53 protein-coding genes (2 of these 53 cut by a window edge) are annotated in these 57223 nt (G+C 64.2%); 18 read left to right on the top strand and 35 right to left on the bottom strand.

From position 1 onward, the window contains the following. Positions 1-255, top strand: the 3' portion of a protein-coding gene (locus AC1PQG_RS08540; protein WP_481122164.1) for a hypothetical protein. 9 nt of this gene lie to the left of the window's left edge; 255 of the gene's 264 nt are visible here — the last part of the coding sequence; its start codon lies beyond the left edge, outside the window; the stop codon is at positions 253-255. A 127-nt stretch (positions 256-382) separates the two neighbouring features. Here AC1PQG_RS08540 and AC1PQG_RS08535 read toward each other — a convergent pair whose 3' ends face one another. From AC1PQG_RS08535 to AC1PQG_RS08520, 4 genes are all read right to left on the bottom strand, one after another. After that, on the bottom strand, positions 383-2179 hold the full coding sequence (locus tag AC1PQG_RS08535; protein WP_481122163.1) for an acyl-CoA dehydrogenase: 1797 nt from the start codon (positions 2177-2179) through the stop codon (positions 383-385). A 61-nt stretch (positions 2180-2240) separates the two neighbouring features. Further along, on the bottom strand, positions 2241-2906 hold the full coding sequence (locus AC1PQG_RS08530) for an energy-coupling factor ABC transporter permease (RefSeq protein ID WP_481122162.1): 666 nt from the start codon (positions 2904-2906) through the stop codon (positions 2241-2243). A gap of 26 nt (positions 2907-2932) precedes the next feature. Then, positions 2933-3874, bottom strand: a complete 942-nt coding sequence (locus AC1PQG_RS08525; RefSeq protein ID WP_481122161.1) for an electron transfer flavoprotein subunit alpha/FixB family protein — start codon at positions 3872-3874, stop codon at positions 2933-2935. Further along, positions 3874-4623 (bottom strand): electron transfer flavoprotein subunit beta/FixA family protein, encoded by a 750-nt coding sequence (locus tag AC1PQG_RS08520; RefSeq protein ID WP_481122160.1) that lies wholly within the window; start codon positions 4621-4623, stop codon positions 3874-3876. The genes AC1PQG_RS08525 and AC1PQG_RS08520 overlap by 1 nt, the downstream gene beginning before the upstream one ends. Before the next feature lie 230 nt (positions 4624-4853). Here AC1PQG_RS08520 and AC1PQG_RS08515 point away from each other — a divergent pair, with 230 nt between their 5' ends. Then, positions 4854-5447 carry a TetR/AcrR family transcriptional regulator gene (locus AC1PQG_RS08515; RefSeq protein ID WP_481122159.1) on the top strand — a complete coding sequence of 198 codons (594 nt, stop codon included), beginning with the start codon at positions 4854-4856 and terminating at the stop codon, positions 5445-5447. On the opposite strand, the gene AC1PQG_RS08510 is transcribed toward AC1PQG_RS08515, so the two are convergent. The 7 genes from AC1PQG_RS08510 to ppx form a co-directional block, all read right to left on the bottom strand. Continuing rightward, positions 5422-6222, bottom strand: a complete 801-nt coding sequence (locus AC1PQG_RS08510) for a TatD family hydrolase (RefSeq protein ID WP_481122158.1) — start codon at positions 6220-6222, stop codon at positions 5422-5424. The two genes, AC1PQG_RS08515 and AC1PQG_RS08510, sit on opposite strands and share 26 nt — an antisense overlap. 13 nt (positions 6223-6235) lie before the next feature. Next, entirely contained in the window at positions 6236-7036 is an 801-nt protein-coding gene (locus tag AC1PQG_RS08505; RefSeq protein WP_481122157.1) for an enoyl-CoA hydratase, read from the bottom strand. Between the two features lie 61 nt (positions 7037-7097). Next, positions 7098-7709, bottom strand: coding sequence for an ABC-type transport auxiliary lipoprotein family protein (locus AC1PQG_RS08500; protein WP_481122156.1), 612 nt, complete (start codon positions 7707-7709; stop codon positions 7098-7100). Positions 7710-7780: 71 nt separating this feature from the next. Continuing rightward, positions 7781-8731 (bottom strand): MlaD family protein, encoded by a 951-nt coding sequence (locus AC1PQG_RS08495; protein WP_481122155.1) that lies wholly within the window; start codon positions 8729-8731, stop codon positions 7781-7783. Beyond that, positions 8731-9507, bottom strand: coding sequence for an ABC transporter ATP-binding protein (locus tag AC1PQG_RS08490; protein ID WP_481122154.1), 777 nt, complete (start codon positions 9505-9507; stop codon positions 8731-8733). Before AC1PQG_RS08490 ends, AC1PQG_RS08495 begins: the two co-directional genes overlap by 1 nt. Further along, positions 9504-10634 (bottom strand): ABC transporter permease, encoded by a 1131-nt coding sequence (locus AC1PQG_RS08485; protein ID WP_481122153.1) that lies wholly within the window; start codon positions 10632-10634, stop codon positions 9504-9506. The genes AC1PQG_RS08490 and AC1PQG_RS08485 overlap by 4 nt, the downstream gene beginning before the upstream one ends. 10 nt (positions 10635-10644) lie before the next feature. Next, on the bottom strand, positions 10645-12156 hold the full coding sequence (ppx, locus tag AC1PQG_RS08480; protein ID WP_481122152.1) for an exopolyphosphatase: 1512 nt from the start codon (positions 12154-12156) through the stop codon (positions 10645-10647). A gap of 160 nt (positions 12157-12316) precedes the next feature. Here ppx and ppk1 point away from each other — a divergent pair, with 160 nt between their 5' ends. The 7 genes from ppk1 (at position 12317) to bioD (ending at position 20562) form a co-directional block, all read left to right on the top strand. Then, entirely contained in the window at positions 12317-14404 is a 2088-nt protein-coding gene (gene ppk1, locus AC1PQG_RS08475; protein WP_481122151.1) for a polyphosphate kinase 1, read from the top strand. A 102-nt stretch (positions 14405-14506) separates the two neighbouring features. Beyond that, the gene (locus AC1PQG_RS08470) at positions 14507-15757 is read left to right on the top strand and encodes a WD40/YVTN/BNR-like repeat-containing protein (RefSeq protein ID WP_481122150.1); all 1251 of its coding nucleotides are present in this window, start codon (positions 14507-14509) and stop codon (positions 15755-15757) included. Positions 15758-15879: 122 nt separating this feature from the next. Continuing rightward, a complete protein-coding gene (bioA, locus tag AC1PQG_RS08465; RefSeq protein ID WP_481122149.1) occupies positions 15880-17211 on the top strand; it encodes an adenosylmethionine--8-amino-7-oxononanoate transaminase in 1332 nt (443 codons plus the stop codon). Then, positions 17204-18388 carry an 8-amino-7-oxononanoate synthase gene (gene bioF / locus AC1PQG_RS08460; RefSeq protein WP_481122148.1) on the top strand — a complete coding sequence of 395 codons (1185 nt, stop codon included), beginning with the start codon at positions 17204-17206 and terminating at the stop codon, positions 18386-18388. Before bioA ends, bioF begins: the two co-directional genes overlap by 8 nt. Beyond that, positions 18385-19119, top strand: coding sequence for an alpha/beta fold hydrolase (locus tag AC1PQG_RS08455; RefSeq protein WP_481122147.1), 735 nt, complete (start codon positions 18385-18387; stop codon positions 19117-19119). Before bioF ends, AC1PQG_RS08455 begins: the two co-directional genes overlap by 4 nt. After that, positions 19112-19891, top strand: coding sequence for a malonyl-ACP O-methyltransferase BioC (gene bioC / locus AC1PQG_RS08450; protein ID WP_481122146.1), 780 nt, complete (start codon positions 19112-19114; stop codon positions 19889-19891). Before AC1PQG_RS08455 ends, bioC begins: the two co-directional genes overlap by 8 nt. After that, positions 19888-20562, top strand: a complete 675-nt coding sequence (gene bioD / locus AC1PQG_RS08445) for a dethiobiotin synthase (protein ID WP_481122145.1) — start codon at positions 19888-19890, stop codon at positions 20560-20562. The genes bioC and bioD overlap by 4 nt, the downstream gene beginning before the upstream one ends. On the opposite strand, the gene AC1PQG_RS08440 is transcribed toward bioD, so the two are convergent. The 17 genes from AC1PQG_RS08440 to rpsB form a co-directional block, all read right to left on the bottom strand. Then, on the bottom strand, positions 20563-21348 hold the full coding sequence (locus AC1PQG_RS08440; protein ID WP_481122144.1) for a TrmH family RNA methyltransferase: 786 nt from the start codon (positions 21346-21348) through the stop codon (positions 20563-20565). After that, complete coding sequence (locus tag AC1PQG_RS08435) at positions 21345-21803, bottom strand: CopD family protein (protein ID WP_481122143.1); 459 nt, start codon at positions 21801-21803, stop codon at positions 21345-21347. Before AC1PQG_RS08435 ends, AC1PQG_RS08440 begins: the two co-directional genes overlap by 4 nt. Next, a complete protein-coding gene (rnhB, locus tag AC1PQG_RS08430) occupies positions 21800-22393 on the bottom strand; it encodes a ribonuclease HII (protein WP_481122987.1) in 594 nt (197 codons plus the stop codon). Before rnhB ends, AC1PQG_RS08435 begins: the two co-directional genes overlap by 4 nt. 2 nt (positions 22394-22395) lie before the next feature. Next, on the bottom strand, positions 22396-23541 hold the full coding sequence (lpxB, locus tag AC1PQG_RS08425) for a lipid-A-disaccharide synthase (protein WP_481122142.1): 1146 nt from the start codon (positions 23539-23541) through the stop codon (positions 22396-22398). A 3-nt stretch (positions 23542-23544) separates the two neighbouring features. Further along, on the bottom strand, positions 23545-24318 hold the full coding sequence (gene lpxA / locus AC1PQG_RS08420) for an acyl-ACP--UDP-N-acetylglucosamine O-acyltransferase (RefSeq protein ID WP_481122141.1): 774 nt from the start codon (positions 24316-24318) through the stop codon (positions 23545-23547). Further along, a complete protein-coding gene (gene fabZ / locus AC1PQG_RS08415) occupies positions 24315-24746 on the bottom strand; it encodes a 3-hydroxyacyl-ACP dehydratase FabZ (RefSeq protein ID WP_481122986.1) in 432 nt (143 codons plus the stop codon). Before fabZ ends, lpxA begins: the two co-directional genes overlap by 4 nt. Positions 24747-24754: 8 nt before the next feature. Continuing rightward, positions 24755-25783 carry a UDP-3-O-(3-hydroxymyristoyl)glucosamine N-acyltransferase gene (lpxD, locus tag AC1PQG_RS08410; RefSeq protein WP_481122140.1) on the bottom strand — a complete coding sequence of 343 codons (1029 nt, stop codon included), beginning with the start codon at positions 25781-25783 and terminating at the stop codon, positions 24755-24757. Between the two features lie 10 nt (positions 25784-25793). Further along, positions 25794-26261, bottom strand: coding sequence for an OmpH/Skp family outer membrane protein (locus AC1PQG_RS08405; protein ID WP_481122985.1), 468 nt, complete (start codon positions 26259-26261; stop codon positions 25794-25796). A 69-nt stretch (positions 26262-26330) separates the two neighbouring features. Then, complete coding sequence (bamA, locus tag AC1PQG_RS08400) at positions 26331-28622, bottom strand: outer membrane protein assembly factor BamA (protein WP_481122139.1); 2292 nt, start codon at positions 28620-28622, stop codon at positions 26331-26333. Positions 28623-28628: 6 nt separating this feature from the next. Further along, positions 28629-29993 (bottom strand): RIP metalloprotease RseP, encoded by a 1365-nt coding sequence (rseP, locus tag AC1PQG_RS08395; RefSeq protein WP_481122138.1) that lies wholly within the window; start codon positions 29991-29993, stop codon positions 28629-28631. Positions 29994-29999: 6 nt separating this feature from the next. Further along, complete coding sequence (gene ispC, locus AC1PQG_RS08390; RefSeq protein WP_481122137.1) at positions 30000-31193, bottom strand: 1-deoxy-D-xylulose-5-phosphate reductoisomerase; 1194 nt, start codon at positions 31191-31193, stop codon at positions 30000-30002. A gap of 5 nt (positions 31194-31198) precedes the next feature. Next, the gene (locus tag AC1PQG_RS08385) at positions 31199-32020 is read right to left on the bottom strand and encodes a phosphatidate cytidylyltransferase (RefSeq protein WP_481122136.1); all 822 of its coding nucleotides are present in this window, start codon (positions 32018-32020) and stop codon (positions 31199-31201) included. Beyond that, positions 32013-32801 (bottom strand): polyprenyl diphosphate synthase, encoded by a 789-nt coding sequence (gene uppS / locus AC1PQG_RS08380; protein WP_481122135.1) that lies wholly within the window; start codon positions 32799-32801, stop codon positions 32013-32015. The genes AC1PQG_RS08385 and uppS overlap by 8 nt, the downstream gene beginning before the upstream one ends. 46 nt (positions 32802-32847) lie before the next feature. Then, the gene (gene frr / locus AC1PQG_RS08375; protein WP_481122134.1) at positions 32848-33405 is read right to left on the bottom strand and encodes a ribosome recycling factor; all 558 of its coding nucleotides are present in this window, start codon (positions 33403-33405) and stop codon (positions 32848-32850) included. A 10-nt stretch (positions 33406-33415) separates the two neighbouring features. Continuing rightward, entirely contained in the window at positions 33416-34132 is a 717-nt protein-coding gene (gene pyrH / locus AC1PQG_RS08370; RefSeq protein WP_481122133.1) for a UMP kinase, read from the bottom strand. 16 nt (positions 34133-34148) lie between these two features. Further along, positions 34149-35045 (bottom strand): translation elongation factor Ts, encoded by an 897-nt coding sequence (gene tsf / locus AC1PQG_RS08365; RefSeq protein WP_481122132.1) that lies wholly within the window; start codon positions 35043-35045, stop codon positions 34149-34151. A 39-nt stretch (positions 35046-35084) separates the two neighbouring features. Further along, positions 35085-35837, bottom strand: a complete 753-nt coding sequence (gene rpsB, locus AC1PQG_RS08360) for a 30S ribosomal protein S2 (RefSeq protein ID WP_374482885.1) — start codon at positions 35835-35837, stop codon at positions 35085-35087. A 286-nt stretch (positions 35838-36123) separates the two neighbouring features. Between rpsB and map the strand changes: the two genes are divergently transcribed. Next, positions 36124-36936 (top strand): type I methionyl aminopeptidase, encoded by an 813-nt coding sequence (map, locus tag AC1PQG_RS08355; RefSeq protein WP_481122131.1) that lies wholly within the window; start codon positions 36124-36126, stop codon positions 36934-36936. Between the two features lie 14 nt (positions 36937-36950). Beyond that, positions 36951-39545 carry a [protein-PII] uridylyltransferase gene (locus AC1PQG_RS08350; RefSeq protein WP_481122130.1) on the top strand — a complete coding sequence of 865 codons (2595 nt, stop codon included), beginning with the start codon at positions 36951-36953 and terminating at the stop codon, positions 39543-39545. Between the two features lie 18 nt (positions 39546-39563). Here the strand turns inward: AC1PQG_RS08350 and def are convergent, their stop codons facing one another. Both def and AC1PQG_RS08340 read right to left on the bottom strand, forming a co-directional pair. Then, the gene (def, locus tag AC1PQG_RS08345; protein WP_481122129.1) at positions 39564-40097 is read right to left on the bottom strand and encodes a peptide deformylase; all 534 of its coding nucleotides are present in this window, start codon (positions 40095-40097) and stop codon (positions 39564-39566) included. Continuing rightward, the gene (locus AC1PQG_RS08340; protein ID WP_481122128.1) at positions 40094-40831 is read right to left on the bottom strand and encodes an S-methyl-5'-thioinosine phosphorylase; all 738 of its coding nucleotides are present in this window, start codon (positions 40829-40831) and stop codon (positions 40094-40096) included. The genes def and AC1PQG_RS08340 overlap by 4 nt, the downstream gene beginning before the upstream one ends. Before the next feature lie 130 nt (positions 40832-40961). On the opposite strand from AC1PQG_RS08340, the gene typA reads away from it, so the two are divergent. Beyond that, a complete protein-coding gene (gene typA / locus AC1PQG_RS08335; protein WP_481114810.1) occupies positions 40962-42776 on the top strand; it encodes a translational GTPase TypA in 1815 nt (604 codons plus the stop codon). Positions 42777-42880: 104 nt separating this feature from the next. Here the strand turns inward: typA and galU are convergent, their stop codons facing one another. The 4 genes from galU to smc are packed head-to-tail and all read right to left on the bottom strand — an operon-like array spanning position 42881 to position 50511. Then, positions 42881-43756, bottom strand: a complete 876-nt coding sequence (gene galU, locus AC1PQG_RS08330; protein ID WP_481122127.1) for a UTP--glucose-1-phosphate uridylyltransferase GalU — start codon at positions 43754-43756, stop codon at positions 42881-42883. A gap of 6 nt (positions 43757-43762) precedes the next feature. Then, a complete protein-coding gene (gene ligA, locus AC1PQG_RS08325; protein WP_481122126.1) occupies positions 43763-45859 on the bottom strand; it encodes an NAD-dependent DNA ligase LigA in 2097 nt (698 codons plus the stop codon). Between the two features lie 11 nt (positions 45860-45870). Next, on the bottom strand, positions 45871-46965 hold the full coding sequence (locus AC1PQG_RS08320) for a cell division protein ZipA (RefSeq protein WP_481122125.1): 1095 nt from the start codon (positions 46963-46965) through the stop codon (positions 45871-45873). 21 nt (positions 46966-46986) lie between these two features. Next, positions 46987-50511 carry a chromosome segregation protein SMC gene (smc, locus tag AC1PQG_RS08315; RefSeq protein ID WP_481122124.1) on the bottom strand — a complete coding sequence of 1175 codons (3525 nt, stop codon included), beginning with the start codon at positions 50509-50511 and terminating at the stop codon, positions 46987-46989. 208 nt (positions 50512-50719) lie between these two features. Here smc and dapC point away from each other — a divergent pair, with 208 nt between their 5' ends. From dapC to AC1PQG_RS08285, 6 genes are all read left to right on the top strand, one after another. After that, positions 50720-51934, top strand: coding sequence for a succinyldiaminopimelate transaminase (gene dapC / locus AC1PQG_RS08310; protein ID WP_481122123.1), 1215 nt, complete (start codon positions 50720-50722; stop codon positions 51932-51934). A 17-nt stretch (positions 51935-51951) separates the two neighbouring features. Then, positions 51952-52779, top strand: a complete 828-nt coding sequence (dapD, locus tag AC1PQG_RS08305; RefSeq protein WP_481122984.1) for a 2,3,4,5-tetrahydropyridine-2,6-dicarboxylate N-succinyltransferase — start codon at positions 51952-51954, stop codon at positions 52777-52779. Between the two features lie 60 nt (positions 52780-52839). Continuing rightward, positions 52840-54027 carry a PilT/PilU family type 4a pilus ATPase gene (locus tag AC1PQG_RS08300; RefSeq protein WP_481122122.1) on the top strand — a complete coding sequence of 396 codons (1188 nt, stop codon included), beginning with the start codon at positions 52840-52842 and terminating at the stop codon, positions 54025-54027. Between the two features lie 9 nt (positions 54028-54036). Then, complete coding sequence (dapE, locus tag AC1PQG_RS08295) at positions 54037-55200, top strand: succinyl-diaminopimelate desuccinylase (RefSeq protein WP_481122121.1); 1164 nt, start codon at positions 54037-54039, stop codon at positions 55198-55200. Continuing rightward, on the top strand, positions 55197-56156 hold the full coding sequence (gene prmB, locus AC1PQG_RS08290) for a 50S ribosomal protein L3 N(5)-glutamine methyltransferase (RefSeq protein ID WP_481122120.1): 960 nt from the start codon (positions 55197-55199) through the stop codon (positions 56154-56156). Before dapE ends, prmB begins: the two co-directional genes overlap by 4 nt. Before the next feature lie 138 nt (positions 56157-56294). Beyond that, positions 56295-56744 (top strand): response regulator, encoded by a 450-nt coding sequence (locus AC1PQG_RS08285; protein ID WP_481122119.1) that lies wholly within the window; start codon positions 56295-56297, stop codon positions 56742-56744. Between the two features lie 15 nt (positions 56745-56759). Here AC1PQG_RS08285 and AC1PQG_RS08280 read toward each other — a convergent pair whose 3' ends face one another. Continuing rightward, on the bottom strand, positions 56760-57223 hold the 3' portion of the coding sequence (locus AC1PQG_RS08280) for a glutathione peroxidase (protein WP_481122118.1). 37 nt of this gene lie beyond the right edge of the window; 464 of the gene's 501 nt are visible here — the last part of the coding sequence; the start codon falls outside the window, past its right edge — the gene reads right to left on this strand; the stop codon is at positions 56760-56762.

Below are 57223 nucleotides of genomic sequence, written 5' to 3'. Positions count from 1 at the left end.
AAAAGCTGGCGCACGGTCGTCGGCTGCTGCAACTGGCCGTTGAATACATACGCCGCACGGCGTGGCAAGAATGCGGAGGACGATGCAGTAAGGCTCATGAATTGCGAAGCCGTTCCGAAGGCACAACTCGCCATCCCCGGACAGCTCCACCAAGAATACGGAAACCCGGATACTGCGCATCAAATATTACAGAACGACGACAAACACGACGCCTGCAGCTACCAAGCCGAGGCGGAATTCATGCCATTCAGCTGAGAGGGCATTTCCGGAATATCCCGCCCATGACAGACGGTTGGATGAAGCGACGGCTTCAAATACAAAGGCCGCCCCCGGACAGGGAGCGGCCTCGTGAACCGGATTGGACGAACTTAGGACCGAAGCCTCAGAACTGCGCCTCATCCAGGGCCAGCGCGGCGGCAGCGCCATTCACCACCGCATAGGCAAGCCCCGGTGCCTGGGACAACACGTGGTCCGCGTAAAAACGCGCCGTCGTGATCTTGCCCTGATAGAACGCAGCATCACCCGCGCCTTCAGCAAGGCGACGGGCCGACACCAGCGCGGCGCGTGCCAGCTGCCAGCCTCCGGCCACGATGCCGAACAGCTTCAGGAAGGGAACGGAGCCCACCGACGCCGCCTTGATGTCATTGCCGAAGGTCGCCACGATGTAGTCCACGGCCTGCTCCACCGCACCGATACCCGCCGCGAGGGACTTGCGGATCGCCGCGAATTCTTCGCCGGAAGCTTCCGCCAGCTGGGCCTCGACCTTGCGCATCTCCGCTAGCACGCTCTTGGCCGTCAGGCCGCTCTCGCGGGCGATCTTGCGGCCGATCAGATCGTTGGCCTGGATCGCCGTCGTGCCTTCATAGATCGCCGTGATGCGTGCATCTCGGAAATGCTGGGCCGCCCCCGTTTCCTCGATGAAGCCCATGCCGCCGTGCACCTGTACACCGGTGGAGGTGATTTCGATTGCGCTCTCGGTGAGCCAACCCTTCACCACCGGAATCATCAGATCGACGAAAGCCTGGTTCTGGGCACGCACAGCCGCGTCGGCGTGATAGTGAGCATGGTCGGTCGCGGCACCGACCACATAGGCCAGCGCACGCTGGGCCTCGATCTGCGACTTCATGCTGAGCAGCATGCGACGTACGTCGGCGTGATGGATGATGCTCACCTTCGGACCGCCACGCACGCCTGCTTCGGTGCCCTGGATACGGTCCTTGGCGTAGGCCAGCGCCTGCTGGTAGGCACGTTCGGACAACGCCAGGCCTTCCATGCCGACGGCGAAGCGGGCCTCGTTCATCATCACGAACATGTACTCAAGGCCACGGTTGGCCTCGCCGACCAGCGTGCCGATGGCGCCGCCCTTGTCACCGAAGGCCAGCACCGCCGTCGGGCTGGCATGGATGCCGAGCTTGTGCTCGATGGACACACAGTGCACATCGTTGCGCTCGCCCGGTGTTCCGTCGGCATTCAGCAGGAACTTCGGCACGACGAACAGCGAGATGCCCTTCACCCCTTCCGGCGCGTCCGGCAAGCGGGCCAGCACCAGGTGGATGATGTTGTCGGTCATGTCGTGCTCACCGTAGGTGATGAAGATCTTCTGACCGAAAATCTTGTAGGTGCCATCGCCCTGCGGTACCGCGCGGGTACGCACCGCGGCGAGGTCGGAGCCGGCCTGGGGCTCCGTGAGATTCATGGTGCCAGTCCATTCGCCGCTCACCATCTTGGGCAAAAAGGCCGCCTTCTGCTCGCCGGTCCCGCACAGCTTGATCGCCTCGATGGCCCCAGTGGTCAGCATCGGGCACAGGGAGAAGGCCATATTGGCCGACTTCCACATCTCCATCACCGCCGTTGAAATCAGTTTCGGCAGCCCCTGGCCGCCGAACTCGGGCTCGCAGGCCAGCGCCGTCCAACCGGACTCTGCAAACTGCGTGTAGGCGTCCTTCCAGCCCGCAGCGGTACGCACCTCTCCGTTGTCCCAACGGGCGCCTTCCTGGTCCCCACTCCAGTTGAGCGGCGCCAGCACGCCACTGGCAAACTTGTTGGCTTCCTCGAGGATCGCATCCACCACGTCGGCAGTCGCCTCCTCACAGCCCGGCAGGGCCGACACGGCGTCGAGGCCGGCCAGTTCCTTCATGACGAATTGCATGTCACGGATCGGTGCGTTGTAGCTGCTCATCGTTCTTTTCTCCACACGGTGTTGTTATTTGGTTTTTGACGGCCGCGAAGCCAGGGCACTGCTATTTGTTCATCAGATAGAGACGATCATCGAAACTGGCGACCCACTCCGGGCGATAGACGACCATCAGCGTCAGCGCCATGCCTGACAGCCAGGCTTCCGCAAAGCCCAGCAGCAGGAAGAACGGCAGATATTCGGACAGGAGCTTATCGGCCGAATAGGCGCCAGCCGAGAACAGCATCAGGGACGCGATCAAGCCCTGGATCAGGACGATCACCGCCGCACCGATGAAAGCATTGACGAAGATGTAGACGAAGAAATGCTTGGGCAGCCACCGTTCCACAAGACGGAAATACAGGGAGCCCAGCGCCACCGGCACGATGCCCATGGCCAGGAAATTGATGGGGATGGCGGTCCACTCGATGCTGCCGTTCAGCGTGACGCCGGTCAGCGCAAGGGCCAGCACGACAAGAGCCAGTTGCGGCCCGAAGATCAGCGTCGTGGCCATCGCCCCGAGGATGTGGAGGTTGAGGCCGGGGTACACACCAGCGTTCAGGCTCCACAGCAGGGTCAGAATGACGGCGGCGCCTGCCAGGGCATTCAGCTGATGCCCGTCGAGCATGCGCCGCCATGGGGCGGTTCTGATCACCCACGCTCCGACCCCCAGTCCGCAAAGACAGGCAAAGATGTGCCAGCCTGCAGAGAAGAGGTCGGGCGCGAAGTTCATTCAGCCAGCCCCGGCTCCGTGCGTCCTCAGACGGCGGAGGTCAGTTGCGGCACGGCCTCGAAGAGGTCGGCGACGAGGCCGTAGTCGGCCACCTGGAAGATCGGCGCTTCCGGATCCTTGTTGATCGCGACGATCACCTTGGAGTCCTTCATGCCGGCCAGGTGCTGGATGGCGCCGGAGATGCCGACGGCCAGGTAGAGCTGCGGCGCGACGATCTTGCCGGTCTGGCCAACCTGGTAGTCGTTGGGCACGAAGCCGGCATCGACGGCAGCACGGGACGCGCCGAGGGCAGCACCAAGCTTGTCGGCCAGGGGCTCCAGCAGCTTGTGGTAGTTCTCGCCGCTGCCCACGCCACGACCGCCGGAGACGATGATCTTGGCGGCGCCCAGTTCGGGACGAGCAGACTTGGTCAGTTCGCGCCCCACCAGCTTGGAAAGACCAAGATCGGCCACCACAGCCACAGTCTCGACAGCAGCCGAACCACCCTCGCCCGCCGCTTCGAAGGCGGTGGTACGCACGGTGATGACTTTGACCGGATCGGCCGACTTGACGGTGGCCAGTGCATTGCCGGCGTAGATCGGACGCACGAAGGTGTCAGCGGACTCGATCGCCACGATCTCGGAGATCTGGGCCACGTCGAGCAGCGCGGCGACGCGCGGCAGCACGTTCTTGCCGAAGGTGGTGGCGGGCGCCAGCACGTGGGTGATGGCACCGGCAGACGCCTGTACCGTGGCGACGACCTGGGCAGCCAGGTTCTCGGCGGCCTGATCGGCAAAGGCGGCGGAATCCGCCACCAGCACCTTGGCAACGCCAGCCACCTTGGCAGCCGCTTCGACGGCTGCCGCAGCGGCAGAGCCCGCCACCAGCACAGCGACGTCGCTACCCAGCTTGGCAGCAGCGGATACAGTGTTGAGGGTTGCGCCCTTCAGGGACGCATTGTCGTGCTCGGCAACAACCAGAATCGTCATTACAGCACCTTCGCTTCGTTCTTCAGTTTCTCGACCAGCTGAGCCACGTCAGCCACCATCACGCCGGCGCTACGCTTCGGCGGCTCGGCAACCTTCAGGGTCGTCAGGCGGGGGGTGACATCCACGCCCAGATCGGCCGGCTTGACGGTTTCCAGCGGCTTCTTCTTGGCCTTCATGATGTTCGGCAGCGTCGCATAACGCGGCTCGTTCAGGCGCAGGTCGGTGGTCACCACGGCCGGCAGGGAGATCTCGAGGGTTTCCAGACCACCGTCGATTTCACGGGTCACGCTGGCCTTGCCGTCGCCCAGCGTCACCTTGGACGCGAAGGTAGCCTGCGGCCAGCCCTTCAGCGCGGACAGCATCTGGCCGGTCTGGTTGGCATCGTCGTCAATGGCCTGCTTGCCGCAGATCACCAACTGGGGTTGCTCCTTGTCGCAAAGGGCCTTCAGCAGCTTGGCCACGGCCAGCGGCTGCAGGTCGACATCGGTTTCGACGAGAATGCCGCGGTCGGCACCGATGGCCATCGCGGTGCGCAGGGTTTCCTGGCAGGCGCCGACGCCGCAGGAGACAGCCACCACCTCGGTTGCCACACCGGCTTCCTTCAGGCGTACGGCTTCTTCGACAGCGATTTCATCGAACGGGTTCATGGACATCTTGACGTTGGCGATGTCCACACCGGATCCGTCGCTCTTCACGCGTACCTTGACGTTGTAATCGACCACGCGTTTAACGGGAACCAGAATCTTCAATGCTGCGCTCCTTCCATTTGTAGAGGTTCTCCACCATATTCTGGATCTGCCGCAGGCATCGATGATTCGACATCCTGCCGGCAAACCTGTTCTCCGACCGCCGCTTCCGCCGGCAATCCGGTGCCGACACGGAGACGGACCAGCAAAGCCGCGAGCTTCTCACAGGCACCTTGCTTTGTCACTTTCCGTACGGTACCGTATGGGGACTACACCCGTCAATACTACACCGTATGGAAAAACCGCCCCGCCTTCAGCTCGACCGTGACGCCTGGATCCAGGCCGCCCTCGACACCCTTGCCGACGAAGGCGTCACCGGCGTCCGCGTCGAAGTGCTGGCCAAGCGCCTGCATGTGACCAAGGGCAGCTTCTACTGGCACTTCAAGGACCGCCAGGACCTGCTCTCCGGCGTGCTCGAGACCTGGAAGGACGGCCGCATCCGCGACATCGTCAAGCAGACCCGGCCCGTAGCCGGCGGCGAGGAAACACAGATCTTCCACGTCATCGACGTGTATAGCGCCAGCCGCAACCGCAAGGGCATCCTCATCGAACTGGCGATGCGCGAATGGGCGCGCCGCGATACGGCCGCCGCACTGATCGTCGAGGAAGTGGACGCCTGGCGTCTGCGCTGTGCCCGCGAACTCTTTCTGGCCGCCGGGATGCCGATGCACGAGGCATCCACCCGCAGCATGCTGCTCTACGCCTACGTCTTCGGCATCTCGATGATGAACTGCGAGAAGTTCGACGGGGACATTGCCCGCATGAAGGACGACATCCGCCAACTCATCGCCCGCAACCATCCTACGACACCTGCTCCACAGGCCTGAATCCCGGCAGCTCCGCCAGACCGGGAACCGCCTTGACCGCATTATCCCCCGTTACGGCGATCAAGGCATCCACATCAATGCCGCGCAGGGTCGCCAGTTCCTGTGCAAAGCGCACCAGATTGGCCGGTTCGTTGCGCCCGCCGACACACCACGCGGGTGGAATGTCCGGCGCATCGGTCTCCAGCACGATGGAAGAAAGCGGCAGGCTCGCCGCCAGCTCGCGGATGCGTCGCGAACCGGTGTAGGTCATCGCCCCGCCGAAACCGAGCTTGAAACCCAGTTTGATGAAAGCTTCGGCCTGCTGCCGACTACCGTTGAAAGCATGGGCGATGCCGCCGCGCACCCGGATCTGGCGCAGGCATTTCAGGACAGCGTCCTGCGCGCGCCGCACGTGCAGCACCACAGGCAGGTCGAATTCCCGCGCCAGCTTGAGCTGGGCGATGAAGAACGCGGTCTGGCGCGGCAGGTCGCCGTCCGGGATGAAGCCGTCCAGGCCGATCTCGCCGACCGCCACCGCACCGCCCCGCGCCAGGCCATCGCGCAGCAGCTCCAGATCGGACTCCCTCGCGGCTGCCACGTACATGGGGTGAATCCCCAGTGCGTAGCGGCATTCCGCCAGCCGGGCGGCCAGGTCGACGACCTTCGCGAAGTTGGCCGCCTCAACCGCCGGCACCAGCAGGCCGCCGACACCTGCCGCCCGGGCCGCGTCGACAACAGCAGCGCGATCCGCATCGAACTCCGCGGCGTCCAGGTGGCAGTGGGTGTCGATCAGCACAAGGAGCCCGGACTTACCTGCCGGTCCACACCGGCTTGCGCTTGGCCATGAAGGCGTCGATGCCCTCGGCGGCATCCTCGCTCATCATGTTGCAGGCCATCACTTCGGCCGCCTGTTGGTAAGCGGCGTCGAGCCCCATTTCGAGTTGCGAGTAGAACATCTGCTTGCCCATCGAGATGGCCACCGGCGACTTGGCGCAGATCGACGTGGTGAGCTTCGCCACCTCCTCGTCCAGCGCCTCGATGGGCACCACGCGATTGACCAGCCCGCGCCGCTTCGCCTCGGCGGCATCAATGAAGTCCCCCGTCACCAGCATCTCGAAGGCTTCCTTGCGCCCCATGTTGCGGGACAGCCCGACGCTCGGCGTCGCGCAGAACAACCCGACGTTGATGCCCGACACCGCAAAGCGCGCCACGTCGGAGGCCACCGCCAGATCGCACATGGATACCAGCTGGCAACCGGCGGCAGTGGCGATGCCATGCACGCGGGCGATCACCGGCTGGGGCATGGTCACGATCTGCATCATGACCTTGCCGCACAGGCGGAACAGGGCCTGCTGGAAGGACTTGGTGTAATTTCCGCGCATCTCCTTCAGATCATGCCCGGCACAGAAGGCCTTGCCCGCGCCAGCCAGCACGACGACGCGCACCGAGGCATCGGCCGCGATGCCGGTGAGTTCCGCCAGCAGCGCCTCCAGCATCGGCTGCGACAGGGCGTTGAACTGCCCCGGCCGGTTCAGCGTCAGCGTCGTCACACCATTGGCGTCGTCGCGCAGCAGCAAGGGATCGGTAAGGGTTTCGACTACAGCATTCATGGGTTCTCCTCCTTGGTCTTCAGTTGTACCTAAGCGCCGGCACGTCCCTGCCGGTCGGTTTTCAGGCTGAACAGCGGGCGCGGACGCCACCGCCGGGGCGCGCTGTGCCTTCCTTGTCGATCGCTTCCAGCCAGTCGATCAGTTCGCGGTTGAGCTGCAGCACGCCTTCCCGCAGGGCCGCAACACCGCCGACGGCATCCGGCGTCGGCGCCGGGCGGGTGACCGCAAAACCGCGGGTCGCGATGAGCTGATCCGTACGCGGCGCCAGTAAGGCCGCACGCGCCTCGATGAGGCCACGACTACGCCCTTCCTCATCGAAGACCTGGATGAACTCATCCAGATCCACCCGCAGCCGGCAGCCGCTGGAGGACACGGCGGTTTCGCTCGTCTTCATCGAGCGCTTGACCGCCAGCTCCACGAGCTGGCCCGGCTGGGCAACCCACCGGCTTTCCAGGTAGAACTGGCGTCGGGTCGGCTGCGCGTAGGCAAGGCGATACTGCATGGTCGTCGAGGCAAGCCACGACGCGGGCACCACCTCGGCGCTGCGGATCGGAAAGCCCAGAGGACGCAGCGTGGCCGAATCGAGCGGGCCGAAATCATGCATCGCGTAATTGGGTGCCGCCTTGGGCAGACTGCCGCACGCCGCCATGCTGAGCGCCAGAAGGACGGACACCAGGGGCCGGAGGTGGAAATGCTCACGCATCAATAGTGGAGACAAAAAGCGCATCGTTGGTCGCCCCGAACTTACCGAACCGCAGGCCGATTATGAAAACCGGCTTCGCCGGGCCCCGGTGCCGGCTTGCCACGCCCCAACAGCAGGAGCTGCGGCGAATTGTCGAGTTCGTCGAGCAGGTCGGACAACTGCCGCGACGTAGTGGTGAGTTCCTGCAGCAACACGTTCAGGCGCGGCAACGTGCTGGTCGCAAAACCCTCGCCGGCCGCACCGACGACAGTGTCCACCCGGTCGGCCACGGTCTGCAGCCTCAGCAGCAGCGCACGGCCGTCGCTGGCCATCGGCGCGGCGTCCGCACTCAGGCGTTCTAGGTTGGCCAGGGAACGATCGATGCGCGCCAGGTTGCCCTTGCTGAAAACCTGCCGCACCGCCGCGAGGGCCTTGGGCGCTTCCTGCAGGGTCTGGTCGAGCCCCTTGCTCGACGACTCCAGATTGGCCAACGTCTTCTCGATGTGGGCCAGATTGTCCTGGCGGGTCAACACCGCCAGGCGATCAACGATCTCCTGCACGCGCCTGAGGGTCTGCACCGAAGCGTCGGCGACCTCCTCCATCAGGCCTGGCGCCAGGCGGATGCGCGGCGGACCGCCATCCTCTCCCACCAACGGCTCCGGCTTGTCGCCCGCATCGTCGAGGGCGATGTAGGCCAGCCCGGTCACCCCCTGGTTGGCCATGCGTGCCCGCGTGCCTCGGGTGATCGGCAGATCGGTGCGGATCCGCACCTTGACCAGCAGATCCTTCGGATTAGCCGGATCGAGGGCGATGTCCGCCACCTTGCCGGCGACGATACCGCGGTAGCGGACGGTAGACTGGGGGTTCAGGCCGTTGACGCTGCCCGACGTCACCAGCACGACGTCACGGGTGCTCTCCCGCTTGTCCGAGAACCACCACAGGGAAAGGACGATCGCCCCGCTCAGCAGGATCACGAACAGACCCGCGGCGATAGCGTGAGCCCGGCTCTCCATCAGCCCATTCCCCTCCCACGCGCCAGCGCAGCACGGGCACGTTCACCGTGGAAAAAACGTTCGATGAAGGGGTCTTGCACGTTCATTATCTCGTCAAGCGGGCCGAAAGCCAGTATACGCCCCTCCGCGAGCACCGCCACGCGGGTCGCCAATGCTGCCAGCGTATCCAGGTCATGAGTCACCAACACCACGGTAAGGCCGAGTGCTCGATGCAGGGCCCGGATGAGCCGCACGAAACCACTGCTGAGGTCCGGATCGAGGCCCGCTGTCGGCTCGTCGAGCAGCAATAACTCGGGTTCCAGGGCCAGGGCCCGCGCCAGCGCAACCCGCTTGACCATGCCGCCCGACAGCTCGGCGGGCATGCGTAGCGCCACATCGGCATCCAGCTCGACCATCGCCAGCTTGAGTTGCACCAGATCCCGCAGCATCGCGTCGTCGGCGATGCCGATCTCCCGCAGCGGAAAGGCCACGTTGGCAAACACGCTAAGCGCCGAAAACAGCGCACCATGCTGAAACAGCATGCCGAAGCGGCGGCGGCGTTCCAGCTGCTCTGCACGGGAACCAGCGAACAATGGCTCGCCGAACAGGCTAACAGCACCAGCATTCGGCCGGAGCAAGCCGACCATCTGGCGCAGCAACGTGGTCTTGCCGCTACCCGAACCACCAACAAGAGCCACCACCTCTCCGGCTGGTACCACAAGATCGATGCCGCGATGGACCCAGGTTTGCCCAAAGCGGGTTTCAAGCCCCCGAACCTGAATGGGACAGTCGCTCATCGCGGCAGACCGATGGAACGGGTTGCAATCGCGAATACTGCGTCCACCAGGATGACGACGGTGATTGACGTGACCACCGAGGCAGTGGTGTTGGCCGATAGACTCTCTGTATTCGGCTTAACACGCAGCCCGAAATAACAAGCCACGAGCGCAATCAGCAGTCCGAACACGGCACCTTTGCCCAAGCCGATGACCAGATTTGCCACCGGCACCGCCCGCGGCAAGGCATTCACGAAATAGTCGAAACTCAGGTCCAGTTGCAGATTGGCCGACACCATGCCGCCGAACAAGGCCACCGCCGAGCCCCACAGGGTCAACGGTGCCATCGCCAGCGTCAGCGCCACCACCTTCGGCAGCACCAGCCGCACATAGGGCGAGATCCCCATCGCCGCCAGCGCATCGATCTCCTCGGTGACGCGCATCACGCCGATCTGCGCCGTCATCGCCGAACCCGAGCGCCCTGCAACGAGCACAGCCACCAGCACCGGACCGAGCTCCCGGATGATGCCGAGCCCCAGGATATTGACGATGAACACGTCTGCCCCGAAGGCCCGTAACTGCAGCGCCGACAAATAAGACAGCACGACCCCGATCAGAAAGCCCACCAACGCCGTGACCGGCATAGCCCTGACCCCGACCTTGTAGAAATTGGCGGAGGTTTCCAGCACCGGCCAGTGCCCGCGAGTGTGCAGCAGATGGGCGAAATCGATGACGAGCTGGCCAATCAGCGCCACGAAACCGACCGCATTGCGGAGCATCTTGAAGAAGATGCGGCCAACACCTTCCGTTCCGTCGAGGAAACGATAACCCCGCTCGACCGGCAGGCCGCTGTCACCAAGCTCGGCTAGGCGCGCAAAGACCGGCTCCAATCTGTCCGGCAACACGAGCCCTGGCGGGCGCTGCCGCCCCCAGCGTCGCCACAGCAGCAACGCTCCGAAGCTGTCGAGGCGCGATACGGCCTCCAGATCCCAGGCGCCGTCGGCCGTGGCCTGTTCGAGCTGACGCCCGAACGCATCGAGATCCGGCTGAAGCAGGCGCAGCGTCCAGTCCCCCGACAACACGGCCCGTGGCGCCCCGCCTTCGCACTCGAGGCGGATCACGGGGAGCGGACGGGGCTCCGGACTCATCGACCGACGCCTAGGCGCCAGCCGGACTGCGGGCCGCGGCCCGCTCCACGCGCACTTTCAGAGGCAGGCCGATGGTCTGCCACTGGCGCTCCTCCTCATCCAGCGCCGCCGCGGTCAGCGGCAGGTTGCGCAGCCATTCGGCATCCGCCACCACCACATGCCCGCGGCCATCACGCTTGAGGCGCAGCGGCGGCACGCCACGGCCATCGCGGGCACGATGGACGACCGCCGCCAGGCGCAGGCACAGGATCAGTCGCCACTCGGGGCTCTCTGGATCGAGCGAGCCGATGCGTGCCAGCTTGCCGCGATGGGCGAGCACCACGCGTGCCAGGCGCCCCTGGTCCATGCGCGAGAAGCCCGGCATGTCGGCATTGCCAAGGATGTAAGCGCTGTGCTTGTGATAGCTCGAGTGGGCCACGGACACCCCGATCTCGTGCAAGCGCGCGGCCCACTCGAGGAAGCGCCGATCCACGTTCTCCTCATCGCTGGTGGCCGGGTCGAGCTGCAGCAGGAAAGCCAGCGCCGTCTCCGTCACCTGCCTTGCGTGAGCCATGTCCACCCCATAGCGCTCCATGAAGGCCGACACGGTGGCATCGCGCAGATCGTGGTGGTGATATCGTCCGAGCAGGTCGTAAAGCACGCCGAGGCGCAGGGCGCCTTCCGAGAAGGTCATCCGTTCAAGGCCGAACTCCTGGAAGATCGCCCACATGATCGCCAGGCCGCCGGGCAGCACCGGCAGGCGATCGGGACGCAGCCCTTCCAGTTGCAGGTTATCCAGGTGCCCCGCCTTCAGCATCAGCGTGCGCAGGCGGTCCAGGCCGCTACGGGTAATGCCGCCGTCGGAAAGCCCGTTGAGTTCGAGGATATCCACCAGCGCCTTGGCCGAGCCGCTGGAGCCGACCGCCTCTTCCCAACCCACCTCCCGGTAGGCGTGGGTGATGGTCTGGATCTCCCTCTGGGCCGCCAGCTCGGCTTCACGCATGCCACGCTTGTCGATGCGGCCATCGGGAAAATATCGCAGGGAATAGCTGACGCAGCCCATGTAGAGGGACTCGAGCTTGATCGGCTGGAAGCTCTTGCCGATCACGAACTCGGTGGAGCCGCCGCCGATATCCACCACCAGCTGCTGCTTGTGGGGATTGGGCAGCGTGTGTGCGACCCCCACATAGATGAGGCGCGCTTCCTCCCGGCCGGCAATAACCTCGATCGGAAAACCCAGCGCAGCCTCGGCCTGTACCAGGAAATGCGGTGCATTCTTGGCCACCCGCAGTGTGTTGGTCGCCACCGCCCGCACGGAGTCCGGCGGATAGTCCCGGATACGCTCGTTAAAGCAGCGCAGCGCGCTGATGCCGCGGAACTGGGACGCAGCATCCAGCATCCGGTCGGGCGACAGGCCGGCCGCGAGCCGGACGGCCTCCTTGATGCCATCGAGGGGGTAGATCTGGTCGTTGACGATCCGCCCGACCTGCAGACGGAAACTGTTGGAGCCCAGATCGATGGCGGCAATCAATTCACGATTCATGAAACACGCACAAGTGGCACCGGAAGGCGCGAAAGCTGGAAATTCTAGCACTGCGCCGTGCGACGCCCCGCATCAATCCTGCCTCTGCGGCCGTCGTCATATGTATGCAACAAAAATGTCACATACTCCGGGCCTAATCAGAAGATCAAGAGGAGAGCCCATGCACCGTACCAACAATATCCGCCATTTCAACTCGGATCACTTCATCAACCGCGAACTCTCCCTGCTTCAGTTTCAGCGCCGCGTCCTTGCCCAGGCCGCCGACCCGGCCGTACCGCTGCTCGAACGTCTACGCTTCCTGTGTATCGTGTCCAGCAACCTGGACGAGTTCTTCGAGGTGCGAGTCGCCGGCGTGAAGGAGCAACTGCGCCTCGGCAGCCACGCCATAACCACCGACGGCTTGAGCCCATCCGCGCTGCACAGCCTGATCAGCGCCAAGGTGCACAGCATCATTGCCGAGCAGTACGCGCTGCTCAACGACACCATCCTGCCGGCCCTCGCCGCCGAAGGCATCGTCTTCCTGCGCCGCAGCGTGTGGACCGACGCCCAGCACCTGTGGGCGCGGGACTACTTCATGCGTGAAGTGATGCCGGTTCTGACACCCATCGGCCTGGACCCAGCCCACCCCTTCCCGCGCGTGCTCAACAAGAGCCTCAACTTCGCCGTCGAGCTGGAAGGCCGCGACGCCTTCGGCCGCAGCTCCGGCTCCGCCATCGTGCAGGCGCCCCGCGCCCTGCCCCGCGTGATCCGCCTGCCGAAGGAGCTGACCGGCGTCGACTACGGTTTTGTCTTCCTGTCCTCCCTGCTGCACGCCCACGTTGGCGAACTCTTCGAGGGCATGAACGTGCTCGGCTGCTACCAGTTCCGGGTCACCCGCAACTCCGACATGTTCGTGGACGAGGAAGAAGTCAAGGACTTGCGCGCCAGCCTCAAGGGCGAACTACAGCAGCGCCACTTCGGCGACGCGGTACGCCTGGAAATCGCCGACAACTGCTCGGAGGCGATGGCCAACTTCCTGATGAAGCAGTTCGCCCTCGGCCCTGCCGACGTCTATCGGGTTCCCGGCATGGTCAACCCGGTGCGCCTCAATCAGGTCCCCGACTGGGTCGAACGCCCGGATCTGAAATACCGCCCCTTCCTGCCCGCGCGACCGAAGGGCCTCGACAAGCAGGAGAACATTTTCGCGGCGATGCGCCGCCAGGACATCCTGCTGCACCACCCGTTCCAGAGCTTCGAGCCGGTCATCGAACTGCTGAAGGCCGCGGCCGACGACGCCGACGTGGTCGCAGTGAAGATGACCGTCTATCGCACCGGTACCGATTCCGTGCTGATGGAGCACCTCGTCCGCGCCGCCCAGAAGGGCAAGGAAGTCACCGTAGTGCTGGAGCTGATGGCCCGCTTCGACGAAGAAGCCAACATCAGCTGGGCCGCCCGCCTCGAAGAGGTCGGTGCCCACGTGGTGTACGGCGTGTTCGGCTACAAGACCCACGCCAAGCTCCTGCTGCTGGTTCGCCGCGAAGACGGCAAACTGAAGCGCTACGCTCACCTCGGCACCGGCAACTACCATCCGCGCACGACCCGCTTTTACACCGACTTCGGTCTGCTCACCGCCAACGACGAAATCGGCGCCGACGTCGCCGAAGTCTTCAAGCAGCTCACCGGGCTCGGCCAGGCCGGCAAACTCAAGCACCTGTGGCAGGCCCCGTTCACGCTGCAACCCAACGTGGTCGCAGCCATCCGCGAGGAAGCCGAGATCGCGCGGGCCGGCCGCAAGGGCCGCATCGTCGTCAAGGTCAATGCGCTGCTCGAACCGGAAACCATCGAAGCGCTGTACGAAGCCTCCTGCGCCGGCGTCGAGATCGACATCATCGCCCGCAGCGTGTGCGCGCTGAAGCCCGGCGTGCCCGGCCTGTCCGAGAACATCCGGGTGCGCTCCATCGTCGGCCGCTTCCTGGAGCACCACCGGATCTTCTATTTCCGCGCCGATGGCGCCGACAAGCTCTACATGTCCAGCGCAGACTGGATGGAACGCAACTTCTTCAAGCGCATCGAAGTCGCGTTCCCGATCCTCGACACCAAGGTCAAGCGGCGGGTCATCAAGGAAGGCTTGCGTCCCTACCTGGGCGACAACTGCCAAGCATGGGAAATGGATAGCGACAACGTCTATCGCAAGAAGAATCCCCGCACAACCCGGCGTGCGGCGCAGGAAATCCTGCTCAAGGAATTGGCCGGCGTTCAAATCGTCTGACCCGCCCCACCCTCCCGCCGACATCCAGCGTCGTCGGGAGGGAGCATGGCTGCCGGGCTGTTGTAGAATGCCGTCTCGCTTCTTTCACCGATGGCCCATTTCATGTTCCTCCCCCGTCGCCGACAGTTCATCACCGCAACCCTCAGTGCTGCCGTTCTCTCCGCCTGCGGCGGTGGCGGCAGTTCCGCTCCGGCTCCGAGCATCAAATCGGTCACTGCCGGTGACACTCAGATCGTCATCGACTGGGTCCAGGAGCCCGGCGTCGAATACTGGCTGTGGTTCTTCGCCGGCGATACCGTCAGCCCCGGCCAGAAGACCGCCAGCTATCGTTTGAACATCACGGCGCCTTACATCCTGACCGGGCTGACCAACGACACCAAGTACGCCATCACGATCAACGGCCGCACCAACGGCGGTCCTGGTGGACCCGGCTCGGTGGTCCAGACCGCCACGCCTCGTGCGGCCGGTTCGGTATGGCTGGCCGGCGGAGCCCTCGGCAACAGCAACGCGCTCCGTGGCGTAGCCCAGGGCTTGAGCTCCAGCAGTGCCACCACCTATTCCTATGTCGCCGTTGGCGACAACGGCGTGATCTACAACAGCCCGGCTTACGTCTCCACGGCAGCACTGAGCTGGACCCAGGTGCAGGCCGCCACAGGCACCTCCCTGAACGCGGTCCTGTACGCGCTGGCCAAATACGTCGCGGTCGGCGATGCCGGCAGCGTACTCACCAGCACCGACACCACGACCTGGGCAGCAGCGACCTCGGGCACCACTGCCAAGCTCAATGCGCTGGCCACCAACTCTTCGATCATCGTCGCGGTGGGCGCCAACGGCACCATCCTGCATTCCGGCGACGGCACGACCTGGACGGCCGCGACCACCGTCCCGACCACCAGTGATCTCTATGGCGTGACCTATTCGGCCCTCGGCCTGTGGGTAGCCGTCGGTGCCAACGGCACGCTGCTCACCAGCTCCGACGCAGTGACCTGGACCGCCGTCAGCTCCGGCACCACCGCTACGCTGAAGGCCGCGGCCAGCATGACCACGGTCAACTCGACCACCAGTGTCACGACCTACAGCATCGTGGCGGTCGGTGCCGGCGGCGTGATCCTCAGCAGCAGCACCGGCACCATCTGGAGCGTCCAGACCCAGGGCAGCGCCAATCTCAACGCTGTCGCGTCCTCGTCCCGCTTCGTCGCCCTCGGCGACAATGGCACCATCTACTCGAGCACCGACGGCACAACCTGGACCGCAGCCACCAGCCCCAGCAGCAACGCCGTATATGGCGTGATCCACGCCGACAACGTCTTCACCGCCGTCGGCGCGGCCGGCAGCAGCATTTACTCGTACTAAGCCGTATCAAGGGGCCACGCCTGGCAACAGGCGGCGGATCCGGCCAAACAAGTGGAGCCGTCATTCGATGACCGCTCCACTTTGCACTTCTGAAGCAACCACAGAGAGAAACCACAACAACCATGTCGTCCAGCGCCTCCAACGCCAGCCTGTTGTCCCGTTCCCTGTCCGCCGTCTGGCACCCCTGCACCCAGATGAAGCACCATGAGCAACTGCCGCTGATCCCCATCAAGCGCGGCGAGGGTGCCTGGCTGTACGACATGGACGGCAAGCGCTACCTGGACGGCATCAGTTCCTGGTGGGTCAACCTGTTCGGCCACGCCAATCCGCGCATCGGTGCGGCCCTCAAGGCCCAGCTCGACACGCTTGAACACGTACTGCTGGCTGGCTTCACCCACGAGCCGGTGGTCGAACTATCCGAGCGCCTGGCGACCCTTACCGGCCACCACCTCGGACACGCCTTCTACGCATCGGACGGCGCCTCAGCCACTGAAATCGCGCTCAAGATGAGCGTCCATTACTGGCGCAACAGCGGTCGCCCCGGCAAGAACCGCTTCGTCAGCCTGGCTGGCAGCTACCACGGCGAGACCGTCGGCGCGCTGGCCGTCACCGACGTGGCGATCTTCCGCGATGCCTACGCCCCGCTGGTACGTGGCGGCACCTGCGTGCCGACGCCCGACGCCCGCCTCGCCGAAGCCGGCGAAACGGCCGCCGACGTGGCCCGCCGCGCGGCCGCCGCGCTGGAAGCCCATCTGGCCGCCCACGCCGACGAGACCGCAGCGCTGATCGTCGAGCCGCTGGTCCAGGGCGCCTCCGGCATGGTCATGTACGACCCGGAATACCTGCGCCTGGCGCGCAGCCTGTGCGACCGCTACCAGGTGCATCTGGTAGCCGACGAGATCGCCGTCGGCTGCGGCCGCAGCGGCAGCTTCTTCGCCTGCGAGCAGGCCGGCATCTGGCCGGACTTCCTGCTGCTGTCGAAAGGCATCTCCGGCGGCTACCTGCCCCTGTCCATCGTCCTCACCACCGACACCGTCTTCGACGTCTTCTACGACGACGATACCGCCCGCGGCTTCCTGCACTCCCACTCCTACACCGGCAACCCACTGGCCTGCCGGGCGGCGCTGGCGACCCTCGACATCTTTGCGCAGGACGACGTGATTGCCGCCAACCGCGCCAAGGCCCAGCGTATCGGCGAGGCTTTCCGCAATTCAGTCGGTGGCCATCCGGCGGTCCACCATCTGCGCCAGCAGGGCATGATCCTGGCGTTCGACGTGGCCGACGCACCGGCCGGCTTCTCCCGCCGCTTCTTCGCCGAAGCCCTGCAGCGGGAACTTCTGCTGCGCCCGATCGGTAATACGGTTTACACCATGCCCCCTTACATCCTCGGCGACGACGAGATCGACTTCCTCGCCAGCCGCTGCGCTGCCGCCCTGGAGGCCAGCCTTGCCTGAGTATCCCGACCCGCTCGAAGAACTGGACGCCGGCCTCGCCGAACTCGACGCCGCCGGCCTGCGCCGCCGTCGGCGCATCGTCACCACTCCATGTCGCCCGGACACCCACCTGGCCGACCGGGAGGATGCTGTCACTGCCTTCTGCTCCAACGACTACCTGGGCCTGGCCGCCGAGCCTGCGCTGGCCGCCGCGGCCCACCAGGGCATCGACCGCTGGGGTGTCGGCTCCGGCGCTTCCCATCTGGTCAGTGGCCACTATGCCTCCCATGAGGCGCTGGAAACCCGTCTCGCCACCTTCATCGGCATGGACGAAGCGCTGTATTTCTCCACCGGCTACATGGCCAACATCGGCGTCATGCCGGCGCTGGTCGGCCGTGGCGACGTGATCTTCGCCGACAAGGTCAATCACGCCTCGCTGGTGGACGGCACACTGCTGTCCCGCGCTGAGCTGATCCGCTATCCCCACTGCGATGTCCACGCCCTGGCGGCCCGCCTGCAAGCCTCCACCGCACCACGCAAACTGATCGTCACCGACGGCGTGTTCAGCATGGACGGCGACATCGCGCCGCTGCGCGAACTGCTCGCGCTGGCGGAGACGCACAAGGCCTGGCTGCTGGTTGACGATGCCCACGGCTTCGGCGTTCTGGGCCCTCAGGGGCGCGGCTGCCTCGCGCACTTCGGTCTGAGTTCGCCGCGCCTGATCTATATGGGCACCCTCGGCAAGGCGGCCGGCGTGTCCGGCGCCTTCGTCGCCGGGCAGCGCAACGTCATCGACTGGCTCCTCAACAAGACGCGCAGCTATATCTTCACCACCGGCGCCCCGCCGCTGCTCGCCGAGGCACTGCTGACCGCCGTCGACCTGATCGAGCACGGCGACGCCCGCCGCGCCCACCTGCAGGCCCTGATCGCCCGCTTCAAGGCCGGTTTGTCACTGAAGCGCTGGCAACTGCTGCCATCGGACACACCGATCCAGCCCGTCGTCATCGGTGACAACCACGAGACGCTGGCCGTCTCCCGCGCCCTCGACGCGGAAGGCCTGTGGGTCCCGGCGATCCGCCCGCCAACGGTGCCGAAGGGGGCCGCCAGGCTGCGCATCGTGCTGTCGGCCGCTCACAGCGAAGCGCAGGTGGACCGCTTGGTGGCGACGCTTCTGCGGCTGGAAGGAGCCTCGATATGAGCCCTGATCTCGTCCTGCTGCACGGCTGGGGCCTCTCTGCGGCGGTCTGGAAGCCGCTGACTGAAGCGCTCGCCGGCACTTTTACGCTGCATACCCCCGATCTGCCGGGACACGGCAGTGCCCCCCCCGCTGGCCCAAGTCTGGAGGCATGGGCGAACGCGCTGCTCACCCAGCTACCAGACGAGGCCATCCTGGTCGGCTGGTCCCTTGGCGCCCAACTCGCGCTGCATCTCGCGCGGCAGGCCCCGGAGCGCGTGACCAAGCTGGTGTTGATCAGCAGTTCACCCAGCTTCGTCCAAGCAGACGGCTGGACCACGGCCTTGCCCGCGAGCACCCTCGACACCTTCCGCCAGGACTTCGACTCAGCCCCCGACGTCACCCAACGCCGTTTTGTGGCGCTTCAGAGCCTCGGCGACAGCGCCCGCAAAGCGGTTGCTGCGACGCTGGGCGACAGCCTCACGACAGCCGACGACACGCGCAAGGCCGCGCTTGCCGACGGCCTCCGCCTGCTCGCCGAGACCGACCAGCGCTACATCATCCCGACAATCCGTCAGCCGGTCCGCCTGCTGCACGGTAGCGAAGACAAGCTGATGCCGGTCGCCGCCGCGGAGTGGCTGGCCGATACGCTGCCCGACGCGCGTCTGACGGTGTTCGGCCAGTGCGGCCACGCGCCCTTCCTGTCGCGCCGCCAGGAGTGCGCAACACTGATCGAGGGCTTCGCCCTTGACTGACGCCCCCGCCCCAAAAGGCGCGGTCCGCGCCGCCTTCGACAAGGCCGCCGACGCCTATGACGCAGTTGCCGCCGTCCAGCGCAGCGCCTGCGACCGCCTGTTCGCGCTGGCCGCCACGCAGCCCCTGCAGCCCAGCCGCATCGTCGATGCAGGCTGCGGTACCGGCTACGCGCTCCCCGGCCTCAATCAGCGTTTCCCGGACGCCCAGCTGATCGCACTGGATTTCGCCACCTCGATGTTGCGCCGTCATCCTGCCGGGCTGGCCGAACCGCTGTGCGCGGACATGGAACACCTGCCACTGGCGGAAGACAGCGTGGACCTGCTATGGTCCAGCTATGCGCTGCAGTGGTGCCATCCGCGCAAGGTCTTCCCGGAGCTGGCGCGCAGCCTGCGCCCCGGCGGCCAGCTGTGGATCGCCACCCTAGGCCCCGGCACCCTCGGCGAGCTGCGCGACGCCTTCCGTCACGTGGATCAGCACGAACACGTGCTGCGCTTCCAGCCACCGGAAGTCATCGACGACGCTATCGAGGACGCCGGCCTGCGGATCGTCGAGACCGAGCGCGACACCCTCTACGCCTGGGCCCCTGACCTGCGCCGCCTGCTGCACGACATCAAGACCCTCGGCGCCCACCAGACCGGAGCCCCGCGCCGCCAGGCGCCCCTCGGCAAAGCCGCGTGGGGCCGCCTCAGCACCGCCTACGAGGCCTACCGGACCCCCGCCGGCCTGCCGGCGTCCTACGACACCTACTGGTTGATAGCAGAAAAGAAATGAGCGCCTATTTCATTGCCGGCACCGATACCGAAATCGGCAAGACCTTCTCCACCTGCGCCCTGCTCCACGCAGCCCGTGCCCGCGGCCTGCGTGCGGTCGGCATGAAGCCGATCGCCGCCGGCGCCGAAATGATCAACGGTGAATTCCTCAACGAGGATGCGGCACGCCTGCGCGCCGCCGGCAGCTTCGACCCGGGGCTGGCACTGCTCAACCCCTACTGCCTGGCTAGCCCGATCGCACCGCACATCGCAGCGGCCGAGGAAGGCGTGACCATCGATCCCGCCAGAATCGACACGGCCTTCCAAGAACTCCGCGCCCAAGCTGAACTGGTGCTGGTGGAAGGCGTCGGCGGTTTCCGCGTGCCGCTGGGCGATGACTTCGACACCGCCGACTGGGCCCAGCACCTGGGCCTGCCAGTGATCTTGGTGGTGGGCATGAAACTCGGCTGCATCAGCCACGCCCTGCTCACCGCGGAGGCCATCCAGGCCCGCGGCCTGCGACTGGCCGGCTGGATCGCCAACCAGATGGATCCGGCCATGCTGCGTTTCGAACAGAACCTGGAGGCCCTGAGCCGTCGTCTGCCGGCCCCGCCGCTGGGCGTGCTGCCCTTCCGCGCCGACCATGACGCCGCGGCGGCCGCGAGCGCCGCCGGTCTCAAGCTACCCGATTGACTACCCAGCCGAGCGCCTCTGGCGCAACTGCTCGAACAGGCACACGCCGGCCGCCACTCCCACGTTGAGGGACTCCATGCCGCCCGGCATTGGGATCAGCACACGGCGGGTGGCCAGTGCCGCCACTTCAGCGGACAGCCCCTGCCCCTCTGAACCGAACAGCCACGCGACCGGACCGCGCAGATCCAGGTCGTAGAGCTCGGTGGCGTCCCGCAGATCCGCCGCCAGGATGGCGCCGGGAAAGGCCTCCAGCGCCACAGCCGCATCAACGCCTTCGTGGATTTGCAGTCCGAAGTGCGCCCCCATCGCCGCACGCAGCACGCGGGGCGACCAGGCCTGGGCGCAGCCGGGGGTGAGAAGCACGTCCTTCACCGCAACTGCCGCTGCGGTGCGCAGGATGGTGCCGAGATTGCCCGGGTCCTGAACCCCGTCGAGCAGCACACAGCTGTCGACGATCGGGCGCCCTTCGTCCGCAGCCGGAACGGCGACCACCGCGATCACGCCGCTGGGCGTATCCACCGGGCTGATGTGGGCGAAAAGGCGATCCGGCACCTCGATCTGCCGCTCGGACGGGCAGCGCGCCAGCAAGGCCTCGATTTCCGCCTGCCGGCGCCCGCTCTCGCTGACGACGATCTGCAGCACATCGACGCCCTTCTCCAGCGCAACGCCAAGGAGGTGCGCACCGTCGAGCAGCGTCCGCCCTTCCTTGCGCCGGTCCCGCGCCGACGTTGCCAGCGCGTGCAGGTGCTTGATGGTCGGGTTGTCCCGCGAGCTGATCGGCTTCACGAGAAGGCCAGGCCGAGCGTGGCAAGAACCACGGTCAGCGTCCCCAGCGCGAGGTTGACGACCACCCGCTGGCGGATTGCGTTGAGCGCCTGGGCGCCCTGGGCCCAGCTCTCGGCGGCCACCGCCGCCTTAAACGCCTGCCAGGGGCCGAACCAGATGCTCGCGAAGATCACCATCATCAACAATCCCACGCCGGCCATCATGTGCCAGGAATACGGCGCTTGCGCGAAGCCCACCTCCAGCAACATCGCGAAACCGGACAGGCCGATGGCCGCGATGGCGCCCCACACGATCGGGAAGAAGCGCACGAAGACCCCGTGCCAGAGATTCAAGCGCTGGGCAGGCGGCAGTTGCAAGGCAGACGGTCGCAGGCAGAAATGGGCGAAGGCCATGCCGCCGACCCAGACGATCACGCCGGCAAGATGCACGAGCAGCAGCAGATGGTGGTGTTTCATCGCAGGTCGTCCTCGGTCCACAAGGGCGGATTGGAGATGACGTCGCGCACAGGCGCAAAGCTCTGGCGATAGATTTCGCAGGCGCCATGGGCACGCAGCGCCGCCAAGTGGGCGGCAGTCGGGTAGCCTTTATGGCCGGCCAAGCCATATTGAGGATAGCGCTTGTCGAGTTCGACCAGCAGTTCGTCACGCACCGTCTTGGCGAGGATGGATGCAGCGGAAATCTCGGCCACCAGCGCATCGCCCTTGACGATGGCTTCGCAAGGCAGATCCAGCTGCGGGCAGCGGTTGCCATCGACGAGTACCTTGTCCGGCCGCCGCGACAAGCCCGCCACGGCACGCTGCATCGCCAGCATACTGGCGTGCAGGATGTTGATCCGGTCAATCTCGGCGACGCTGGCTTCCGCCACGCACCAGGCCAGCGCCTTCTCGCGGATCTCCATGGCCAGGCGCTGGCGGCGCTTCTCGCTGAGCTTCTTGGAGTCGGCCAAGCCCTCGATGGGCTTCGCTGGATCGAGGATCACCGCTGCAGCCACCACCGGTCCGCACAGGGGGCCGCGCCCGGCCTCGTCGACGCCGCACAGGATCATCTTCAACGTCCTTTCAGGTAGGGCAGAATCGCCGCCGCGGCCTTGTCCGCCGTGTCCTGGCGCAACTGCAGATGCATGTCCGTAAAGGTCCGTTCGAGCTCGGCCACGCGCGCCTTGTCCGACAACCAGCCGTCAAGGGCGTCGGCTAGCGCCTGGGGCGTGGCGGCGTCCTGCAGCACTTCGGGCACCACTTCGCGTCCGGCCAGCACGTTGGGCAGCCCAACCCACGGCAGGTAGGCCATCCGCTTCATTAGGCGGAAGGACCATTTGCCGATCTTGTAGGTGATCACCATCGGTCGCTTGAGCAGCGCCGCCTCCAGCGTCGCCGTACCGCTCGCCACCAGCACCACGTCGGCCGCGATCATTGCCTCGACCGAATGGCCGAACAGGATGCGGATTGGCAGATCCATGTGGGCATGGCGCCGCAAGGCGTCTTCGAACAGCACGCGGGTCTCGCGGGTTGCCAGCGGCACCAGAAAACGGGCGTCCGGATGACGGGCATGCAGCAACGCCGCGGTGGCGATATAGGTGTCCGCCAGGTTTCGCACTTCCGACTGGCGACTACCCGGCAGAAACGCGAAGACCGGCCCGCCGGGCGAGATCTGCAGCATCTCCCGCGTGCCCTCGCGATCGGGCACCAGCGGGAAGACGTCGGCCAGCGGGTGGCCCACGTAGGTCACCGGCACCCCGGCGGTCCGGTAGATCTCGGGTTCGAACGGGAACAGGCACAGCATATGGCTGACGGCCCGCGCGATGCCCTTCAGACGCCCCCGCCGCCAGGCCCAGATGGATGGGCTGACAAAGTGGATCGCCGGGATGCCCTTGTCCTTCAGGCGCTTCTCGAGCCACAGACTGAAATCCGGCGCATCCACACCAATGAAGGCCGCTGGCGGATTCTTGACCAGCATGTCCCGCAACTCGCGGCGGATGCCCGACAGCTCCCGGTAGTTCTTGAGGGCGTCCACGTAGCCGTGGACCGACAGCTTCTCCGCAGGCCACAAGGCCTGGAAACCCACCGCCTGCATTTTGGGACCACCGATGCCGAAGAACTCGGCGTCGGGAAGATGGCGCTTGAGCGCCTTGATCAGGTGACTGGCCAGGAGGTCGCTGGAGGCCTCACCGGCCACCATGGCAATCCGCACTGCCATGGATCAGCGAACGATGCCGCGCCCGGACTCGGCGATGAAATCGGAAAACTCCTGAAGTTCAGGGATCTGCGCGGCAGCCTCGGCGATCTGGCGACGCGCTTCGTCGAGGGTCAGGCCATTGCGATAGAGGGTCTTGTAGGCCCGCTTGATGGCCATGATGCCTTCGCTCGAATAACCCCGACGCTTGAGCCCCTCGCTGTTGATGCCGTGCGGCGCAGCCGGATTGCCGGACACGGTTACAAAGGGCGGCAGGTCCTGCAACAGCACCGTACCGACGCCGCAGAAACTGTGCGCGCCGACGCGGACAAACTGGTGCACGCCAGTGAAGCCCCCCAGGATCGCCCAGTCACCCACCGACACATGACCGGCCAGCGTCGCGTTGTTGGCGAAGATGGTGTTGTTGCCGACGACGCAGTCATGAGCCACATGCACATAGGCCATGATCCAGTTGTCGTTGCCGACGCGGGTCAGTCCGCCGTCCTGCACGGTGCCGGTGCTGAAACTGCAGAATTCACGGATCGTGTTGCGGTCGCCGATCTCCAGCCGAGTCGGCTCGTTGGCGTACTTCTTGTCCTGGGGCTCGGAACCGATCGAACAGAACTGGAAGATCCGGTTGTCGCGACCGATGCGGGTATACCCCTCGATCACCACATGGGGACCGATGTGGGTTCCTTCGCCGATCTCGACGTGTTCGCCGATGATCGAGTACGGCCCGACCTGCACCCCTTCGGCGAGGCGTGCCCCCGGATGAACGATGGCAGTCGGGTGGATCGTCATCGCTTAATCGCACACATGAAGTCGGCTTCCGTGGCCAGCTCGCCAGCCACCTTGGCGGTGCCCTTGAACTTCCAGATGTTGCGCATCACGCGCACGATCTCGGCTTCCAGCACGAGCTGGTCGCCCGGCACCACCGGACGCTTGAAGCGCACGTTGTCCACGGAAGCGAAATACACCATCGCGTTCTCGTCCGGCACCGTACCGTCGGTCTTGAAAGCCAGCACCGCGGCGGCCTGGGCCAGCGCCTCGATGATCAGCACACCCGGCATCACCGGGTTGTGCGGAAAATGGCCCGGGAAGAATGGCTCATTGACAGTCACGTTCTTCAGGCCCACGACGCGCTTGCCCACTTCCAGCTCGGTGATGCGATCAACCAGCAGGAAGGGATAGCGGTGCGGGATATAACGCTTGATTTCGTTGATGTCGATGATTTCGCTCATGATTTCTTTTCCATTTCGGCGAGCTTCTTCTCCAGCTCGCGCACCCGCTCCGCCATCGCATCGAGGCGACGGAGATGGGCAAAATTCCGGACCCAGTCCGCATGCGGTTGCAGCGGAATCATGGCCGTATAGACGCCAGCCTTGTCGAGGGTCTTGGTCACATTGGTGTCGGCAGAGATCACCACGTCGTCGGCCACTTCCAAGTGGCCCGAGAAACCGGCCTTGCCACCCACCATCACCCGCTTTCCAACGCGCGTGCTGCCCGCCAGGCCGGCCATCGCGGCCATGATGGTGTCGTCCCCCACATGGCAGTTATGGGCCACATGGATGAGGTTGTCCAGCTTCACGCCATTGCCGACGATAGTGTCGTCCAGCGCACCGCGGTCAATCGTCGTGTTGGCGCCGATCTCCACATCGTCGCCCAGCACCACGCGGCCGATCTGCGGGATCTTGACCCAGTGCTTGTCGGCATCCCGCGCAAAACCCAGCCCATCGGCGCCAATGACCGAGCCGGAATGCAGGATGGCCCGCGCGCCGATGACGCAGTTGTCGTAGATCTTCACGCCAGGATGCAGCAGGGAACCCGCGCCAATGTGCACACCATCGGCAATCAGGCAACCGGCGCCGATCACGCAACTTTCGCCGATCACGCAGTTCTCGCCGATCACTGCATTGGGGCCGACGGATACCGAAGCCGGCAACGTGGACGCCACTACAGCGCTGGCATGCACGCCGACCGGCGCCTGCTTGGGCGGATTGAAGAGCTGCGCGACGCGCGCGAAATACAGATACGGATCGGCCGTCAGAATGCGCGGGCGCTCGGTGAGCCCGGAAGCCTTCGGCGACAAGATGAATGCGGAGGCCTTGCTCGTTGCCAGCGACGCCCCGAGCTTGGGGTTGGACAGGAAGGCCAGCTCGCCTTCCCGGGCCGCTTCGATCGAAGCAATCTGTCGAACGACAACGGCCGGATCGCCGACGAGTTCGCCGCCGAGCCGGCTTACCAGCTCGCCAAGGGAGAATTCCATTGGCGACCGCTTACTTGGCTTCGCTCAGCGCCTTGATCACCTTGTCGGTGATGTCGATGCGCGGGCTGGCGTATACCGCCTCCTGGAAGATGATGTCGTACTTCTCGGCCTCGGCAATCTGCTTGATCGTCTTGTTGGCACGATCCAGCACGCCAGCGAGTTCCTCGTTGCGGCGCTGGTTGAGATCTTCACGGAACTCGCGCTGCTTGCGCTGGAAATCCCGGTTGAGCTCGTTGAACTCGCGCTCCTTGTTGCGGCGCTCAGCCTCGCCCAACGTCACGCCATTCTTCTCGAGGCCCTCCTGCATGCCCTGGAGCTGCTTGGCCATGCGTTGCAGTTCCTGATCACGCTTCTCGAATTCCTTTTCCAGCTTCTGCTGGGCCTTCTTGGCAGGCGTCGCTTCCTTCATCACGCGGTCGGAATTGACGAAACCGACCCTCACCTCGGCCGCAGCCGTCTGCGCGAACGCAGCGAGCATGACTGCTGCCAGTGCGGACAAACCAATACCTTTCACTCAAACCTCCATCTGCTTGCCACGCGGCAACAATCAGAACACCGTACCCAACTGGAACTGGAATTTCTGCGTCTTGTCGCCTTCTTTTTTCTTGAGCGCATCACCCAGGCTGAACTTCAAGGGACCCACCGGGGAACTCCAGGAGAACGCCAAGCCCGCACTGTAACGCAAATCCGAAGCCTGCACCTTTTCGTCGGCTCCCCAGACGTTGCCCACGTCGGCAAACAGCGACAGGCGCATGGACTTGTCCTTGCCGGAACCCGGCATCGGGAAGTAATACTCGGCATTACCGATGACGCGGCGGTTACCGCCGAGCGCACGGACATAGCCCGACGAATCCGTGTAGTGCGGGCCCAGCGTGCTCTGCTGATAACCACGCACCGAACCGATACCACCGGCGTAGAAGTTCTTGTAGAACGGCAGCTCCTTGCCGTCGTAGCCATGTGCGTAGCCGACATCGCCGTTCAGCATCAGCGCGTAGCCACCACCAAACGGAATCCAGTACTGATGCTGGTAGTTGGCGCGGATGTAGCGCATATCGAGCGCAGGCGTCGCGATTTCCACCGAGGCACGCTGATAGACGCCGGAGGTCGGATACACGAAGCTGTCACGCCGGTCGCGGGACCAACCGATGGTCGCCAGCAAACTCTTGGCCGTGTCGCCGAAGGTGTTCACGAAACCGACGTAGGGCGACGGACTCGAATCGTAGACCTTGATCGAGGTCTGATCGACAGCCAGACCGAAGTTGATCCGGTCATCCTCCGCAATCGGATAGCCGAAGCGGATGCCTGCGCCGATGGACGAACTCTTGTAGGTCGCCACCGACAGCGAGGTCGGATCCACATTGCGCTGGTAGATATCCCAGCCGATACTGACGCCGTCGATCGTCCAGTAAGGATTGGTAAAGGACAGTGCGATTGTCTTGTTGATGCGGCCGGTATTCATCTGCAGCGTCATCGCATTACCCGTACCGAACAGGTTCTGCTGGGAGATCGACGCCGACAGGATCACCTTTTCGGAGCTGGAGAAACCGGCACCGAGCATCAGGTTGCCGGTCGCCCGTTCCTTGACCGTGAAATTGGCATCCACCTGATCGGTAGAGCCAGGGACGGCCGGGGTCTCGATGGTCACTTCATCGAAATAACCGAGACGATCCAGGCGCACCTTGGAGCGGTTGAGTGCTTCGCCGTCATACCACGCGCCTTCCATCTGACGCATTTCACGCCGGATCACCTCATCGCGGGTCCGCGCATTGCCGGCGAAATTGATCTTGCGCACATACACGCGGCGGCCCGGATCGACGAATACCGTGAATGCAACCGTGCGCTTGGCCTTGTCCACCTCGGGCGCCGCATTCACGTTGGCAAACGCGTAGCCGGCATTACCAAGCCGGTCGGTGATTGCCTTGGTCGTCGCGGTGACGTTGTCACGCACGAAGGTATCGCCGGCCTTCAGCTTCACGAGCTTCTGCAACTCAGCCTCGGGCACCACCATGTTCCCCGCCAGCTTGACGTCGGAAACGGTGTACTTTTCACCTTCAGTCACACTCAAGGTGATGTAGATGTCCTTCTTGTCCGGCGTGATGGACACCTGCGTCGAATCGACAGTGAAATCAAGGTAGCCACGGTTCAGATAGTAGGAACGCAGCGTCTCGATGTCGGCGGACAGCTTCTGCTTGGAGTACTGGTCGCTCTTCGAATACCAGGTCATCCAGCCCGGTGTCGTCAGGGAGAACAGCTCCAGCAGCTCTTTCTCCTTGAAAACCTGGTTGCCGATGACGCTGATCTGGCGAATCTTGGCTGCGTCACCTTCGACGACGTTGAAGTTCACGCCGACGCGGTTTCGCTCCAACGGTGTGACGGTCGTCGTGATCTGTACGCCGTATAGCCCCTTGGAAAGATACTGACGCTTCAACTCCTGCTCGGCGCGCTCAAGCACCGCACGGTCGAAAATACGGGACTCAGCAAGGCCAACTTCCTTGAGGCCTTTCTTCAGCGCGTCCTTGTCGAACTCCTTGATGCCGACGAAATCGACCTGGGCGATGGCCGGACGCTCATCGAGGACGACAACGATGACATCGTTATCCACCTCGATCCTGACATCCTTGAAGAAACCCGTGGCGAACAGCGCCTTGATGGCCTGGGAAGCCTTATCGTCCGAGAAGCGCTCGCCGACCTTGACAGGCAGGTAACTGAAAACAGTCCCGGCCTCGGTCCGCTGAATCCCTTCAACACGAATATCTTTGACAACGAATGGCTCGAAGGCCAAGGCGGGCGATGCCACGAAAAGTGCGGCGATCAGCCCGGGAAGAAGCTTGGAATTCATCCGATTTCAGCTAGCAACAAGGCGGTTGATGTCGTTGTAGAAGGCAAAAGCCATTAGCGCCGCCAGCAGAGCCATTCCAATCTGCTGACCGATTTCCATAACCCGCTCGGAAACCGGGCCGCCCTTGATGATCTCGATCACATAATACAACAAGTGCCCACCATCGAGCACCGGAACGGGCAGCAGGTTCAAGACGCCGAGACTGATGCTGATCAAGGCCAGAAACTTGATGTAATGAGCCCAGCCCATCTTCGCCGACTGACCCGCAAAATCGGCAATCGTCACCGGACCACTCAGATTTTTGACGGAAACGTCGCCGACGATCATGCGTCCCAGCATCGAAACGCTCAACGCGGCGGTATCCCAGGTCTGGGCCACCCCCTTGACGAACGCATCGATAAAATCATAGCGGACGATGGTGAACATAAGATCACGGCGGATATCCGCATCGGCCACCGCGACACCGATCCTCCCGATGGTCCGCCCTTTTTCCTCAACCGAGCTGGATACGACCTTCAAGACCAAGGACACATTGTCGCGCAGCACTTCGAATTCCAGTTCGGCCCCCGGTGCGTCACGAACCGTCTCAACCAGATCACCCCAGCCACCAATCCGCTTGCCACCGATGCGGAGAACCCGGTCTCCGCTTTTCAGGCCAGCCCGCTCGGCAGCCCCCCCCGCACTCAGGGCACCGAGCACTGCTGGCACATTCGGTCGATAGAGGCTGAGCCCGAGCTGGACACTAATGTCTTGCTCCCCCTGGTCCACATGGACACCGGCCATGTCCAACTGGCGAAAGGCGATCTCGTCCTTGAAATTGATCGTTTCCACCGTGACGGCGCGCCGCTCGAAGACATGCTGCAGCAACTGCAAGCGGAGCTCCTGCCAGGTTGCCACCGGCTGACCATCCACCGAGCGCACCAACTCACCATCCGTGAAACCCGAGCGCTCCGCGGCACTGGCGGCGGCAGGAACACCGAGGCGAGGCCGCAGCTCTTCCACGCCGCTGGAATACAGCCCCCAGTACAAGGCGATCGCCAGCACGAGATTGGCCAGTGGCCCGGCCGCAACGATGGCGATGCGACGCCAGACGGTCTGCCGGTTGAACGCCCGATGCAACTCGTCATCGGCGACCGGCGCCTCGCGCTCGTCGAGCATCTTGACGTAACCGCCCAGCGGAAACGCCGACAGCGCCCACTCGGTACGATCCCGCCCGCCACGCCAGACCAGTAGCGGCTTGCCGAAACCAAGCGAGAAGCGCAAAACCTTCACACCGCACAAGCGGGCGACGATGTAGTGCCCGAACTCGTGTACGACGATCAGAATACCCAGCGCCACTGCAAAGGGGATGAGGTAGTCCAGCAGGCTCATATATTGTCAGTGGGCAGCCCGCTCGACGAAACGAGCCGCGCACTCGCGAGCCCGACGATCCGCCTCGAGGACCACGTCCAGGGAATCAGCGTCCTGAGCTTCGATAGTGTCGAGAGTAGCCGCAATGATGCCGGCAATCCGATCGAACCCCAGCCTGCCGTCGAGGAAGCTCGCCACTGCAACCTCGTTGGCGGCATTCAATACCGCCGGCGCAATCCCACCTTCACGAAGCACCCGATATGCGTGCCCCAGACACGGGAAGCGCTGAAAATCCGGCCGTTGAAAATCAAGACGCCCGATCTCGAACAGATTCAGCGGCTTCACGCCGGCTTCGATACGCTCCGGATACGCCATTGCATGGGCAATAGGCGTGCGCATGTCCGGATTACCGAGCTGAGCCAGCACCGAACCATCCGCATAGGCGACCAGCGAGTGGATCACGCTCTGAGGATGAATCACGACCTCGATACGGTCGGCCGACGCGCCAAACAGCCAATAGGCCTCGATGACCTCCAGCCCCTTGTTCATCATCGTCGCCGAATCGACCGAAATCTTGCGCCCCATCACCCAGTTCGGGTGGGCACACGCCATTTCGGGTGTCACCGCGGCCAGCTCGTCAATGGGCTTGTTGAGAAAAGGCCCGCCGGAAGCCGTCAGCAGGATGCGGGTCACGCCACTACCATCCAGGCCGCGCTCGAACCCCGCGGGGAGCCCCTGGAAAATCGCGTTGTGCTCGCTGTCGATGGGCAGCAGGCTCGCCCCCCCCGCTGCCACCTCCTGCATGAACAGTGCCCCGGACATCACCAGGGCTTCCTTGTTGGCCAGCAGGATCCGCTTTCCGCTACGTGCCGCAGCAAGTGCAGGCGGCAGGCCCGCCGCACCGACAATGGCTGCCATGACCATGTCGACCTCGGGTGCCGAGGCGACCTCGACCAGCGCCTCGCGGCCGGACAGCACTTCGGTGCAACAACCTTCGCGCTCCAGCATCGCCTGCAGACGCAGTGCATCATCGGCGCTTGCCACGACCGCGTAGGCCGGACGATGCTCGAGACACTGGACCAGCAGCTTGTCCACCTGCCGATGTGCCGTCAATGCAAAAACGCCGTAACGATCCGGGTGACGCGCAACGACGTCGAGCGTGCTGACGCCGATGGAGCCCGTCGCCCCCAGCACGGTTATGAGCTTTTTCCCTTGAATCATGATCCTTATCGTGCCATCCAGAGGGCAATCAGCGCGACGACCGGCAACGTGGAGGTCAGGCTATCGATCCGGTCGAGAACCCCTCCGTGGCCCGGCAGCAAAGTCCCGCTATCCTTCACGCCAGCCTGACGCTTGACGAGAGACTCGAACAGATCACCAATGATGCTGAGCGCCGTAAAGCCCACCAACAGCAGGGCCACTGGCAACAACCCAAGCCCTTTGACAGAACCCCAATAGGAAATGCAGGCAAGGCCATACAGCGTGACTGCGGTCACGGCGCCGTAGGCGCCCTCCCAGCTCTTGCCGGGACTGATGGATGGCGCCAGCTTGCGCCTGCCAAAAGCCCGCCCGACGAAATAGGCGGAAATGTCAGCGATCCATACCGCAGCCATGACTCCGAGCAACAGCCACGGACTGAGCAGCCGGAGATGCGCGATGGCGAGGCTGGGCGGCACCAACAGCACACAACCGATCAAAGGTGCCGCGGCACTCTCCGGCAAGCGCCATTTGGCGCGCAGCCAGAACGGCACACACAGCAACCAGAAGAGCGCACCGACCGCATAGATCGGCTCTAGCGCAAACGGCGCAACTGTCGCCTCCAGGTGCAGTCCCGCAACGAACCCCATGGCGAGACACAGCCCCCCCAGCAGCAACGCGTACAAGCGCTTTCGCAAGGCAGAAAACCCGAGCATGGAAGCCCACTCGGTTGCTGCGAGTGCACAGATCAATGCTGAAAAGACAAGCCAGCCGACAGCGGGCAGCAAGAAGAGAGCCGACAGCAAGCCCGCCAGCAGGACGAGCGCGGTAATTACCCGCGCTTTAAGCATGACCGGGAACGGAGGAGTCTGGCCCGCCAGAGACGACCTGCTCGCTGGTGCGCCCGAAACGGCGCTCCCTCTGCTGATAGGACAGGATCGCTTCGTCCAGCGCAGCCTCCCCGAACTCGGGCCAGAGCTTGTCAGTGAAATAGAGTTCCGAGTAAGCCAACTGCCACAGCATGAAGTTACTAATACGCTGCTCGCCACCGGTACGAATGAAAAGATCCGGCTCAGGACAGAAGCTCAGGGCCAGGTGCGGCGCGAGATCGTCTTCAGAGAATCCACTCGTTACGCCAGGAGAAGAAGCCAGCATCTTCTCGACGGCCTGCAAAACATCCCAGCGCCCGCCGTAATTCGCGCAGATGGTCAGATGCATGCCCGTATTGGCCGCCGTGAGAGTCTCAGAATCACGGATCAGATCCACCAGCGGCTTGTCGAAACCGGCCAGATCGCCGACGACACGCAGACGCATGTTGTTGCGGTGAATACGCTCAATTTCCAGCTTGAGCGACTTCACGAACAACTGCATCAGAAACGAAACCTCGTCCTTGGGACGACGCCAGTTTTCCGAACTGAATGCAAAGACCGTGAGGTATTCAACTCCGCGATCCAGACAGGTCCGGATGACTTCCCGCAAGGCATCGACACCCTTCGCATGGCCTGCAACCCGTGGCATCAGGCGCTTTCGCGCCCAACGTCCGTTGCCGTCCATGATGATGGCGATATGCCGCGGAATTTTCGCTGCCTCGGGTACACCCCGCGTGGAGCTGAGAAAGGGCAATCGCACCATGATCCGTCCGTCTGAAGGAGAGCGGAAAAAAATCCGACCGTGAAGGTCAGATCTGCATCAGTTCTTGTTCTTTCTGAGCGAGCAGCTTGTCGATTTCGACGATCGCCTTGTCGGTCAGCTTTTGAACGTCATCCTGAGTACGACGCTCATCGTCTTCGGAAATCGTCTTCGCCTTGACGGCATCCTTCAGCGATGCATTGGCGTCACGGCGCAGATTGCGCACCGCAACCTTTGTACTTTCGCCTTCGTGCTTGACGACTTTGATCAGTTCCTTGCGACGCTCTTCGGTCAGAGGCGGCATCGGCACGCGGATGATTTCACCCTGCGACGCCGGGTTCAGACCGAGGTCCGAATCACGAATAGCTTTCTCGACCTTGCCAACCATCGGCTTTTCCCAAGGCTGGACACCGATTGTGCGAGCATCGATCAGCGTGATATTCGCGACCTGATTGATCGGCACGGGATTGCCATAATAATCGACCATCACATGGTCCAGAATCCCTGCATGCGCACGACCAGTACGCACTTTGGCGAGATCCTGCTTGAGCGCATCGATGGACTTCTGCATCTTGAGCTCGGTCGTTTTCTTCAGCTCTGGAATCATCACTTTTTCCTCAGCAATAAACCAGCGTACCTTCGTCTTCACCGAGAACGACGCGCTTCAGCGCGCCACTCTTGAAAAGGCTGAAGACATTGATCGGCAAACGCTGGTCACGGCACAGCGCAAACGCCGTCGCATCCATCACCGCCAGATTGCGTGCGATGGCCTCGTCGAACGAAATCTTGTGGAAGCGGGTCGCGGACGGATCCTTCTTGGGATCGGCCGTGTAGATTCCATCAACCTTGGTGGCCTTGAGCACGATATCCGCACCGATTTCGGAGCCACGCAGTGCAGCTGCCGTATCGGTCGTAAAGAACGGATTGCCGGTACCGGCACCAAAGATGACCACCCGCCCTTCTTCGAGGTAGCGGATTGCCTTTCCACGGATATACGGCTCGACCACCTGGTCGATACGCAGCGCGGACTGAACTCGAGCATTGACCCCGGCGGCGCGGAACGCGTCGCCGAGAGCCATTGCGTTCATGACGGTGGCCAGCATCCCCATGTAGTCGGCAGTCGCGCGATCCATACCGGTCGCGGCGCCCGCCATCCCACGGAAGATGTTCCCGCCGCCAATCACAACCCCTACCTCGACACCGATGCGTGTAACTTCCACCACATCACTGACGATCCGGGTCACCACCTCCTGGTTGATGCCATAAGCATCATCACCCATTAGGGCCTCACCGGAAAGCTTGAGGAGAATGCGCTTGTAAGCGGGCTGGCTCATCGTCCTGTCACCTTTCTTACTTCTGGGCAGCGGCAGCAGCCTGCGCGGCCACTTCAGCAGCGAAGTCGGTAACCTTCTTCTCGATGCCTTCACCCACGATGTACAGGGTGAAGCCAGCGACGGAAGCGCCCTTCGCCTTCAGCAGCTGAGCGATGGTCTGCTTGCCGTCCTCAGCCTTCACGAAGACCTGATCCAGCAGCGTGACATCCTTCAGGAACTTCTGCACGGTGCCTTCGGCGATCTTCTCGAGCATGGCTTCCGGCTTGCCGGCTTCACGGGCCTTCTCGATGGCGATACGACGCTCGACGTCCAGCAGCTCGGCAGGCACGCCGGAGGCATCCAAGGACTTCGGCTTGGAAGCGGCGACGTGCATGGCGATATCCTTCGCCAAGGCTTCGTCACCACCAACGAGGTCGATCAGCACGCCGATCTTGGAACCACCGTGGATGTAGCTGGCGACAGCGCCCTTGGCATCGATACGGGAGAAACGACGAATGGTCATGTTCTCACCGATCTTGCCAACCAGCGCCTTACGGGTTTCCTCGACGCTCAGACCATTGATCTCAAGCGCGGAGAGAGCTTCCACATCGGCCGGGTTCTTGGTGGCAACCAGTTCGGCGAGATTCTTGGTCAGGGCCAGGAAATCGTCATTCTTGGCGACGAAGTCGGTCTCACAGTTCACTTCGACGATGGCGCCCAGCTTAGCGTCACCGGAAATATACACACCGACAATACCTTCAGCGGTCACGCGGGCGGCAGCCTTGGAGGCCTTGTTACCCAGCTTGACGCGCAGGATCTCTTCGGCCTTGTCCATGTCGCCAGCAGCTTCGGCGAGGGCCTTCTTGCACTCCATCATCGGCGCGTCGGTCTTCTCGCGCAGTTCCTTGACCATGCTTGCGGTGATTTCCGCCATGCTTGCTCCTAATAACTATTTGATCGGATTCGACGAAAATCAGGCCTGCTCTTCAGCGCCGTCTTCCACTTCGACGAAGTCGTCGGAACCGGCAGCCACGATTTCCTGGATCACTTGGTTCTTACCCTCCAGAACCGCATCGGCAACGCCACGGGCGTACAGACGGATTGCACGGGAGGAGTCGTCGTTACCCGGAATCACGAAATCGACGCCTTCGGGAGTGTGGTTGGTATCGACAACAGCCACGACCGGGATGCCCAGCTTGTTGGCTTCGGTGATCGCGATCTTGTGGTAGCCGACGTCGATAACGAACAGGGCGTCCGGCAGGCCGCCCAGATCCTTGATACCGCCAAGGCTCTTCTGCAGCTTTTCGAGTTCGCGGGAGGCCAGCAGGGCTTCCTTCTTGGACAGACGCTCGACGGAGCCGTCTTCGACCATGGCTTCCATGTCCTTCAGACGCTTGATGGAAACCTTGACGGTCTTGAAGTTGGTCAACATGCCGCCGAGCCAGCGCTCGTCGACGTAAGGCATGCCGGCACGACGGGCCTCTTCGGCAACGATTTCACGCGCCTGGCGCTTGGTGCCGACGAACAGGATGTTGCCGCGATTGGCTGCCAGCTTGCGCACGAAATCCATGGCCTCGTTGTACTTGACGAGGGTCTTCTCGAGGTTGACGATATGGATCTTGTTGCGCTGACCGAAGATGAAGGGAGCCATCTTCGGATTCCAGAAACGGGTTTGGTGACCAAAGTGAACGCCCGCTTCGAGCATTTGACGCATGGTGACAGACATTTTCTACTCCAATACTGAGGTTTAACCGCCGCCCGACCTGCCGTGCAGCCTTTCTGCAAAACGGCTCCGCTTTGAATCCATAACCAGGACTCACAAACCCCAAAGGGTCAGGCGTGTGAATTTTGTCTAACATCAAATTAGACAAGCCTCCGAGTATATCAGCATTTGTGGAGCCCTCTCAAGACCGCCCCTGCACAGCTTCGCACTTCCACGGCAATCCGTGCATTGCCCACGAATTCGGCTTGAGCTAGCCTAATAGGCCTGAAACCCAACAAAATCTGCCTCCATGAGCGTCTCCATAAAAACACCCGAAGAAATCGAAAAGATGCGCATCGCGGGCCGACTGGGCTCGGAAGTCCTGGACTACATCACCCCCTTCGTCAAGCCTGGCATCACCACCGCCGAACTCGACAAGCTGTGCCATGACTACATGGTAGATGTACAAGGTTGCATTCCTGCGCCGCTTAATTACTGCCCCCCTGGCTACAAGCCCTACCCCAAGTCGATCTGCACGTCGATCAACCACCAGGTCTGCCACGGAGTCCCGAGCGACAAGGCTCTCAAGAAGGGGGACATCGTCAATCTGGATATCACCGTCATCAAGGACGGCTACCACGGTGACACCAGCCGCATGTTCATCGTTGGCGATGCCGGCATCCTCGCGAAGCGACTGTGCAATATTACCTATGAATGCCTGTGGCTCGGCATCGCGCAAGTGAAGCCAGGTGCCCATCTCGGGGATATTGGTCACGCGATTCAGACCCACGCCGAAAAAAATGGCTTCTCGGTGGTTCGCGAATTCTGCGGGCATGGCATCGGCGCCAGTTTCCACGAAGACCCCCAGGTGCTTCATTACGGCAAGCCCGGAACGGGCCTGGAGTTGCTGCCCGGCATGATCTTCACGATCGAACCGATGATCAACGCCGGCAAGGCAGCCATCTCCGAACTTCCTGACGGCTGGACCATCGTCACCCGCGACCGCAGCCTGTCGGCCCAATGGGAACACATGCTGCTCGTCACCGAGACAGGCGTCGAGGTCCTGACCCTCTCTGCGGGCTCCCCCGCCCGTCCGGACATCGTCGCCCACCTCCTGCCCTGAGCATCCGCCCGAACATGCCCGAAACTGCCTCCATCATTCCACTCGACGCCGCCAGGGAACTCATCGCCCGCTACAAGGGCCGCCTGAAGGCCGGCAGCGAGGCCCTGCGCGCCGCCTATGAGGCCCGGCCGCTGACCGACCCCATCCTCAAGGGCCGCTCCCATCTGGTAGACGGTGTGTTGCTGGACCTATGGAAGGACTTCGGTCTGCCCGCGTCGGCCACTCTGGTTGCCGTAGGCGGTTACGGGCGAGGGGAACTCTTCCCCTGTTCGGACGTGGACCTGCTGTTCCTGCTCGAAGACCAGCCGGACGAGGATCTGCAGGAGCGCCTGACCCAGATGATCGGCCTGCTGTGGGACGTCGGCCTGGACATCGGCCACAGCGTGCGGACCGAAGCGGAGTGCCTCGAGGAGGCCGCTCTCGACGTGACGGTGATGACCAACCTGCTGGAGGCCCGCTTCCTGTGCGGCAACCGGGCCCTGTATGAACAGTTCGAGCAGCATCTGCGGGAACGGCTCAACCCTGGCCAGTTCTTCAAGGCCAAGCGCCTGGAGCAGGAGCAGCGTTACACGCGCCACAACGAAACGCCCTACTCCCTCGAGCCCAACTGCAAGGAAAGCCCCGGCGGCCTGCGCGACCTGCAACTCATCGGCTGGGTCAGCCGCGCGGCGGGATTCGGCACTCACTGGCGCGATCTTGCGAAACACAGCCTGATCACCGACGAAGAAGCCACCGAGTTGCGCGAGGTGGAGCGCTTCCTTCAGCACACACGGATCCGCCTGCACCACATCACCGGCCGCCGCGAAGATCGCCTGCTGTTCGACCACCAGGACAAGCTCGCCCGCCAGTTCGGCTACGAATCCAACGACGTGCGCCGGGCCTCCGAAGTCTTCATGCAGGAGTACTACCGGACGGCCAAGAAGGTCACCCAGCTCAACACCATCCTGCTGCTGAACTTCGGCGTCGAGTTTTTCCCCAACCGCTACCCGGCCGCGATCAACATCAACGAGCGCTTTCAGTGCGTGCGCGAGCTGCTGGACGTGCGCGACGAGGGCGTCTTCGACCGCCACCCGAGCGCCCTGCTCGAGTGCTTCCTGCTGCTCGAACAGCGCTCGGAGCTGAAGGGCATGACGGCCCGCACGCTGCGCGCCTTGTGGCGCGGGCGCAAGCTGATCAATGCGGAGTTCCGCCAGAACCCCGCCAACAAGGCGTTGTTCCTGCGCCTGCTACAGCAGAAACGCGGCGTCGTGCATGAACTGCGGCGCATGAATCAGTACGGCATCCTGAGCTTCTACCTGCCCGCCTGGCGACGCATCGTCGGCCAGATGCAGCACGATCTCTTCCACGTCTATACGGTGGATCAGCACATCCTGCAGGTGCTGCGCAACGTCCGTCGCTTCGTGGTGGCCGAACATGCCCACGAATACCCGCTACTGACGCGCCTTTGCACCAGCTTCGAGAAGCCATGGCTGATCTACATCGCCGCACTCTTCCATGACATCGCCAAAGGCCGCGGCGGCGACCACTCCAAACTCGGCATGAAGGACGCCCGGGACTTCTGCGAATCCCACGGCCTGGAGCCGGCGGATACCGATCTCGTGGAATGGCTCGTCGAGCACCACCTGTCCATGTCCAATGTCGCGCAGAAGCAGGATTTGTCCGACCTGGACGTCATCCGCCGCTTCGCCGCGCTGGTCAAGAGCGAACGCAACCTGACCGCGCTGTACATCCTGACCCACGCTGACATTCGCGGCACCAGCCCCAAGGTCTGGAACGGCTGGAAGGGCAAGCTGCTCGAGGATCTGTTCTTCACCACCCAGCGCCTGCTCCGCGGCGCGACGCCGCAGCAGGCCCTGGGTACGCCAATCCGCCAGGACGACGCCCGCAACCTGCTGCGTTACTACGGCCTGCGCCCTGGCACCGAAGACGCCCTGTGGGACCAGCTCGACACCGTTTACTTCCTGCGCCACGACCCGGAAGAAATCGCCTGGCACGCGCGCATGCTGTACTACCGCGTGGAAGCGGGCGAACCGGTCGTCAAGGCCCGCCTCAGCCATGTGGGCGAAGGCTTGCAAGTCATGGTCTATATGCAGGATCAGCGCGACCTGTTCATGCGCCTATGCGGCTTCTTCGCGCGCCTCGGCTTCACCATCGCCGACGCCAAGATTCACACGACCCGCCATGGCTACGCGCTCGACAGCTTCGTGCTGCTCGACCCGGGCCAGGAAGAAGTGCATTACCGCGACCTGATCAACCTGCTGGAGCACGACCTCACCGAGCGCCTGCGCACTAACGCGCCGGTGGATCAGCCCGCCAACGGCCGCCTGTCACGGGAAGTGAAACATTTCCCGATCACACCGGAAGTCAGCATCCGACCGGACGAACGCGGCCAGCACTTCATCATGTCGGTCACCGCCGCAGACCGCCCCGGCCTGCTGTTCGGCGTTGCCGAAACGCTGACCCACTACGGCATCAACCTTCACACCGCCAAGATCGCCACGCTCGGCGAACGCGTCGAGGATACCTTCCTGATCAGCGGCCCCGGCCTGACCCAGGACGCCCAGGTGCTGAAGATCGAATCGGACCTGCTGGAAAAGCTGGCCGTCTGAGCGATGCGCGGCCGGCGCTCAGTCGTCGGCCGCCACCGAACCATCCGGAAACAGCACATCGGTAAACCCGAAGCGGGAAAAATCGCGAACCCGCGCCGGATACAGCACACCGTCCAGGTGATCACATTCATGCTGCACCACGCGGGCGTGGAAGCCGCTCGCCAGCCGATCGATCGCCCTCCCGTGCTCGTCGAACCCGCTATAACGCAGCTGCGTCCAGCGCGGCACCCAGCCCCGCAAGCCCGGAACTGACAGACAACCTTCCCAGCCGCCCTCCTCGTCCTCGCCCTGCGGGGTCAGGATCGGGTTGATCAACACCGTATCCGGCACAGCCGATGCGTCCGGATACCGCGGGCTCGGACCACCACCGAAGATCACGACACGCAGGTCGACGCCGATCTGCGGCGCCGCAATGCCCGCACCGCTCAGGTGCCGCATCGTGTCGCGCATGTCGGCAATCAGCGCCGCCAGTTCGGGAGTCCCGAAGGCCTCCACGGGCCTCGACACCTTCAGCAGGCGCGGATCACCCATGCGCAGAACGTCGCGGATCATGCTTCGCAAATGTGGTCGAGAACGCGCCGCACACGGCCCATGGCTTCGCGCAGCACCACGTCGATGCTGTCGAAACAGATACCGCCGGCGCTGCTGGCACGCCCAGCTGCGAAATTGGCCACCACGTTGATCGCCGCATAGGGAATGCCGAGTTCACGAGCCAGCGCGGCCTCAGGCATGCCCGTCATGCCCACAAGATCGGCACCGTCTCGCTCCAGGCGGTTGATCTCGGCCGCGGTCTCGAGGCGCGGCCCCTGGGTTGCTGCGTAGACAGCACCATCAATGAGCGTTTCACCCGCCGCGGCACCTGCTGCAAGAATGCGTCGGCGCAGCGCAGCGTCGTACGGCTCGGTGAAGTCGATATGCACGACAGGTTCTTCGGAGCTATCGTGGAAAGTGCTCTTGCGTCCCCAGGTGTAGTCGATGATCTGGTCAGGAACGATCAGCGTGCCCGGGCACAGGTCCGCCCGGATGCCACCAACCGAGGCCACCGAAATGATCGCATCCACCTTGGCCTGATGCAGTGCCCACAGGTTAGCCTGATAGTTCACCCGATGGGGCGGAATAGTATGGCCATAGCCGTGACGGGCCAGGAATACAACCGGACGATTGCACAAACGCCCAAAGGTCAGCGCTCCGGAAGGCTCACCATAGGGCGTGCGAACCACCTCCCTGCGGATCAGATCCAGGCTCGCCAGTTGGGTCAATCCACTACCGCCAATAATCGCCAGCATGCCGGCCGCTCCTCAAAAATCCGTGTTGGCTGCGCATCTTAGCACGCCCCCAGACCGGGTCTGTCGATGCTGCATCGCGCAAGACATGCTAAAATACCGGTTTATTCAAGCACTTCCGGTGTCCAACCCCATGTCCCGTTCCATCCGCAACATCGCCATCATTGCCCACGTTGACCACGGCAAGACCACCCTCGTCGACCAACTCCTGCGCCAATCCGGTACGTTCCGTGACAACCAGCAGGTCAACGAACGAGTGATGGACAGCAACGACATCGAAAAGGAACGGGGCATCACCATCCTGTCGAAGAACTGTGCAATCCAGTACGGTGACACCCACATCAACATCGTCGACACCCCGGGACACGCCGACTTCGGCGGCGAAGTGGAACGTGTGCTGTCCATGGTCGATAGCGTTCTGCTGCTCGTTGATTCGGTCGAAGGCCCGATGCCCCAGACTCGCTTCGTGACTCGCAAGGCACTCGCCCTGGGTCTCAAGCCGATCGTCGTGATCAACAAGATCGACCGTCCGGGTGCTCGTCCCGACTGGGTCATCAACCACACCTTCGACCTGTTCGACAAGCTCGGCGCTACCGACGAACAGCTCGACTTCCCGATCATCTACGCCTCCGGCCTGAACGGCTTCGCGATGGAAAACCTCGAAGACGAGCGCAAGGACATGCGCCCGCTGTTCGAAGCCATCCTCAAGCACGTGCCGGCCCCCGAAGTGGATGCCGACGGCCCCCTGCAGATGCAGATCTGCTCCCTCGACTATTCCACCTACATGGGCCAGATCGGCATCGGCCGCATCAAGCGCGGCCGCATCAAGCCCAACCAGGAACTCGTCGTGATGTACGGCGAAGAGAACCGCGGCAAGGGCAAGGTTTCCCAGATCCTGACCTTCAAGGGCCTGGAGCGCTCCCCCGCCGAGGTGGCCGAGGCCGGCGACATCGTGCTGGTGGCCGGTATCCAGCAGGTCAACATCGGCGTGACCCTGTGCGACCCAGACTGTCTGGAAGGCATGACCCCGATCGCCGTGGACGAGCCCACCCTGACCATGAACTTCATGGTCAACAGCTCCCCGCTGGCCGGCCGTGAAGGCAAGTTCGTCACCAGCCGCCAGATCCGCGAGCGTCTTGAGAAGGAACTCCTCAAGAACGTCGCCCTGCGCGTGAACTTCACCAACGACTCCGACACCTTCGAAGTGTCCGGCCGCGGCGAACTGCACCTCACCATCCTCCTCGAAAACATGCGCCGTGAAGGCTACGAAATGGCCGTCGGCCGTCCGCGCGTGGTGTTCAAGGAGATCGACGGCGTCAAGTGCGAACCGTACGAAATGCTCACCGTCGATGTGGAAGAAGAACACCAGGGCGGCGTGATGGAAGAACTCGGTCGCCGTCGTGGTGAGTTGCAGGACATGGCGCCGGACGGCAAGGGTCGCGTGCGCCTCGAGTACCGCATCCCGGCCCGTGGCCTGATCGGCTTCCAGGGCGAGTTCCTGACCATGACCCGCGGCACCGGCCTAGCCAGCCACGTCTTCGACGACTATAGCCCGATGGCCGGCGCCATGGCCGAGCGACGCAACGGCGTGCTGATCTCCCAGAACGACGGCGAAGCCGTGGCCTACGCCCTGTGGAACCTGCAGGATCGCGGCCGCATGTTCGTGAGCCCGGGCGACGCCCTGTACGAAGGCATGATCATCGGCATCCACACCCGCGACAACGACTTGGTGGTGAACCCGATCAAGGGCAAGCAGCTCACCAACGTCCGTGCTTCCGGTACCGACGAAGCCGTCCGTCTGATCAACCCGATTCAACTGACCCTCGAATCCGCCATCGAATTCATCGCCGATGACGAAATCGTGGAAATCACGCCGAAGTCCATCCGCCTGCGCAAGCGCTTCCTGAAGGAACACGAGCGCAAGCGTGCAGCCCGCGACGACGCGTAATTACGCCTCGACTGCCGGCACCATGCCGGCAGTGCAATAAAAAAGCGCAACTCGCCATGAGTTGCGCTTTTTTTATCCCGTCGATCCGATGCCGGATCAGCGGATCACGCTTGCCGCGAAGCCAGGAAAGCCGCGAACTCCGTGCCCACTTCCGCGTGACGCAGACCGAGCTCGACCGTCGCCTGCAGATAGCCCAGTTTGGAACCGCAATCGTAGCGAACGCCCTTGAACTGGTAAGCCAGCACCGCCTCCTCCTTCAGCAAGGACGCGATGGCATCGGTAAGTTGCAGTTCGCCACCAGCACCCGGCTTGAGCTGGCGCAGATGCTCGAAGATCCGCCCGGTCAGGATGTAGCGGCCGATCACCGCCTGCGTGGACGGCGCTTCTTCAGGCTTCGGCTTCTCGACGATGCCGGTCACGCGCTGGAGTTCGCCACTATCCCTCTCGGTACTCACGATGCCGTACTGCCGGGTCTGATCCGGCGCCACGTTCATCACCCCGAGCACAGAGCAGCGATGGTAGTTGAAGACATCGGTCATTTGCTTCAACACCGGCGCCTGGTCCTGGGAATCGAGCAGGTCGTCGGCCAGTAGCACCGCGAAGGGCTCGTCGCCGACCACCGGCGCGGCGCACAGCACCGCGTGGCCCAGGCCGAGCGCCTCGGCCTGACGGATGTAGATGCAATTGACGTGGGACGGCACGGTGTCCCGCACGATCTTCAGCAATTCGGTTTTGCCGCGCATCTCCAGTTCGGTCTCAAGCTCATAGGCCTTGTCGAAATGATCCTCGATGGCGCGCTTGGAGCGTCCGGTGATGAACACCAGGTCGGTCACCCCGGCCGCCACGGCCTCTTCCACCGCGTACTGGATCAGCGGCTTGTCGACGATCGGCATCATTTCCTTCGGGCTGGCCTTGGTCGCCGGCAGGAAGCGACTCCCCAGACCCGCGACGGGAAACACCGCCTTCGTTACTTTCTTCATCGTCCCTTATTCCCCGAATAATTGGCCCTGGTCGCCCGGCTGTTCCGGTTCGACCGATGCAAGCAGGACGCGCAACGCGTCTTCATCCAGGATTATGACACCGAGTTGTTGCGCCTTTTCGAGCTTGCTGCCCGCGTCGGCCCCGGCCACCACGTAGCTGGTCTTCTTGGAGACGGAACCGCTGACCTTGCCGCCCGCAGCCTCGATCATCGCGGCGGCTTCATCGCGCCGCAAGCTCGGCAGCGTGCCGGTCAGCACGAAAGTCTTGCCGGCCAGGCCGCCTTCGGTCGGACGACTCGGCGCCGGCTCTGTTTCCGGCCAGCGCATCTCCCGGCGCAGCGCGGCGATGACGTCCCGGTTGTGCGCTTCGGCAAAGAACTCGGCGATGCAGCGCGCCACCACCGGCCCCACGTCCGGCACCGCCAGCAGCGCGGCCTCGTCGGCGGCCAGAAGAGCTTCGAGCCCGCCAAAATGGCGGGCCAGGTCCTTGGCGGTGGTTTCGCCAACATTGCGGATGCCCAGCGCGAAGATGAAGCGCGCCAGCGTGGTCTCGCGGCTGGCGTCGATGGCCTGCACCAGGTTGGCGGCGGACTTCTCGCCCATCCGCTCCAGCCCCGCCAGCACCTCGGCATTCACCCGGCCGGCGTCGTAAAGATCCGCCGGCGTCTTGACGATGCCGGCCTCGACCAGCTGATTGACGATCTGCTCGCCAAGCCCGTCGATATCCACCGCCCGCCGGCCCGCGAAATGCAGCAGCGCCTGCTTGCACTGGGCCGGGCAGAACAGTCCGCCGGTACACCGTGCCACTGCTTCGTCCTCGCCGCGCACCACGTGGGAGCCGCATTCCGGGCAGGTCGGGTAGGACTTGAGGAGGTCGAAGCGCTCCAGCTCGCCTTCGCGCCGCTCAATGATCGGGCCGACGACTTCCGGGATCACGTCACCCGCGCGACGCACGATGACCCAGTCACCGATACGCACATCCTTGCGGTCGATCTCGCCCTGGTTGTGCAGCGTCGCGTTGGTGACCGTCACCCCGCCGACGAACACCGGCTCCAGCCGCGCCACCGGCGTCAGCGCGCCAGTCCGCCCCACCTGCACGTCGATGCCGATGAGGCGCGTCGCCACTTCCTGGGCCGGATACTTGTGCGCCACCGCCCAGCGCGGCTCGCGGGACACGAAGCCGAGCTCCAGTTGGCGGGCGATGCTGTCCACCTTGTAAACCACGCCGTCGATGTCGAAGGGTAGGCGCTCGCGCTGCGCCGCCATCTCGGTGTGGAAACGGGCCAGCGCCTCCGGCCCCTCGGCGCGGGTGCGGTGCTCGCAGACCGGCAGGCCAAAGGCCGCCAGCGCATCGAGCACGCCGCTGTGGGTATCCGGCTGCGCCCAGCCCTGCACGTCACCAAGGCCATAGGCGAAAAAGGACAAGGGCCGCTGCGCCGTGATGCTCGGGTCGAGCTGACGCAGGCTGCCCGCCGCCGCGTTGCGCGGATTGACGAAGACCTTCTGCCCTGCTGCTTCCTGGCGGGCATTGAAGTGTTCGAATTCGTCGCGGCGCATGTAAATCTCGCCGCGCACCTCCAGCACCGGCGGCACTTCGCCCTTGAGGCGCAGCGGAATCTGGCGGACGGTGCGCACGTTGCGCGTCACATCCTCGCCGGTGCTGCCGTCGCCGCGCGTGGCCGCCTGGACCAGCACGCCGTCTTCATAACGCAGGCTGATTGCGAGACCGTCGAACTTGAGTTCCGCCGCATAGACGACCGGCGGCGCCTGCTCGTCGAGGCCCAGCGCCCGGCGCACGCGCTGGTCGAAATTGACCGCGCCCTGGTCGGTGGTGTCGGTCTCGGTGCGGATCGACAGCATCGGCACCACGTGGGCCACCGAGGCCAGCTCGGACGATGGCTGACCGCCGACGCGCTGGGTCGGCGAGTCCGGCGTCAGCAGTTCGGGGTTGGCTGCCTCCAGTTCCTGCAGTTCGCGGAACAGGCGGTCGTACTCGGCGTCCGGTACGGTCGGCGCGTCGAGCACATAGTAGGCATGTTCATGGCGTTCCAGTTCGGCGCGCAGCGCCGCCGCCCGGGCACGGGTTTCCTGACTGACAGTCATCCGCCCTCCGCTCAGGAAAACAGGCGCTGCGCCAGCGGCGAGCCCGGCGCGATGTCGCACTCGGCCATCTGCCCCTGGAACTGTTCGATCTGGGCCCGGATCAGCCCGACGGCCTTCTCGCCGAAAGGATTGCGGTTGTCGTCGACGACCGCCCCGTTGAGAGCCTCGGCCAGTTGCTGGGCAAAGCCCATCATGCGCTCAAAAACCCGTACACCATCGGCTACCCGCGGCACGTCCAGGGTCAGCGTGACGCCCTTTGTATTCAGGCCACGCATTTCCTCCGCCGCAAACAGCACCGGCTCCAGGTTGCCGAGCACGAACTGGCTGTTGCCCAGCTCGTCACGGGCATGGAAGCAACCGTCGCCGAGCAGCTCCAGCCCAGCGGCTTCTGCCAGCCCGCGCAGCTTGGTACCGGCAAAAGCTTGACTGCGGGCGACCACGTTGACGCCGATCTGGATGTCGACACCAGCACAGAAGCGGTCCAGCTCCGCGGCCCGGGCCAGCGCCTCGTTGCGGGCGGGCAGCGACGGGATGGCCATGAAGATGTCGCACATGCGCTGCAGGCTGTCGGACAGATGCACAAGATCGCCCTCGCCCGCCGGGCCGCGGCGGTCCACCAGCTGCAGCGCCGCGCAGACCCAGTGATAGGTGCCGGCGCTATGGGCATTCACTGGCTCCCAGCGGTTGGCGGTATCGGAAAAACCGAACCAGCGCACCGGCTTGGCGATGTCGCCGCACTGCTGCGTCGCGGCCTGCCACAGACGGGCGGCAACCAGCGGCTCGATGGACTCGATGCGGATCACCCAGTCGGCCCGCTCATCCACCTCGGGCGGCAGCAGCGGCGGCACCCGCCGCGCGCTGGCGTCCTTGACCGCTTGGGCGCTCGGCACCGCACGCGCCTGCTGCTCGGCGCCGATCACCGGCTCGACCCGCTCGGCGCCAGTCCCTGTCGGCAACTCGCTGAGCACGGGCTCCTGCACGCTGGCGGTGGCCTGCTCCGTCTGCTTGCGGTGCTTGCGTTCCTGCCACTTGTTGAACGCGAAGATGCCGATCACTACGGCACCACCAGCACCCACCAGACCCATCTGCAATTCGTTGATTGCCATCGATTTCCCTTGTATTCCGGATTACGCCGCGGCCGTTTCGGCCAGGCGCAGCGCTTCCTCGATATCCACTTCCACCACCCGCGACACACCTTGCTCCTGCATCGTGACACCCACCAGCTGCTGTGCGATTTCCATCGTGATCTTGCTGTGACTGATGAATATGAACTGGGTCTGCGACGACATGCGCTTGACCATCTGGCAGTAACGCTCGGTGTTCGAGTCGTCGAGTGGCGCGTCGACCTCATCCAGCATGCAGAATGGCGCCGGATTGAGCTGGAACATGGAAAACACCAGCGCAATCGCCGTCAAGGCCTTTTCGCCGCCCGAAAGCAGCTGGATGGAACTGTTCTTCTTGCCCGGCGGCTGGGCGACAATCGTGATCCCCGCATCGAGGATCTCGTCGCCGGTCAGCACCAAGCGGGCCTCGCCCCCACCGAAAAGCATGGGGAACAGGCTGCCGAAATGGCGATTGACCGTATTGTACGTCTCTTGGAGTTGCTCCCGTGTTTCCCGGTCGATACGGCGGATAGCATCCTCCAGGGTTTCGATGGCGCCGAGCAAGTCCTCTGTCTGCATGTCGAGGTAATTCTTGCGCTCTGACGCGGCCTTCAGCTCGTCCAGCGCGGCCAGATTGACCGGCCCGAGCTCGGTGATTTCCCGCCCCAGACGGGCCACTTCCCGCTGCAGCGAGGTCTCCTTCAGGTCCGGCACCAGCAACGGCAGCAGCGCGGCTTCGTCGGCCTGGGCTTCCTCCAGGCGCGCAGCGTGCTGGGCTTCGGCCATCTCCGCGGCCTGCACGCGCAGGCGCAGGTCGGCGACGCGTTCGCGCTGGGGCGCTGCCCCATGCTCGGTGCGCTGGCGCTCCTCCTCCAGTGCCCGCAGGCGTCCGTTGGCGTCCTCGAGGATGTTGCGGCTCTCCGCCAGCGCGGACTCCCGCGCCGAGCGCAGGGCCACGGCCTCCTGCAGGGCCGCAGCCACCGAAACCTCGTCGATCTCCAACAGCGTCTCGCGCCGCTCCGCCAGCTCGTCAGCGATGCGTTCGAGTTGCTCGGCAGCCAGTGCCCGGTTACGGGCGATGTCTTCGAGCTTGCTGGCGCACTCCCGCTCGGAATGGCGGGCCTCCTGCAACTCCCGCGACAGCGCCTGCTCCAGCGCACGGGTCTCCCGCAGCGAACGTTCCCGTTCCTGCCGCACGGCCTCCGCCGCATCCAGGCGGCCCCGCTGCAGTTCGGCCATTTCCCGGCTGCGCTCCAGCTCGGTCTCGGCGCGCATCAGGCGGTCCCGCTCGGCCTGCTCACTATGGGCGATCTCGCCGAGGTCGCGGTCGATCTGCCCGCAGCGCTCCTCGTAGCGCAGACGCGCCTGGTTGAGCTTGAGCACTTCAACCTGCTCGGCATGCACGCGGGCCTGCAAGGCCTGGGCCTCGCGCCGCAGCTGAGTCAGGGAGTCCTGCAGGCGGGTGGCGTGCTCTTCCGCTTCGCCGACGCCGGCGTGGGCCATCGATGCCTCTTCCTGGGCGGAATCGACTTCCGCCGCCAGTTGGTCGATCTCCCGCTGGCGTTCGATCACCCCATGGGTGCGGGAATCGGGCGCGTAGTGGCTGAGGACGCAGCTATCCAGCTGGTGCCCTTCCTTGGTCAGCAACCGCAGGCCTTGCAGTTCCGCGCGACGCTCCAGCCACGGCCCGAGATCGTCCACGACGAAGACCTGCGCGAGCCAGCTGGTGAGCAGGGGCAACAACTCGTCGTCGGCCTGCACGAGGGACAGCAACGGGCGGGCGCCATCCGGCGCATGGCCGGGCGCAACGGGTTCCCGCACCGAGTCGGCGAGCAGGAAGGCCACCGCGCCCGGCACCCGGTCGGCTAGCGCCGCCAGCGCGGCGCGGCCGTCGGACGCCGGCAGAGCCGCCAGGCGCTCGCGCAATACCGCCTCGAGCGCCAGCTCCCAGCCGGCTTCGACACGGATGCGCTGCCACAGGGGCTTGAGCGCCTCCAGGCCATGGCGCTTGAGCCAGTCGCCCAGTTGGCCCTGGGCCTGCACCTTGTTCTGCAACTGGACCAGTGCTTCGCGCCGCGCCCGCAATTCGGTCGCCCGACGCTGGGCCTGGCGTTCGGCCTCCACCGCCTGCTTGAGGGCCTGCTGGGCGGCAGGCAGGCAGGCCTGCAGATCGGCAATTTCGCCCTGGTGGCGGGCCAGGGTGTCCTCAGCCTCTTCCAGCGCCGCTTCTCTTTCGGCCACGGCACGCAGGTCCGGCGCCTGCACGGAGGCCTGCTCCTGCTGCAGGCGCGCCCGACGCTGGGTCAGGGTTTCGAGGGTCCGTTCGCTGCTGACCCGGTGCGCCTCTTCGACGCGGATCTGCTGCTCGGCCTGGTTGAGTTCGCGCCGCACCGCGGATGCCGTGGTATCGGCGGTGCGCTGGGCCTCCTCGGCCTCCGGCAGACGCTCTTCGACTTCCGCGTGCCGCGCCTCGGCCTGTTCGGCGCGCAGGCTGGCGTTTTCGAGCAGGCTCTGCCAGCGCTCAGCATCTGCGCCCAGGTTCTCTTGCTGGCTGCGCCACTGGGCATCGTCCCGCTCCAGCTGGGCCAGGCGGCTTTCCAGCAGGCGCCGGCTGTCGCGCAGGCGCGCCAGTTCGCCTTCGAGGCGGGTCAGCTCGGAACTCACCGTGAACAGCGCGCTCTGGGCCAGTTGCACGCCTTCGTTGGCCGACATCTGGCTGTCCCGTGCGGCTTCGAGCTGGGCCTCCAGTTCCTGCAGGCGGGTCGAATCCGCCTCGATGCGGCGGGTGGCGTCGGCAAGCTCCTCGCTCAGGCGGGACCGCTCAGCACGCGCCTCGTTGCGCTTGAGGAGCCACAGCAGATTCTGGCGTTCGGACAGGCTGGTATTCAGGCGGTGGTATTTCTCGGCCACCGCAGCCTGGGCTTCCAGCCGGCCGAGCTGCTGGCCGAGCTCGTTGCGGATGTCGTCCAGGCGCGCCAGGTTGTCCCGCGCGTCGGTCAGGCGACCTTCGGTCTCCTTGCGACGTTCCCGGTACTTGGTGACACCGGCGGCCTCCTCGAGAAAGCCGCGCACCTCTTCCGGGCGGGCCTCGATGATGCGCGAGATCATCCCCTGCTCGATGATGGCGTAGGCCCGCGGCCCCAGGCCGGTGCCCAGGAACAGGTCGATCACGTCCTTGCGGCGGACCTGAACGCCGTTGATGAAGTAAGTCGATTCGCCGCTGCGGTCGAGGACCCGCTTCACCGCCACTTCGGCATAGGGCTTCCACTGGCCGGCGGCGCGCCCTTCGGCGTTGTCGAAGACCAGCTCGACGCTGGCCCGCGACACCGGCTTGCGGGTCGTTGAGCCGTTGAAGATGACGTCCTGCATCGACCCACCGCGCAGCGCCGAGGCGCGCGACTCGCCGAGCACCCAGCGCACCGCATCGATGATGTTCGACTTGCCGCAACCGTTCGGCCCGACGACACCCACCAGGTTGCCCGGGGTGAGCACGGTCGTCGGGTCGACAAAGGTCTTGAAGCCGGCAAGCTTGAGTTTGGCGAGACGCACGGGATTCCAGAAAACAAGGGACAGGAGGCGGGGGCGCCGTTGATGCTGCAGTGCCGCATTAGCGGCCGCCGCTATAATACCACCGGCCCAAAACGAGGCCACAAGGGCTGACCGCTCTCCCCGTGCCGCACCGACAGCGGCCAAGCCAGGCCCCGCGCCGGCGCCATGAATGCCCGTCGAGGGCCCAAACACAGGACATCCGCCGAAAGTGAATCCGCATCTCCAGGAACTCCACCCCTATCCCTTCGAAAAGCTGCGTGCCCTGTTCGAAGGCATCGTGCCGCCGGCGGAGTACGCGCCGATCCGCCTGTCCATCGGCGAGCCCCAGCACGCCACGCCGGCCTTCATCCGCGACACGCTGATCGACAACCTCGGTGGCTTGGCCAACTACCCCACCACCCAGGGTTCCGAACAGCTGCGCCAATCCATCGCCGGCTGGCTGGAGCGCCGCTATGGCCTGCCTTCCGTGAATGCCGGCACCCAGGTGTTACCCGTCAACGGCTCCCGCGAGGCGCTGTTCGCCTTCGCCCAATGCGTCGTCGACGGCTCCAAGCCTGGTGCGCTGGTGGTCTGCCCGAACCCGTTCTACCAGATCTACGAAGGCGCGGCCTACCTCGCCGGCGCCCAGCCCTACTTCATCAACAACCTGCCGGACGACAACTTCGGGTCGAACTTCGACTCCATCCCCGAAGCCGACTGGCAGCGGATCCAGCTCGTCTACGTGTGCTCGCCCGGCAATCCGACCGGCCGCGTACTGTCGCTCGACGAGTGGAAGCGCCTATTCGAGCTGTCCGACCGCTACAACTTCGTGATCGCCGCCGACGAGTGCTACTCGGAAATCTATTTCGACGACGACAACCTTCCGATCGGCGGCCTTGAGGCCGCGCACCGCCTCGGCCGCAGCGATTTCCGCAACGTGGTGATGTTCTCCAGCCTGTCCAAGCGCTCCAACGTACCGGGCATGCGCTCCGGCTTCGTGGCCGGCGATGCGGCCATCCTCAAGCGCTTCCTGCTCTACCGCACCTACCACGGCTGCGCAATGAGCCCGTCCGTGCAAGCGGCCTCCGCCGCGGCCTGGAGCGACGAAGCCCACGTGGCCGAGAACCGCCGCCAGTACCGCGAGAAGTTCGACCGCATCACCCCGCTGATCGCGGCCCACCTGGACGTCGAACGCCCCGACGCCGGCTTCTACCTGTGGTCACGGGTGGACAAGCTGGGCCTCAGCGATACCGAATTCGCCCGCCGCCTGCAGGCCGAATATAATGTAACGGTTCTGCCCGGCAGCTATCTGGCGCGCGAAGCCCACGGCGTCAATCCCGGCGCGGGGTTTGTCCGTATCGCGCTGGTGGCCGAACTGGCAGAGTGTGTCGAGGCGGCCACCCGAGTCGCCACTTTCGCCCAACGACTTTCGAACAATTCATGACTGCATCCATTCACATCATGCCCAATCACGAAAACCCCTTCGCCACCCTCATCGAAGAGCTGTGGGAGCGCCGCGCCGACCTGTCTGCGGCCAGCGCCACCAAGGAGCAGATCGAGGTCATCGAGCACGTGATCGAGGAGCTGGACCAGGGCAAGCTGCGCGTCGCCGAAAAGATCAACGGCGAGTGGGTCACCCACCAGTGGATCAAGAAGGCCGTGCTGCTGTACTTCCGCACCCATGACAACAAGGTCATCGACAACGGCACCCGCTACTTCGACAAGGTGCCGACCAAGTTCGACAACTACGACGCCCACGACTTCGCCACCGGCGGCTTCCGCGTAGTGCCGAACGCCACCGCCCGCAAGGGCAGCTTCATCGGCAAGGGCGTCGTGCTGATGCCCTCCTACGTGAACATCGGCGCCTACGTCGACGAAGGCACCATGGTCGACACCTGGGCCACCGTCGGCTCCTGTGCCCAGATCGGCAAGAACGTGCACCTGTCCGGCGGCGTCGGCATCGGTGGCGTGCTGGAGCCCCTGCAGGCCAACCCGACCATCATCGGCGACAACTGCTTCATCGGCGCCCGCTCCGAAGTCGTCGAAGGCGTCATCGTGGAAGACAACTGCGTCATCTCCATGGGCGTGTATATCAGCCAGAGCACCAAGATCTACGACCGCGCCACCGGCGAAATCACCTATGGCCGCGTCCCCGCCGGCTCTGTGGTGGTCAGCGGCAACCTGCCCTCCGCCGATGGCAAGTACAGCCTGTACTGCGCGGTGATCGTCAAGAAGGTGGACGCCCAGACCCGCGCCAAGACCAGCATCAACGAACTGCTGCGCGACTGACCTTCCCCCCTTCACGGGCCGCCCTCCAGGGGCGGCCCTGTTCTTTTCTCGGGCCGCCCGATGATCATCGACAAGCTCTTTGCCCTGATGGCCGAAAAGAAGGCCTCGGACATCTTCATTACCGTCGGCACCCCGATCCACATCAAGATCGACGGCAACACGCTGCCGATCAACCAGCAGTCGATGGATCCGACGATGATCCACCGCATGGCCTACGAAATGATGTCGCCCGAGCAGATCGAGCGCTTCGAGAAGTACAAGGAGATGAACCTCTCCTTCGGCCGGCGGGACATGGGCAACTTCCGCATCAACATCTTCTGGCAGCGCAACAGCATCGCCATCGTCGTCCGCTACATCCTCGGCGACATTCCGCGCCTGGATAGCCTGGGTCTCCCACCGGTGCTCTCCGAAGTGATCATGGAAAAGCGCGGGCTCGTGCTGGTGGTCGGCTCCACCGGCTCCGGCAAGTCGACGACCATCGCGTCGATGATCGACTACCGCAACGAGAACCGCTCCGGTCACATCCTGACCATCGAAGACCCGATCGAATACCTGTTCAAGCACAAGATGTCGCTGGTCAACCAGCGCGAGATCGGCAGCGATACGCTGGACTGGCAGAACGCACTGCGAAGCGCGATGCGCCAGGCTCCCGACTGCATCCTGATCGGCGAAATCCGCGACCGGGAGACCATGCAGGCTGCCCTCGCCTACGCCCAGACCGGCCACCTGTGCCTGGCTACGCTGCACGCCAACAACGCCTACCATGCGCTCAACCGCATCTTCAGCTTCTTCCCACTGGACGCCCGTACCCTGCTGTCCCTCGACCTCGCCGCGACGCTGCGCTGCATCATCTCCCAGCGCCTCGTCAGACGTCCCGACGGCGGCCGCATTCCAGCGGTAGAGATCCTGCTGCACTCCCGCCAGGTAGCCGAACTGATCGAGCGCGGCGAGATCTCGGCGATCCGCGAAGCCATGGAGCAGAGCCTGGCGCAAGGCTCCCGCACCTTCGAGCAAGATCTTTTCCGCCTCTACAAAGAGAAGTGGATCACTCTTGAAGAAGCGCTGGCCAATGCTGACTCGCCGACCAACCTGTCCTGGCTGATCAACAACGCCCAAATTGGCCCCACAACAGGCAGCGGCGACAAGAACAACAACACCCGTCCGCCCTCCACCATCGACTTCGAGCGGACCGAGCCCGACGGCTCCTCGTTCCGGGAGTTCACCCTCGAACTCAACAACGACGACTAAGAACAAGATATGAACGCCCCCCAGACCACGGACCTGCCAACCCAGGCACTAACCCGTGAACTCATCGCCCGCCCATCCGTCACGCCGCAGGACTCCGGCTGCCTCGAACTCATTGCAGCCCGCCTCGCGCCCTTAGGTTTCGTCTGCGAACGCATCGACGACGGCGGCGTCAGCAACCTGTGGGCTCGCCGCGGCACACAGAGCCCACTGGTGGTCTTTGCCGGGCATACCGACGTCGTCCCCACCGGCCCGCTGGCCGAGTGGCATTCCGATCCCTTCGTGCCCACCGAACGCGACGGCTTCCTGTACGGCCGCGGCGCCGCCGACATGAAGTCATCCCTTGCTGCCTTCGTGACCGCCATCGAGGCCTTCGTCGCCGCCCACCCCGACCACGCCGGCTCGATCGCGCTGCTGCTGACCTCCGACGAGGAAGGCGACGCCACCCATGGCACCACGCTGGTCGTCGAGACCCTCCGGGCTCGCGGCGAGACACTCGATTTCTGCATCGTCGGCGAACCGACCTCCGTCGACACCCTTGGCGACACCATCAAGAACGGCCGCCGCGGCAGCCTGTCCGGCAAGCTGACCGTGAAGGGCGTGCAGGGCCACATTGCCTACCCGCACCTGGCGAAGAACCCCATCCACCTGGCCGCCCCGGCCCTCGCCGAACTGGCGTCCGTCACCTGGGACGAAGGCAACGAGTACTTCCCGCCCACGTCCTGGCAGATGTCCAACATCAAGGCCGGCACCGGCGCCACCAACGTGATTCCCGGCGCGCTGGAAGTGCTGTTCAACTTCCGCTTCGCCACCGTGCATACCGCCGACGACCTGAAGGCCAGGGTCCATGCGATCCTCGACAGCCACGGCCTCGACTACGACCTGGCCTGGACCCTCGGCGGCAAGCCCTTCCTGACGCCCCGCGGCAGCTTGGTGACGGCCCTGTCCGGCGCTATCCGCGACACCGTCGGCCTGGAAACCGAACTGTCCACCACCGGCGGCACCTCCGACGGCCGCTTCATCGCCGACATCTGCCCGCAGGTCGTCGAATTCGGCCCGGTGAACGCCACTATCCACAAGCTCAATGAGTGCATCGCGGTGGACGCCATCGAGCCCCTGTCCGCAATCTACCGCCGCACCCTCGAAAACCTGCTGACTGCATCGGAACCGGCATGACCCACCACGACGAACACGACCACGCGCATGAACACGATCACGAGGACGAGCATGAACACGAGCACGGCCCGCTGGCCGAACTCGTCACCGTGCGCGACTGGATTCGTTACGGCGTCACCCGTTTCAACCGGGCCGGCTGCTTCTACGGCCACGGCCTGCAGGACGCCTACGACGAAGCCGTCTATCTGATCCTGCACACCCTCGCGCTGCCCCTCGACCGCCTCGACCCCTTCCTCGACGCCTGCATCCCCAGCGACGAGCGGGTAGAGATTTTCGAAGTCATCGAGAAGCGTGCGACCGAACGCCTGCCCGCCGCCTACATCACCGGCGAAGCCTGGCTCGGGGATTTCCGCTTCAAGGTGGACCAGCGTGTCATCATTCCGCGCTCCTATTTTGCCGAACTGCTGCACGACGGCTTCAGCCCGTGGATCGCCGATCCGGAAGCGGTTACCTCGGCGATGGACATGTGCACCGGCTCCGGCTGCCTGGCCATCCTGATGGCCCACGCCTTCCCGAACGCCGAGATCGTCGCGGTGGACATCTCCCAGGACGCCCTCGACGTGGCAGCCGAGAACATCGCCGCCTATGGCCTGGAGGACCGCATCAAGCTGGTGCTGTCGGACGGCTTCACGGCGGTTCCCGAGCAGAAGTTCGATTTCATCCTCAGCAACCCACCCTACGTCACGCAGGAATCCATGGACAGCCTGCCGGCCGAATACCTGCACGAGCCTGGACTGGCCCTTGGCTCCGGTGAGGACGGCCTCGACCTCGTCCGCAAGCTGCTGGCCGACGCGCCCCGTTTTCTGGCTCCGCATGGCCTCCTCGCCATCGAAGTCGGCCACAACCGACACATCGTCGACGAAGCCTTCCCCAACCTCGCCCCGACGTGGGTTTCCGCCCCCGGTGGCGACGACAAGATTTTTGTCCTCGAAGCCGGTCAACTATCGTTAAAGTGATTTCCAGCGAGAAATCGGTCAACCTATTCCTGCTCCTGCCGTACTTATGATCATGTGCGGGGTTGGCCCCTTACGGCTCCAGCCCCACCCAACAGAAAGACAAACACAAGAACATAAAGGCAGGATCAAGGAGTCTCTATGGCGACCGATCGCCCGATTCTTCTCGTCGAGGACAATCCCGATGACGAGGCCCTGACGCTGAGGGCATTCAGCAAGAACAAGATCAGCAACCAGGTGGTGGTCGCCAGGGATGGGGTCGAAGCGCTGGATTACCTGTTCTGCACGGGGCTTCATGCGGCACGCGACCCGCTGCTGATGCCGGCCTTCGTGCTTCTCGACCTCAAGCTGCCGCGCATCGACGGGCTTGAAGTGCTGCGCCGCATCCGCGCGGACGAGCGCACCGCACTCCTGCCGGTGGTCGTACTGACCACTTCGAAGGAGCATCAGGACATCTCCGAGGCCTACCGCCTCGGTGCCAACAGCTACATCCGCAAACCGGTGGATTTCGAGCGCTTCCTCCAGGCCGTCGGGCAGCTTGGTTTGTACTGGCTGTCGCTCAACGAACCGTCGGAACCGACGACGCCTTAGGCGCCCGGCCCTGCACTAACCCAGCAGCGCCTCGATATCCGGCACAAGATCGGCAGGCGTTGTCGTCGGCGCGTAGCGCCTGAACGGCACACCGGCCTTGTCCACGAGAAACTTGGTGAAATTCCACTTGATCGGCTGGGTCCCGAGCACGCCGGGCAGCGTGGTGGTCAGAAAGCGGAACAGCGGATCGGCGGCTTCGCCATTCACATCCACCTTCTCGCTCAGGGGAAAGCTCACGCCGTAGTTGCGCTCGCAGAACTGCGCTATGTCCGGCGCGTTGCCGGGCTCCTGGGCGCCAAACTGGTTGCACGGAAAACCGAGCACTACCAACCCACGCCCGGCATAGGTTTCATGCAGCTGCTGCAGGCCTGCGTATTGAGGCGTGAAGCCGCAGCGGCTGGCGGTGTTGACGATCAACACCACCTTGCCGGCGAAATCCGCCAGCGAAAGCGGCGCCGCGCCGTCCAGGCTCCGGAACT

The organism is Zoogloea sp. GDB6 (genome assembly GCF_056724105.1).
Note: the sequence above shows the minus strand (reverse complement) of the source record. Positions and strands in the feature narration are given on the sequence as shown.

What these genes read in the sequence shown, in the direction of transcription:
- AC1PQG_RS08505 (WP_481122157.1), bottom strand. Translation starts at nt 7,036, where the DNA reads ATGAATGCTGTAGTCGAAACCCTTACCGATCCCTTGCTGCTGCGCGAC.
- uppS (WP_481122135.1), bottom strand. Translation starts at nt 32,801, where the DNA reads ATGGTGCGATTGCCCTTTCTCAGCTCCACGCGGGGTGTACCCGAGGCA.
- AC1PQG_RS08320 (WP_481122125.1), bottom strand. Translation starts at nt 46,965, where the DNA reads ATGGCAATCAACGAATTGCAGATGGGTCTGGTGGGTGCTGGTGGTGCC.
- map (WP_481122131.1), top strand. Translation starts at nt 36,124, where the DNA reads ATGAGCGTCTCCATAAAAACACCCGAAGAAATCGAAAAGATGCGCATC.
- AC1PQG_RS08385 (WP_481122136.1), bottom strand. Translation starts at nt 32,020, where the DNA reads ATGCTTAAAGCGCGGGTAATTACCGCGCTCGTCCTGCTGGCGGGCTTG.
- galU (WP_481122127.1), bottom strand. Translation starts at nt 43,756, where the DNA reads ATGAAGAAAGTAACGAAGGCGGTGTTTCCCGTCGCGGGTCTGGGGAGT.
- AC1PQG_RS08525 (WP_481122161.1), bottom strand. Translation starts at nt 3,874, where the DNA reads ATGACGATTCTGGTTGTTGCCGAGCACGACAATGCGTCCCTGAAGGGC.
- bioA (WP_481122149.1), top strand. Translation starts at nt 15,880, where the DNA reads ATGTCGTCCAGCGCCTCCAACGCCAGCCTGTTGTCCCGTTCCCTGTCC.
- AC1PQG_RS08285 (WP_481122119.1), top strand. Translation starts at nt 56,295, where the DNA reads ATGGCGACCGATCGCCCGATTCTTCTCGTCGAGGACAATCCCGATGAC.
- lpxD (WP_481122140.1), bottom strand. Translation starts at nt 25,783, where the DNA reads ATGGAATTCTCCCTTGGCGAGCTGGTAAGCCGGCTCGGCGGCGAACTC.
- pyrH (WP_481122133.1), bottom strand. Translation starts at nt 34,132, where the DNA reads ATGAGCCAGCCCGCTTACAAGCGCATTCTCCTCAAGCTTTCCGGTGAG.
- dapE (WP_481122121.1), top strand. Translation starts at nt 54,037, where the DNA reads ATGAACGCCCCCCAGACCACGGACCTGCCAACCCAGGCACTAACCCGT.
- AC1PQG_RS08350 (WP_481122130.1), top strand. Translation starts at nt 36,951, where the DNA reads ATGCCCGAAACTGCCTCCATCATTCCACTCGACGCCGCCAGGGAACTC.
- tsf (WP_481122132.1), bottom strand. Translation starts at nt 35,045, where the DNA reads ATGGCGGAAATCACCGCAAGCATGGTCAAGGAACTGCGCGAGAAGACC.
- def (WP_481122129.1), bottom strand. Translation starts at nt 40,097, where the DNA reads ATGATCCGCGACGTTCTGCGCATGGGTGATCCGCGCCTGCTGAAGGTG.
- AC1PQG_RS08495 (WP_481122155.1), bottom strand. Translation starts at nt 8,731, where the DNA reads ATGGAGAGCCGGGCTCACGCTATCGCCGCGGGTCTGTTCGTGATCCTG.
- AC1PQG_RS08435 (WP_481122143.1), bottom strand. Translation starts at nt 21,803, where the DNA reads ATGAAACACCACCATCTGCTGCTGCTCGTGCATCTTGCCGGCGTGATC.
- ppk1 (WP_481122151.1), top strand. Translation starts at nt 12,317, where the DNA reads ATGCACCGTACCAACAATATCCGCCATTTCAACTCGGATCACTTCATC.
- bamA (WP_481122139.1), bottom strand. Translation starts at nt 28,622, where the DNA reads ATGAATTCCAAGCTTCTTCCCGGGCTGATCGCCGCACTTTTCGTGGCA.
- ispC (WP_481122137.1), bottom strand. Translation starts at nt 31,193, where the DNA reads ATGATTCAAGGGAAAAAGCTCATAACCGTGCTGGGGGCGACGGGCTCC.
- AC1PQG_RS08530 (WP_481122162.1), bottom strand. Translation starts at nt 2,906, where the DNA reads ATGAACTTCGCGCCCGACCTCTTCTCTGCAGGCTGGCACATCTTTGCC.
- lpxA (WP_481122141.1), bottom strand. Translation starts at nt 24,318, where the DNA reads ATGACGATCCACCCGACTGCCATCGTTCATCCGGGGGCACGCCTCGCC.
- rnhB (WP_481122987.1), bottom strand. Translation starts at nt 22,393, where the DNA reads ATGATCCTGTGCGGCGTCGACGAGGCCGGGCGCGGCCCCCTGTGCGGA.
- rpsB (WP_374482885.1), bottom strand. Translation starts at nt 35,837, where the DNA reads ATGTCTGTCACCATGCGTCAAATGCTCGAAGCGGGCGTTCACTTTGGT.
- lpxB (WP_481122142.1), bottom strand. Translation starts at nt 23,541, where the DNA reads ATGGCAGTGCGGATTGCCATGGTGGCCGGTGAGGCCTCCAGCGACCTC.
- ppx (WP_481122152.1), bottom strand. Translation starts at nt 12,156, where the DNA reads ATGAATCGTGAATTGATTGCCGCCATCGATCTGGGCTCCAACAGTTTC.
- AC1PQG_RS08405 (WP_481122985.1), bottom strand. Translation starts at nt 26,261, where the DNA reads ATGCTCGCTGCGTTCGCGCAGACGGCTGCGGCCGAGGTGAGGGTCGGT.
- AC1PQG_RS08535 (WP_481122163.1), bottom strand. Translation starts at nt 2,179, where the DNA reads ATGAGCAGCTACAACGCACCGATCCGTGACATGCAATTCGTCATGAAG.
- prmB (WP_481122120.1), top strand. Translation starts at nt 55,197, where the DNA reads ATGACCCACCACGACGAACACGACCACGCGCATGAACACGATCACGAG.
- ligA (WP_481122126.1), bottom strand. Translation starts at nt 45,859, where the DNA reads ATGACTGTCAGTCAGGAAACCCGTGCCCGGGCGGCGGCGCTGCGCGCC.
- AC1PQG_RS08455 (WP_481122147.1), top strand. Translation starts at nt 18,385, where the DNA reads ATGAGCCCTGATCTCGTCCTGCTGCACGGCTGGGGCCTCTCTGCGGCG.
- AC1PQG_RS08490 (WP_481122154.1), bottom strand. Translation starts at nt 9,507, where the DNA reads ATGAGCGACTGTCCCATTCAGGTTCGGGGGCTTGAAACCCGCTTTGGG.
- typA (WP_481114810.1), top strand. Translation starts at nt 40,962, where the DNA reads ATGTCCCGTTCCATCCGCAACATCGCCATCATTGCCCACGTTGACCAC.
- bioD (WP_481122145.1), top strand. Translation starts at nt 19,888, where the DNA reads ATGAGCGCCTATTTCATTGCCGGCACCGATACCGAAATCGGCAAGACC.
- AC1PQG_RS08485 (WP_481122153.1), bottom strand. Translation starts at nt 10,634, where the DNA reads ATGAGTCCGGAGCCCCGTCCGCTCCCCGTGATCCGCCTCGAGTGCGAA.
- AC1PQG_RS08300 (WP_481122122.1), top strand. Translation starts at nt 52,840, where the DNA reads ATGATCATCGACAAGCTCTTTGCCCTGATGGCCGAAAAGAAGGCCTCG.
- AC1PQG_RS08470 (WP_481122150.1), top strand. Translation starts at nt 14,507, where the DNA reads ATGTTCCTCCCCCGTCGCCGACAGTTCATCACCGCAACCCTCAGTGCT.
- rseP (WP_481122138.1), bottom strand. Translation starts at nt 29,993, where the DNA reads ATGAGCCTGCTGGACTACCTCATCCCCTTTGCAGTGGCGCTGGGTATT.
- frr (WP_481122134.1), bottom strand. Translation starts at nt 33,405, where the DNA reads ATGATTCCAGAGCTGAAGAAAACGACCGAGCTCAAGATGCAGAAGTCC.
- AC1PQG_RS08515 (WP_481122159.1), top strand. Translation starts at nt 4,854, where the DNA reads ATGGAAAAACCGCCCCGCCTTCAGCTCGACCGTGACGCCTGGATCCAG.
- AC1PQG_RS08340 (WP_481122128.1), bottom strand. Translation starts at nt 40,831, where the DNA reads ATGCTGGCGATTATTGGCGGTAGTGGATTGACCCAACTGGCGAGCCTG.
- dapD (WP_481122984.1), top strand. Translation starts at nt 51,952, where the DNA reads ATGCCCAATCACGAAAACCCCTTCGCCACCCTCATCGAAGAGCTGTGG.